Source organism: Polynucleobacter sp. UK-Gri1-W3, assembly GCF_018881595.1.
Lineage (GTDB): Bacteria > Pseudomonadota > Gammaproteobacteria > Burkholderiales > Burkholderiaceae > Polynucleobacter.
Genome location: NZ_JACVQA010000001.1, coordinates 399,649 through 456,749, shown reverse-complemented (window position 1 = coordinate 456,749; position 57,101 = coordinate 399,649). Strand labels below are relative to the sequence as shown.

Genomic DNA, 57,101 nt, shown 5'->3' with positions numbered 1-57,101 from the left:
ACGGTGAGCACGGTTGAATCAAAATCCTTTAATGCAGAGCAATCAATGACGCGCAAGTTTGGGCTATTTAAGAAGCCTTCTTTTTGCAGAAGCAAAGCATTTTCTTGCGTGACTTTTTTAGGCAAAAGAAAAGGCATGGTCTATATATCTAAGAATTAGTTGGCTGGTTTAGCGCTAGCCAATTGCTTATTGCGATCTTGCAAGAATTTCACTAGGCCTTCGATACCATTTTGACTGATTTGGTTGGAAAACTGGTTACGGTAAGCCTCAACCAACCAAACACCCATGATGTTCATATCGTAGACCTTCCAACCACTAGCCGTTTTCTCTAAACGGTAATCCAAAGGAACTGGATCGCCACGACCAAGCACCACCGTCTTCACGACAACTTCTTTATCGTCTGGAGCAGCACGCAAAGCCTTAAATTGAACAGTCTGATCGCGCAATTGGCTTAACGCACCGGAGTAGGTGCGAATCAGCAGATTCTTAAACTCGGATGTCAGTTGAGCCTGCTGCTCGGGTGTTGCCTTTTTCCAATTAGGGCCCATTGCCATTTCTGTAGTGCGGCGCATATCGGTAAACGGAACAATTTTCTTTTCGACTAAATCCACAATCTTCGGAATATTGCCTTTTTGAATATCTGGATCAGCCTTAACTGTTGCCATTACTTCAGTCACCACCATTTTAATTAAGACGTCTGGGGGCGTTGATTGATCGGGGGTTTGAGCAAAAACAGTGCCGGATGCAAGCATTAGGGCTGCAAAGATAAAACTGAAGATTTGTTTAAAGCTTTTCATATTCCCGCCCACTATCTTTATCTATGTTGAAACTCATTTTAGTCGCTTCACACTATATTGCTGGCTTGCTTAGCTTATTGGTATGGGTTCTCGTAAACCGGCACGAGAGGCTCTTCGTCTTCACGACCCTCATTAATTTGGTACTCTCGTCTCTGAATATAGGCATCCCGCATAAAACTGTACTTATCAATTGCAGCGCCATCCAGCAAATCGCCAGCTTCATAGTAAGTATTTCGGGCATTGACCACGCGCAAACCAGTAATACTATTTCGCAGACCAATATCTTTCACAAAGCTAAATAGGTAGTCTGACTCCAAGTCAGCCACAGTACCAAAAGTATCGCGTACATTACTTGGACCAAAGAATGGCAGAACTACATAAGGACCTGAGGGCACACCCCATACTCCTAAAGTTTGTCCCCAGTCTTCTTTATGCTTTTCGAGACCGCCAGGTGTTGCTAAGTCGATAAGGCCACCCAATCCCATGGTCGTATTGACCACTACCCGCATAAGATCGTTAAAGGCATCGCCTGGCTTGCCTTGTAGCAAGTTGTAAAGGGCGGTGTAGATATCGTTGTAGTTGCTAAAGAAGTTGTAAATTCCGTCACGCACAAACTCTGGCAATACAAAACGATAGCCAGTAACAACTGGCTTTAGTACATATGCATCCAAGCCTTCGTTAAATTCAAATACTGAGCGGTTAAACGGTTCCCAAGGATCTTGGGGGGAGCGCTCCACACCAGCAGGAATAGACGCACAGCCAACCATGGCGGTAATCAAGCAAAGCAAAAGGGTTGTCTTGATTTTGTGCAAAATGGACAACATCATTTTGCTGCGCCCTTTTCTTGGCCGCTGTCTGCTGCTTTGTTGTAAAGAAACTGGCTAATTAAATTCTCTAGAACGATAGCTGATTGCGTCTGCGAAATCTTTTCGCCATTAGTCAACATATCATCAGAGCCACCCGCCTCAAGACCAATGTATTGCTCACCTAGCAAGCCTGACGTCAAAATCTTTGCTGAAGAATCCTTTGGAAACTTATATGAGTCTTCAATCGTCATCACTACTGTTGCTTGATAAGTTTTGTCATCAAAAGAGATATTGGCAATTCTGCCAACAACCACACCTGCACTTTTAACAGGTGCACGAGGCTTCAAGCCACCGATATTGTCAAAACGTGCAGAAATTTTGTATGTCGGCGCGAATGACACTGCATTCATATTGCCAACTTTCAGCGCAAGAAAGAGTGCTGCCAGCAAACCAATGGCAACAAAAATTCCTACCCAGACGTCAATTGCACTTTTTCTCATAAGAGCCCCAGTTTATTCTTTCTAATTTGAGAACATCATCGCGGTTAGCAAGAAATCTAATGCTAGAACCGATAAAGAAGAGATCACCACCGTACGGGTAGTCGCTTGCGAAACGCCTTCTGGCGTAGGTTTAGATTCATAGCCCTGGTAAAGAGCAATAAACGTCACCGCCACACCAAACACCATGCTTTTAATTAAGCCGTTGCCAATATCGGAGAACAAATCGACTCCGCCCTGCATCTGGGACCAAAACGCGCCTGAATCCACCCCAATGAGGGGTACGCCTACTAAATACCCACCCAGAACACCGACCGCTGTAAATATCGTTGCCAATATTGGCATAGAAATAATGCCCGCCCAAAGTCGTGGTGCAATCACACGGCCCAAGGGATCAACCGCCATCATCTCCATTGCAGTCAATTGTTCCCCAGCTTTCATCAAACCAATCTCAGCCGTTAAAGAGGTGCCTGCTCTACCAGCAAACAATAAAGCGGTAATGACGGGCCCCAACTCTCGAGTTAAGGAGAGGGCAACTAATAAACCAAGTGCCTGCTCTGAACCATAACGGTTTAGGGTGTAGTAACCCTGCAAACCTAAAACGAAGCCAACAAATAATCCTGAAACAGCAATGATGATGAAAGAGTGATTGCCCACAAACAAAATTTGATCAATTACCAAGCGTGGTCTCTTGAGCAAGAATCCCGAGCGCATGATCACAGCTACAAACATGCGAGCAGCCAAGCCAAGACTACTCAAATTGCGACGTACAAAAAATCCGAGGTCGCCAAAAAGATTCAATAATTTATGAAGTATGGTCATTGGGCACTCACTCCAAAATCTTCTTCCAAGCTTTTGCCTGGGTAATGGAAAGGCACTGGACCATCTGGCGCTGCGTCTAAAAATTGTCTAACAAAAGAGTCGGTTGAGCGACTCAACTCTTCAGGAGTACCTTCTGCACCAATCCGTCCATTCGCAATAAAGTAGACGTAATCTGCGATTGCAAAAGTCTCTTCGACATCGTGTGTAACCAATAAACTCGTGGCTCCCAGGGCATTATTGAGATCCCGAATTAGGCGCGCTGTGATACCAAGAGAGATAGGATCAAGGCCAGCAAATGGCTCGTCATACATGATCAGCGGTGGATCTAATGCAATCGCTCTAGCGAGAGCAACACGTCTTGCCATACCACCAGAAATTTGTGAAGGCATTAAATCGCGTGCGCCGCGCAAACCAACTGCATTAAGTTTCATCAATACTAGTGAACGCAATAATTCTTCACTAAGGTCAGTATGTTCACGCAAAGGAAAGGCAACGTTTTCAAAAACACTCAGGTCAGTGAATAAGGCGCCAAACTGAAAAAGCATTCCCATGCGACGACGAGCAGCCATTAACTCAGCACCGCTCATCTTGCCGATATCTTTACCTTCAAAAAGAACTTGCCCTGACTGCGCGGTGTATTGACCGCCAATCAAACGAAGGATAGTAGTCTTGCCACAGCCCGAACCACCCATGACAGCAACTACTTGACCGCGTCGAAACTCCATATTGAGTCCCGACAAAATTTGCCGCTCACCTGGAGCATAGGAAAAGTTAACGTCTTTAATAGAGACGATAACTTCACCTATAGCTTGCTTGCTTACATCCAAAGAGTTTGGCTGGCCACTGTTCATATCCTCGACATTATCGAGGTAAAACAGAAGACCCCATTAAATACTCGTCTACTGAACGGGCACATTGACGGCCTTCACGAATTGCCCAAACCACCAAAGACTGTCCGCGACGCATATCACCCGCTGCAAACACCTTAGGAACGTTAGTTTGATAAGCATTTTGACCATCTTCCGTTGCTTTTGCATTACCGCGAGCATCTTTCTCAACGCCAAATGCATTCAAGACCTGCTGGACCGGAGACACAAAGCCCATTGCTAAAAGCACTAAATCCGCCTTTATTTCAAATTCGGAGTTTGGCACTTCTGCCATCTTGCCGTCTTTCCACTCCAAACGAACGCCAATGAGTTTCTCAACTTTGCCGTTTTTACCTTCAAAACGCTTTGTTCCAACAGACCAGTCGCGCTCACAACCTTCTTCATGAGATGAGGAGGTGCGCAGCTTTGTTGGCCAATATGGCCACACCAAAGGCGTGTTCTCAACTGCTGGAGGCTGAGGGAGTAATTCAAACTGGGTAATCTTGGTTGCACCATGACGATTTGAAGTTCCAACACAATCTGAACCTGTGTCACCACCACCGATAACGACTACATGCTTATCTGTTGCGCGAATTTCATTTTTAAAATCGCCTGCATTCTCTTTGTTCTGCGGAATCAAAAATTCCAACGCATAGTGCACGCCCGCTAATTCACGACCTGGTACTGGCAAATCACGCGGCTGCTCTGCGCCACCAGTAATAACTACCGCATCAAAATCTTTCATCAACTGCTCAGGAGAAACCGTTTTGTTAGAGTAATTTTTTACTTCAGTACCAATCGCTTCTTTACCAACAAAAACGCCAGTCTCAAACTTGACGCCTTCAGCTTGCATCTGCTCTACACGACGATCAATCAACCACTTTTCCATTTTGAAATCAGGAATGCCGTAGCGCAGTAAGCCGCCAACACGATCATTCTTTTCAAACACGGTTACATCATGACCAACGCGCGCTAATTGCTGCGCAGCTGCCATGCCTGCTGGGCCGCCACCCACTACTGCTACTTTTTTACCAGTCTTAGTTTTAGGTGGTTGTGGTTTAACCCAACCATTTTCCCAACCCTTATCAATAATGGCATGCTCAATAGACTTGATGCCCACTGCAGTGCTATTGATTCCTAAGGTACATGCGGCTTCACAAGGAGCCGGACAAATACGGCCTGTAAATTCTGGGAAGTTATTAGTGGATTGCAAAACATCCAATGCATTCTTCCAATCATTATGAAATACCAAGTCATTGAAGTCAGGAATGATGTTGTTCACTGGGCAGCCGTTATTACAGAACGGGATGCCGCAATCCATACAACGCGCACCTTGAACTTTTGCTTCTTCATCAGTCAATGCAGCAACAAATTCTTTGTAATGATGGAGGCGTTTAACCGGCGCTTCGTACGTTTCACCAACGCGCTCAAACTCCATAAATCCAGTGACCTTACCCATATCGAATCCTTAGTATCTTTTCTTAATGTCTTTATTGATCAAGTGGCTTAAGCCGCAACAGTTTTGTTCTGAGCTTTTTCCCACAACTCACCTAGAGCTCGTTTGTACTCAGTTGGAAGCACTTTCACAAAACGTCCACGAGCATTATCCCAATCGGCCAAGATTGCTTTAGCGCGCTCAGAGCCTGTGTGGCGGAAGTGACGCTCAATTAAGCCCTTCAAAATTTGCTCATCCGTTAAGCGCTCGCCACCATCTTTTACATCAACAGGAGCATGCCATTCAGACTTTGGCATCTTGGCAATCTGCTCTGCAGAAGGCAATACTTTTTCTAAAGTCGCCATGCTGGTATTGCAACGCTTATTAAATAAGCGATCTTCGTCATAAACATAAGCAATACCACCGCTCATACCTGCAGCAAAGTTACGACCTGTCGCACCCAGCACAACTACGGTTCCACCGGTCATGTACTCACAACCATGGTCACCAGTACCCTCAACAACCGTTGTGGCACCAGAGTTACGAACTGCAAAACGCTCGCCAGCTACGCCATTGAAGAAAGCCTCGCCCGCAATCGCACCATAGAGAACGGTATTGCCAACAATGATGTTCTTGGCTGTATCGCCACGGAACTCATGAGGAGCACGAACAATCACACGACCACCGGATAAACCTTTGCCAACATAGTCATTACCGTCGCCGACTAGGTCCAAAGTGATACCGCGTGCCAAGAAGGCTGCAAAGCTTTGACCAGCAGTGCCATTCAATTGAATATGAATAGTGTCATCCGGCAGACCCGCATGCCCATAACGCTGGGCAACTTCGCCTGAAAGCATTGCGCCTACAGTGCGGTTCACGTTCTTCACTGGAACAATGAAAGAAACTTTTTCACCACGCTCTAATGCAGGCTCACTCTTTTCAATCAGAATATTGTCGAGTGCGCTGGCTAAGCCATGCTCTTGAGTCAAGACTTGGTAACGCGGAACCTCAGCAGCAACTTGTGGCTCAGCAAAAATCTTGCTGAAATCCAAGCCGTGTACTTTCCAGTTCTCAATACCTTTGCGGGTATCTAACAAATCAACGCGACCAATTAAGTCATCAAACTTACGAATACCGAGTTGGGCCATGATCTCGCGAGCCTCTTCAGCAATAAAGAAGAAGAAGTTCACTACATGTTCTGGCTTGCCTGAGAATTTCTTACGCAATTCAGGGTCTTGAGTAGCAACGCCTACTGGGCAGGTATTCAAGTGACACTTACGCATCATGATGCAGCCCTCGACTACCAGTGGTGCAGTCGCAAAACCAAATTCATCAGCACCTAACAAAGCACCGATAACCACGTCACGGCCCGTTTTCATCTGGCCATCAGCCTGAACACGAATACGGCTACGCAAACCATTGAGAACCAATGTTTGTTGTGTTTCAGCTAAGCCCAATTCCCATGGGGAGCCAGCGTGCTTGATTGAAGACAGTGGAGATGCGCCAGTACCGCCATCATGTCCAGCGATCACAACGTGATCTGCTTTAGCTTTTGCTACACCAGCTGCAACAGTACCAACGCCCACCTCAGATACCAACTTCACAGAAACGTCAGCTTTTGGATTGACGTTCTTCAAATCATGAATCAACTGAGCGATATCTTCAATGGAGTAAATATCATGGTGCGGAGGAGGAGAAATCAAACCTACGCCAGGAACTGAAAAACGCAACTTACCAATATAGTCAGAAACCTTACCACCAGGCAATTGGCCGCCTTCACCAGGCTTAGCGCCCTGCGCCATCTTGATCTGAATCTGATCAGCGGAGCGTAAGTACTCAGTAGTCACACCAAAGCGACCAGAAGCAACTTGCTTAATCTTGGAGCGCAATGAATCGCCATCTTGCAATGGAATATTGGCCTCAACCACATCGCTACCCAAGATGCTGGCTAAAGTCTCACCCTTCTTGATTGGAATGCCTTTGAGTTCATTCACATAACGATTTGGATCTTCACCACCTTCACCAGTATTGGACTTCCCACCAATACGGTTCATAGCGATTGCTAATGTAGCGTGCGCTTCTGTAGAGATTGAGCCCAAAGACATCGCGCCCGTTGCAAAACGTTTGACGATTTCTTTTGCGGACTCAACTTGATCCAAAGGAATGGCTTTAGCTGGATCGATCTTGAATTCAAACAAACCGCGCAAAGTCATTTGACGCTTGGTTTGATCATTAATGATATTGGCGTACTCTTTATAAGTCTGGTAGCCCTTCTCAGCACCAATACGTGTGGAATGCTGCAACTTCGCAATCGTGTCAGGAGTCCACATATGGTTCTCACCACGAATACGGAATGCATATTCACCACCAGCATCGAGCATATTGGTTAAGACTGGGTCGTTCCCAAATGCAGATGTGTGCATGCGTAAGGCTTCTTCAGCAACCTCAAATACGCCGATACCACCAACGTTTGATGGAGTACCTTTGAAGTATTGATCAATGATGTCGTGATTTAAACCGATTGCTTCAAAAATCTGTGAGCCGGTGTAAGACATGTAAGTGGAGATGCCCATTTTGGACATGACTTTTTGTAGACCCTTACCAATTGCCTTCACAAAGTTCTTTACTGCTTTTTCTGGAGATAAATCACCGGATAAGCCTTTAGCCATTTCAGCCAAGGTTTCCATTGCGAGGTAAGGGTGAACAGCTTCAGCGCCATAGCCAGCCAAGAGCGCGAAATGATGTGTCTCACGCGCACTGCCAGTTTCAACAACTAGGCCAACGCTGGTACGTAAACCTTTTTGCACCAAATGCTGATGAATCGCTGAGGTTGCGAGTAAAGCAGGAATTGCTACGTGCTTCTCATCAACCTGACGATCGCTCACGATCAAAATGTTGTAACCGGAACGTACGGCATCTGCAGCTTCAGCACACAGTGATGCTAAACGCGCCTCAATGCCTGCTTTGCCCCATGAAGCTGGATAGCAAATATCTAGCTCGTAAGAGCGGAACTTACCATTGGTGTAATGGCCAATATGACGAATCTTGGTAATGTCATCAAAATCCAAAATTGGCTGACTCACTTCCAAACGCATTGGTGGATTGATGTTGTTGGTATCCAATAAATTAGGCTTAGGCCCGATGAATGAAACCAAAGACATCACCATGTTCTCGCGAATTGGATCAATCGGAGGATTGGTTACTTGCGCGAATAATTGCTTAAAGTAGTTATAGAGCGGCTTGTTCTTATTAGAGAGAACAGCCAATGGGCTGTCATTACCCATTGAACCAATAGCCTCTTCGCCATTGGTGGCCATTGGGGCCATCAAGAACTTAATGTCTTCCTGGGTGTAACCAAATGCCTGTTGGCGATCTAATAATTTAGCCGCTGGACGAATAGTCATTTTCTCGTCTATCAAGTCGGCCTTGCTAGCATCAACCTCATCTAGCTTCACACGTACTGCATCGATCCAACTCTTATATGGCTTAGCTTTAGATACCGCATCCTTTAATTCAATGTCATCAATGATGCGACCCTGCTCCATGTCGATCATGAACATCTTGCCTGGTTGCAAACGCCATTTTTGAACGATCTTGCTCTCAGGGATTGGCAATACACCCGCCTCTGAGCCCATGATGACTAAATCATCATCTGTTACGTAATAGCGTGCTGGACGCAAACCATTGCGATCCAAGGTTGCGCCGATTTGACGGCCATCTGTAAATGCCATTGCTGCAGGGCCATCCCATGGCTCCATCATTGCTGCATGGTATTCGTAGAAAGCGCGACGATTGTCATCCATCAATGCATGCTGTTCCCATGCCTCTGGAATCATCATCATCATGGCTTGTGCTAATGGGTAGCCAGACATCACTAACAACTCTAAACAGTTATCAAAACATGCGGTGTCAGACTGGCCAGGATAAATTAATGGCCAGAGTTTTTGTAAGTCATCGCCAAGTACTGGAGAGCTAATCGCGCCCTCACGTGCATTAACCCAGTTAACGTTACCTTTAACAGTATTAATCTCACCGTTGTGCGCAATCATGCGATATGGATGCGCCAATTCCCAAGCGGGGAAAGTGTTAGTGGAGAAACGTTGATGCACTAAAGCAAGCGCTGATACTGTGCGCTTATCTTGTAAGTCTTCGTAATAAGCGCCCACCTGGTTAGCCAACAGCAAACCCTTATAAACAATGGTTCTAGCTGACATTGAAGCAACGAAATATTCTTTACCATGCTTCAAGTGCAAATCTTGAATAGCGTGGCTTGCTGTCTTGCGGATGACATACAACTTACGCTCAAGCGCATCGGTTGTCATGATGTCGCGACCACGACCAATAAAAATTTGACGGATAAATGGCTCGGTCATTTGCACTGTTGGTGAAATCGGCAATTTCACATTTACCGGAACATCTCTCCAACCTAAGACCACCTGACCTTCTAGACGAACAGTGCGCTCTAATTCTTGTTCGCAAGCTAAACGTGAAGCATGCTCTTTCGGCAAGAAAATCATGCCAACGCCATACTCACCCAAGGGTGGCAAGGTCACGCCTTGCTTCGCCATTTCTTCGCGATACAAAGTATCAGGAATCTGAATCAAGATACCGGCACCATCACCCATTAGAGGATCGGCACCTACCGCTCCCCGGTGATCTAGATTTTCAAGAATCTGTAAACCCTGAGAAACGATCTCATGAGATTTCTTGCCTTTGATGTGTGCAACGAATCCTACGCCGCAAGCGTCATGCTCATTTCTAGGGTCATATAAACCTTGAGCGATTGGGCGAAGATCTGAATTTAATTTTGTAGTCATAATATTTCCGAGGGGCGACAAAGGCCTGATTACTTTTGGAGGATCAAATATAGGGGAATACCCACACCGATGCAATAGAAATAAAATGAATCTGTCCCATTTAATTTGATGCCGCACCAATATGAATTAAATATATGGGGACAGAGTGGCAGTTTTCAACACCCTAGCTTGTATCTAGACTACTAACTATCTGACTAAGTTATTGAATTTACTAGGTTTATTTTTCTAGGGCGACCACGGTGCCGAATTGCAGCTATCTCTGGTGAGTCTTTAAAGAGCTTTTTCGCATAAATATCGCTCACCCAAGGCTTGGAGCGAATCAGTGATTCTGTAATTTGGCGATCTTCCCAGTGAGGCGCGCCCTCTTTTACAAAGTTAGCCCAGCCCATCTGCCGCTCAAAAGGGGTATTACCTAGCTTCCAAAAGTGCTGATGATCTACCAACCAAGGCTCGGCTTTACCTCCAATATGGGTTGCAAAACTAGTCCAAGTAGAGCCTTGGGGATTAGATTCATATCCAGACCTCACGGGATTGAGCTCTATGTAACGCTGACAGCGCAGAAAATAATCTGGATCAATGAGTGACGAGCGATAGCGTCCTTCCCAAATGGTTCCAGACCGACGATGCTGCTGATTAAAGTATTGCGCATAACGACGTCCAAGAGATTGCATTGTCTTAGCAAGCGAATCTTCGTTTTGAGGAGTCATTAATAAATGAACATGATTAGGCATTAATGCAAAGGCATGTACTGCACAACCAAATTGCCTTGCTGCTTCTCGTAACCACTCTAAGTAAGTCCGCCGGTCTTGATCCGTATAAAAGAGTGTTTCGCGATTGTTGCCACGAACCATCACATGCATTGCTTGGCCTGGTATTACTGTGCGAGCTTGCCGTGCCATGTTGAAAACGAACTATTGCAGTTCGCGCACACCGCCATTGTTAGAGAAGTCAGGAATAAACCAGTCGCCATCCACTTGAGTTACTCCACTTGGTACCTCACGGGAGATCTGAGGGCTATCTTTTAATGCAGTCGCCATGTAAGAAATCCACATTGGCAAAGCAAGTCCACCACCAGTCTCACGATCACCTAAACTCGCAGGCTTATCAAAGCCAATCCATGCAATCGCAACTACTTTAGGGTTATAGCCAGCAAACCAGGCATCGTGCGAATCATTCGTTGTGCCTGTTTTACCAGCAATGTCGCTGCGTCCCAACTTACCACGCGCTGAGGCTGCAGTACCCGTCTTGGTCACTTCTTGCAGCATGCTGTCCATCACAAATGCAGTGCGTGCATCCAACACACGAGGAGCATCCTCGCCTGCACGAGTAGGTTTTGCTTCGAACATGACGGTGCCTTTAGAGTCCACCATCTTGTCAATCAAAAATGGATCTACACGATAGCCGCCATTTGCAAACACACTATAAGCAGAGGCCATCTGCAATGGGGTTACAGAACCTGCGCCCAAAGCCATTGTTAAATAAGGAGGATGTTTTTCTGGCTCAAAGCCAAAACGCTGAATATATTCTTGTGCATAAGAAGGGCCGATGGCGCGAATGATGCGAACCGAAACTAAATTCTTCGATTTTGCTAAGGCATTGCGTAAACGCATCATGCCGTCATATTTACCGTCATAGTTTTTAGGCTCCCAAGCTTGGCTACCCGTTTCCATGCTACCAATCGATAACGGCGCATCGTTCACCATCGTGCTGGGTGTGAAGCCCTTTTCAATCGCAGCTGCGTAAATGAATGGCTTAAATGAGGAGCCAGGCTGACGCAAAGCTTGTGTCACATGGTTAAATTGGTTGCGACGGAAATCAAAACCACCCACTAAAGACAGAATTGCCCCAGTCTCAGCATTCATGGATACAAAGGCAGCCTCAACTTGCGGCAACTGGGCTAGCTTCCATACGCCGCCGTCCGACAGGAGGCGCACCACAGCGCCAGGACGCAAACGTTTTTTAGGTTGAGTACTATCAGTAATAGATGCGGCCGCTAACTTCATGCCCTCACCTTTAATAGTGATGGTATCTCCGGTCGAAATCATGACCTGCATTTCTTTCGGCTTAATATCAAGCACTACACCAGACTGCAAATCATCAAGCTGCGGGTAGGCAAGCAATGCTTCGTCAATCGCGCGCTGGCGTTTCACGGAATCTTCAGGGAGATCGATAAAGCCTTCTGGACCACGATAAGCATGACGCAAATCGTATTCAAAAATTCCCTTGCGTACAGCCTTATAAGCCGCATCTTGATCAGCTTTCAAGATGGTGGTGTAAACATCAATCCCTTGCGAATAAATTGCTTCTCCATATTGAGTAAAGAGCAATTGACGAACCATTTCAGCCGGGAAGTCGGCTCGAACTGCAAACTCATTACCAAGACCACGAATATGCAACTCTTCAATCATGGCTTTTTGATACTCTTCAGGCGTGATGTAGCCCAAATCACGCATACGCTGAAGAATGTACTCTTGGCGAATCTTGGCACGACGGAAATTACTGACGGGGTTATAGGCTGACGGGGCTTTTGGCAAGCCCGCCAACATCGCTGACTGAGCGATCGTAATGTCCTTTAAATCAATGCCAAAGTAAATCTGCGCAGCACTAGAAAATCCAAACGCTCTTTGGCCTAAAAAAATCTGGTTCATATAGATTTCCAGAATTTTGTCTTTAGTTAATTGAGACTCAATTTCCCATGCAAGCAGTACTTCGTATATTTTTCGACTAAACGTTTTCTCATTACTGAGGAAAAAATTGCGCGCCACTTGCATGGTGATCGTTGAGGCACCCTGCGAAAGGTGTCCACGCAAATTGGTTACTGCTGCCCGCAAAATTCCAACGTAGTCCACACCACCATGAGAATAAAAACGATCATCTTCAATGGCTAAAACAGCATTGCGCATGCTTTGAGGAATTTCATTTAACGGAATTACCTTGCGTCGCTCCTCACCAAACTCGCCAATTAATACCTTATCCGCCGTATAGATACGTAGAGGAGTCTTGGGGTTGTAGTCAGTTAAGGCAGAAATTTTCGGAAGGTTAGGTTTAGCCACCAAGAAGGCATAACCCATCAGCAATGTAATCACTAGGGCAAAAACTACGCCGATGATCAACAAAGCCTTTACGAGGGGGTTACTTGAATTCTTGCGTTGCAAGCCCGGCTCAACTCGCGCTTGCCGAGGACGTCTATCGGATGGACGAATGGGACGCTGATTTAGCGGCGGCTTGTCTTTTGGGGGTAGGGCCATATGTCTAAATTATAGGGTGCTTAGACAATTTCACTAAAAGCTCCAAAACCCTTCTTTTGGGTGCGGCAAAAGGGGGATTTCTGACACAGGGTTCAAGCCAGACCGATGGATTTTTAGCTCTCAAAAACCAAGAATATAGGCATGCCAGCACGCCATATTTCCAGCCAATCCTTTGATGAAATTTTGAGTGACCTGGGTGATGATCCAGCAATCCCAGACCCACATGGAATTCGCAAGCCACCCCCTCAAAAAAGCATTCCACCCAGACCCTCAAGTCAAAGCAATGGCAATTCATTCACGGCGTCCCTAAGCCATAGTCAGATTAAAAATTTAACGCAGGGATTGGCGGTTCACGTCATCCTTGTTGGCGCCTTAATTGCGATAGCTGTTGGATTTTTTGTTGTCTATAACGCCTTTGATAGCAACTCTCAAAATGCTCTTGAGGAGTCTCAAAAGCAGATCTCCGAACTAAAAAAAGAGTTGTCTTTAATGCGTGATGAAATCTATCAGGAACAAGAAGATCTATATATTGCATTAGATGAATTAGAAGTGAGTATTCACTCATTAGAGGAGAAAAAACCAGATATCCGAGTTTTCAGTAAGCCACAAATACCTACTCATGAGTCAGAACTCCGCCGCTGGCGCTACCTTGGGGCCTCACAAATGGGCATCTCCCATCAAGCCTATTTTCATACAGGCAAAAGCCATCTCGTCTTTGAAAAAGGAGCTCAGGTTTTAGGGGAATGGCGTCTGAGCAATATTGAAAAAGGACTTGTCACCCTTACCCATAGCCAAGGTAAATCTATGGTTTTGAAGGCTTCCAAAGGGCCATGAAAACCATTCCAAAAAGCATCAAAAAACGCTTAAAAAATTTCAGCATTTGGATGGCTGTATTGATGCTTTTATTAGGCAATCGAGCAGTAGGAGGCTTGCCCTCACAAAATCATTTTCTGAGCCCCATTAGTCTGCAATTTACAGACATCGAAATGACAGAGCTTTTGCAAGTCATGGCCAAATTGGGAAACACCAATTTTTTGTTAAGCGAGTCAATTCAGGGAACTATTTCGATAGACCTCAGAAATACTCCCTGGCAAACAGCCCTTCACTCTATTTTGGCAAGCCGTGGCTTGAGGGTAGTGCGCAATGGAGAAATCTACTGGATTGGGCCTCATGCAGAAATCCAAGCTTTTCAAAAATTCCGGCGCGAGGATGCTGCCCTTCCCTTTGGAGGAGATCACATTAATAGCCCAAGGCAAATTCTCATTGAGGCACGAATAGTCGAAGCTGATGAGCGCTTTGCTAGAGAGCTAGGCGTTAAGCTTGGCTACCAAGCCAATGGGATTGGAGGTCACGCAGAGCAAAAACTGGTGGGCAATATCGACCTGGGCGGAGCTGGATTAAGCGGCTTTAATCCAGCCTCCATAGCCGCAACCCTTGTCTCTAGAAATGCCAGTCGAATTCTTCAAGCAGAACTCTCTGCGCTTGAATCAGAGGGGCAGGGAAAGATTCTCTCCAACCCTCGCATCATGACTGGCGATCAAGTGAAGGCTACGATTGAACAAGGCACAGAGCTTCCATACCAAACGTCGAATCAAAATGGCAGTAAATTGCAATTCAGAAAGGCAAACCTCCGTCTTGAGGTTCTTCCCAAAATTCATCCGGATGGCAAGATTTCCATGCTGGTTGGCATTAATAAAGACACCGTTGGCATGAAAACAGAGCAGGGTTATGCGATTGACACCAAAAGCCTGAGTTCAGAGGTGACTGTTGAAAATGGAGGAACAGCAATCATTGGCGGCATCTTCCAAACCACTGAACGCGAAGATGAAGTGAAAATCCCTTTATTGGGAGATATACCCCTCATTGGCCATTTTTTCCGCCATAAATCTAAATTACAAGACAAAACTGAGCTGCTTGTCTTCCTTACTCCGACCGTTCTCGACAAACCCTAATAAAATCGAGGGGTGAACTCTTCGACAAACAATATCTTTCTGATCGGCCTCATGGGCGCCGGGAAGTCGACCGTCGGCAAGGTACTGGCTAAAAAATTAGGGCGTCGCTTTTTAGATGCTGACCATGTCATCGAAGAACGTTGTGGCGTAAAAATTCCTGTCATCTTTGAAATGGAAGGCGAAGAAGGCTTTCGCAAAAGAGAAGCCCAAGCTATCCGTGAAATTACTGCCGAGCAAGACGTTATTTTGGCAACCGGTGGAGGCGCAATCCTTTCACCAGAAAATCGCCAGGCATTAAGCGAGCATGGCACCGTCATTTATCTACATGCCAATCCAATTGAACTTTGGCATCGCACTAAAGGTGGCGAAGGTCGCCCCTTATTAAAAAATGGTGATGCCAAAAAGATTCTAGAAAACTTGTATTCCATACGCGATCCCCTGTATCGCGAAATTGCCGACTACGTGATTGAGACTGGAAAACCCAGCGTTAATCAACTAGTCAACACCTTAATTATGCAGCTCGAACTTTCCGCTTAAATATATTGGCCATGATGAAAACACTTGAAGTTGATCTCGGTAATCGCAGTTATCCAATTTATATTGGTACAGATCTGATTGATCAAGCAAGCTTATTTGGTGCCTGTGAAAAAGCAAGCTCTATCTATATCGTTAGTAACACTACGGTTGCCCCGCTCTATGCTGAGCACCTTACCAAAACACTTAGCACTTTTGGTAAACCTGTTAGAACAATTGTTCTGCCTGATGGTGAGTCTTACAAGGACTGGAAAAATCTTCAGCTGATTTTTGATGATCTTTTAAGGTTTGGCGCTGATCGCCAAACCATGTTGGTCGCTTTGGGTGGTGGTGTCATAGGTGACATGACTGGGTTTGCTGCGGCCAGCTTCATGCGCGGAGTTCGCTTTATTCAAGTTCCGACTACCCTACTTGCCCAAGTAGACTCTTCCGTTGGTGGCAAGACTGGTATTAATCACCCGCTTGGTAAAAACATGATCGGCGCCTTTCATCAACCAGTCGCTGTGATTGCCGATCTCAATACCTTAAAGACGTTGCCCCCAAGAGAGTTATCTGCCGGTCTTGCAGAAGTAATCAAACATGGCGCTATTGCCGATGCCCAATTCTTAGATTGGATCGAGGCTAATGCAAAACCATTATTGGCATGTGACACCGAAGCAATGGGACACGCTGTCTTACGCTCCTGTGAAATTAAATCTGCAGTGGTATCTGCTGATGAAAGAGAAGGTGGCATTCGTGCAACGTTGAACTTTGGCCATACCTTTGGTCATGCAATTGAAGCGGGCATGGGTTATGGCGCATGGCTGCATGGTGAAGCCGTTGGTTGCGGCATGGTACTTGGAGCAGACTTATCACGTCGCCTCAATTACATCAGCGAAGCAGATGTTCAGCGCCTCACCAAAATCATTCAATCCATGAATTTACCAATTACACCGCCCAAGTTTGGCGCAGAACGTTATATGGAGCTCATGCAGGTGGATAAAAAAACCGAGAGCGGGCAGATACGTTACGTAGTGTTAGAAAAAATTGGTAAAGCTCAGATAAAAAGCGTAGCTGATGCCCAAGTGATTGAAACATTAAGCGCTACTGGCGCAGCTTAAATTAAGCTAATCTTTACGGCCTGTCCAGCCTGAGCGCTTGCAAATTCAGTTAAGTCGCTCAAAAGCTCTTTTCCTGTTTTGGTATCAAGCCACAGAGGCTTTGCCATGGTTCCAGCCCAACGATAGTGATATCCGCCTGATTTAGCAGCGACCCAAATCTCATGCAAAGGTGGTTGAGTGTTGACCACAATGACACTTTTGTCCTTAAAACGAATATTGATGACATTTCCACCCTGACGCTCGACATCTAGATCCAGATCAAGCTCATCATCAGCAGCCTCTAATGCCACTTCTATGGATTGCAATAATTCGCTTCCCAGCTGATAAAACTGCTTGTCATCAATAGTTTCTGTGCCTGGATTGTTTGGGTTCATACCGGAGTCCTGCATGCTATATTCAATCATTCGTTTTAGAGACATTCATGATAGCGATTCTTAATAGAACCCTCTGCTTTAGCCTTCTAATATCCCTTGTAGGGTGTGGGGTAAGAGGGCCGCTATATATGCCAAATGTGCCACCAGTTCCGCCCGCTCCTACGGAGCCAGAAACCAAAGGCAAGCTATACCCACCCCAACCCTCTGCTAACCCGAGCAATTCTTCATCGACCAAGCAATGACAAGTAAAGCAATTCCCCTTCCTGAATTATCTGGATTTACCGAGCGCGATGGCAATTGGTATGCCGAAGAAATTCTAATGGCTGATTTAGCAAAAGAATTTGGTACGCCACTTTACGTCTATAGCAAAAAAGCGCTCACCGAGGCTTACCAAGCATATGACAAAGCTTGTGTTGATTCGCAAGGAAAACGCCGTGCACGCGTGCACTATGCGATGAAAGCGAACAGTAATTTAGCGGTGATTGATTGCTTTAAAAAATTGGGCTCAGGATTTGATTTAGTCAGCGGCGGTGAATTAGCGCGCGCCTTAGCGATTGGCGCTGACCCCAAAAGCTTAGTATTTGCAGGCGTTGGTAAATCTGCCAATGAGATAGCTGCTGCGCTGCAGGCTGGAGTGAAGTGCATCAACGTTGAATCGATTGCAGAGCTTCACCAGATCAATCGGGTTGCGATAAAGCTTAATTGCCGCGCCCCAATTTCCTTACGCGTCAATCCTGATGTGGATGCGCAAACTCATCCTTACATTTCAACCGGACTTAAGGGCAATAAATTTGGCATTGCCTATCACGAGGTTTTAAAAACCTATCGTGAAGCATCGCAACTTTCTCAAATCGATGTTGTGGGTATCGATTGTCATATCGGTTCCCAGATCACTACCACCGCACCCTATTTGGATGCCTTAGATAAGGTATTGGATCTCGTAGCGCAATTGAAAAAAGAAGGCATTGTTATTCACCATCTTGACCTTGGTGGTGGCCTTGGTATTTCTTATAGTGATGAAACTCCACCAGACATCACTGAGTTTACGAACACCTTATTGAATAGAGTGGCTGAACGTGGTTTTGGTCACCTAGACGTTGTACTAGAGCCAGGCAGGTCATTAGTAGGCAATGCTGGGGTGCTGCTTACAACGGTAGAGTATTTAAAGCCTGGTGCTGAAAAGAACTTCTGTATTGTTGATGCTGCAATGACCGAACTGATGCGCCCCGCCCTATATGAAGCGCACCATGGAATAGTGCCTGCACAAAAGAAGGCGGCAACTGCCCTGACCTATGACATCGTTGGCCCTGTTTGCGAATCTGGCGACTGGCTAGGAAGAGATCGTCATCTTGCAGTAGAAGAGGGCGATCTACTGGCAATTCTGTCAGCAGGCGCCTATGGTTTTGTGATGGCCTCTAACTACAACACACGCCCTAAACCTGCAGAGATTATGGTTGACGGAAAAAATGCTTACGTTATTCGTGCTCGTGAAAAAACTACTGACTTATTTTCTTCAGAAACAGTTTTGCCAAACTAACGACAGGTGATCGGGATATATTTAAAAACTTTGTAAAGTTTTACATAACAAAAAACCCCGCTTAAATGGCGGGGTTTTTTTAACGCTTTGACTGATTAGTGCAAACCTGCCATGTAATCAGAAACCGCTTTCATTTCGTTATCAGAAAGCTTAGTAGCAATCATATTCATCTGTAGATTTTTACGAGTACCTTCACGGAATGACATTAATTGAGTATTGGAGTACTCAGCCCATTGTCCAGCCTGACGAGGATACTGCGCAGGAATTCCAGCGCCGTTTGGACTATGACATCCAGCGCAAGCTGGAACACCCTTGGCAGCTATTCCACCGCGGTAAATACTTTGACCTAACTCAATCGTCTCTTTGTTTTGAGCAACACCTTGTGAGGGTTGTTGTTGGGCTAAATAAGCAGCAATATTCAACATATCTTGATCAGTTAAGGCAGCAGCCATTCCCATCATGATTGCATTAGCACGAACGCCTTCTTTAAAGTTTTTTAACTGTCGGGCAAGATAAGCTGGATGTTGTGCGGCTAGCTTTGGCCATGTTCCCATTGCACTTTGACCCTTAGGTCCATGGCACGTAATACAGGCAGCTACGCCACGAGTTGCATCGCCATTTGAATACAGTGCTTCACCAGCGGCTAGATCAATCTTAGGCTTACCTGGAACTTCTGCTTTAGCTTCTGGAGCGGCTGCCATAGGAGCAGCATCAGCAGCAAAAACTGTACCGGATACGCCGATCAGAGCGAAAATAGAGAGAACCGCAAAACCAGCACGTAAGCTAGTTAATTTGGAGATTTGGGAGGTTTGACGCATTATGTTTACCTTGGCAAAAATTCCTAAAAGTGTTTGGGCCCTGCATTTACAACCTTTTACCCAACACCATGAGATATTTCATGATTTTGCATGATTTTACAATAGCTTCTGGACATGTCTAAACTCTTTCAAGCCCGATTCGCCACCACAGTCAATGACACCCATTGCCTACCTGCCACTCCGCTCCGAGAGGTAGCTTTTGCCGGCCGCTCAAATGCGGGTAAATCTAGCGCACTAAATGTCCTTTGTAACCAAAAAAGGCTCGCTTTTGCCAGTAAAACCCCTGGGCGCACCCAACATATCAATTATTTTGGAGTTTTTGCTAAAGATGACCTATTGGCATATTTGGTGGATTTACCGGGCTATGGCTACGCAGCCGTAAACCATGAGACTAAATACCACTGGAATGCCCTTCTAAGCGATTATTTGCAAGAGCGAGAGCAGTTGGTAGGCATGATCCTCATTGTGGACTCTAGACGCGGCATAACCGACCTAGATGAGCAAATGATTCAGTGGTTTGTGCCAACAGGCAAGCCCATCCATGTTTTGCTGAGTAAATGCGACAAATTGAACAAAAGTGAATGCAAGCATGCTCTTGAGGCAGTCACAAAGCGCCTACAGCAATATGACCCTGCATTGCCTGACGGTACCGGCGAATCCAAACAACTTACGGCACAATTATTCTCCAGCACCAAGCGGATTGGCCTTGAAGAGGCAGATAATTTAATTATTAAATGGCTATTTGAAGCAGAAACTCATGAAGATGAAATCACCAGCTAACTCTTTGCTTAATTTTCCAGGGCATCGTCCACGTCGCATGCGTCGTGATGATTGGTCTCGGCGCCTGATACAAGAGAACAGTGTTTCGGCAAGTGACTTGATCTATCCAGTCTTTTTGTTAGAGGGGCAAGGTAAATCAGAAGCGGTTGCCTCAATGCCTGGTGTTAATCGCGTTTCCCTTGATCTACTAATTCCAGTTGCCCAAGAGTGCGTAGATCTAGGCATTCCGGTTCTGGCACTTTTTCCGGTCATTGACGCAGCATTAAAAACACCGGATGGTAAAGAAGCTTTTAATCCAAATGGGCTCATTCCAAATGCAGTTCGCGAACTCAAAAAACGCTTCCCAAATCTAGGCATCATGACTGATGTAGCGCTTGATCCATATACAAGCCATGGTCAAGATGGTGTACTCGATGAACAGGGTCGCATTCTCAATGATGAGACGACTGCGATCTTAGTTCAACAAGCAGTCGCCCAAGCTGAGGCCGGTGTCGACATCGTTGCACCATCAGACATGATGGATGGTCGCATTGGAAAAATTCGTGAAGCACTTGAAGCGAAGAAACTAATTCATACACGCATCATGGCTTACTCAGCTAAATATGCATCTGCTTTTTATGGCCCATTTAGAGATGCTGTGGGCTCCGCAAAAAATCTTGGTAAGGCAGATAAAAAAACATATCAAATGGATTGCGCCAACGGCGACGAGGCTTTGCGGGAGGTGGCACTAGATATCAGCGAAGGTGCCGACATGGTGATGGTTAAACCAGGCATGCCTTATTTGGATATCGTACGTCGCGTGCGTGAAGAGTTTGATTACCCCACTTATGCATATCAAGTAAGCGGGGAATATGCCATGCTGAAAGCTGCGGCACAAAATGGCTGGCTAGATCACGATGCCGTCATGATGGAATCACTACTCGCATTTAAACGTGCTGGTGCTGACGGTGTACTGACTTACTTTGCACTCGAAGCCGCACGCCTGCTTAAAACAAACGCATCAAACAAATAAAAAGCTGATTTTTATTGATTGCCGGTAGCTTGTTTTAGGCGTTCAATAAATCGTTGTGGCGGCATATAACCAATCACGCGTTGATCCTTGAGCTCTTCTGAGTTTTGATTAAAGATCAAAATTCCGGGGGGGCCAAACAATCCAAATTTCTTAAGTAATGCCTGATTCTCAGGGCTATTCGCAGTAACATCCGCCTGCAATAAAACCAGTTGCTTAAGTTGATTGGTGACTTCAGGGTTTGCAAAGGTATTGACTTCCATTTCTTTGCAACTAATACACCAGTCGGCATAAAAATCGAGGAGGACTACTTTCTCTTCTTCCTTGGCTTTACTTAATTGCACATCAAGCTCTGCAGGTAAATGAATCACTATAAAAGATAGTTCGCCGACTTTATGAATAGTCTGTCCATTTATCGTTTTTACAGATCCAACAGGCTCATTTTTTTGAATTAAAGGTGAGGCAATCCAAGCAGCAGTAGCAACGAGCAATACGCCCAAAGTACGCTGCAACCACACCATCCAAATACCAGTAGATGGAATCAAGATTCGAGCTTCGATAGCAATAAAGAGTAGTGGCAGACCCATTCCTAGCGCCATCACAAAGAGCAGTCCAGCACCAAGGCTCATGGATCCAGTTTGTGCAATAAAAGCAAGAACACCTGCTAAAGGCGCCGTAATACAGGGGCTAGCCACCAGGGTTGAAATACCCCCCAAAGCAAAAGCACCAAACACGCTACCGCCCTTTTGACGTCCTGCCAGCCTATCCACATGGTGATGCCATGATTGTGGCAAGCGCAGGTCATAGAGCCCAAACAAACTACCGGATAGAGCCAAGAGTAATAAGGCGAAGGTGGCAAGCGCAATAGGGCTTTGCAAGGCCCTCTGTACGCTCCCGCCTAAGGCCGCCATCAGCACACCAGCCAAGGCATACACCAAGGCCATACCCAAGACATAGGCCAGCGCTAGGATGCTAGCACGGCCCTTAGATATCGCCCTACCGCCCTGGGTTCCGAAGATGACGCTCGAAAGAATTGGCAACATAGGAAGCACACAAGGTGTAAATGCCAAAGCTAAACCCAAGACAAAGAAGGCTAGAAATAAATAAGCTGTAGAAGTGCTTTCTAGAAAGCGTCCAATCGCATTGACATCATCGCGCTCACGCCATAAATCCGCCAAACTAAATTGAGCATTTTCTTGCGTATTCACCGTAGGAGCGGCATCCAAAATATCCGGAATTGGAGCTGCCTTTACACCAGGCCCAGCGAGTAAAAACTTCAGGGTCATGGGTGGATAGCAAATACCCGCCTCTGCACAACCTTGAAGAGTGATCTCCAAGTGGACGGGCTGACCAACTACAGGCTTAATATCTAGAAATACTAGGAATGGCTCTTTATATACTTGCAACTTTTTCTGAAAAGTTTCATCGAACTTTTCAAAGCCGATAGGTAATGAAGGCCTTATATTACTTAACTTCCCGGGCTGGTTCCCTACTTGGAACTTTAAAGATTCTTGATAGATGTAATAGCCTTTAGCAGGCAGAAATTCCAGCTCCACTTGATTGGAGTTTTCTAACCAAGTAGCCTCTACTCGAAATGCTTTTTCTGGGGGCAAGAAATCTTGCGCCGCATAAACCTGCGCAGAGATGAGCAGCAAGAGCGCAAAAATTCTAACCAAAAAAGAATGTAATTTCATAACTTGCAATTTACCTCAGACTCAACCCACTTGCCGTATTGTTCTTCATATTGCTCCGGAGAAAATGCCAATATCTCGGGAAGATCGTATGGATGTGTATTTTTAATAAATGCAGAGATCTCAAGCCATTTTGATTTTGTCGTCTTTGCAGAGAGCAATACTTCACGCTCTTCGCAAACTTTCCCTTCCCAGCGATAAATAGATTGAACGCCATCCGTAATCTGCACACAGGCAGCCAAATTCCCCGCTATCAAGCCTCGAGCTAAGGCTTTTGCAGCCCCCGCATCTGGCAGGCTAGTTAACACCACTAGAAGCTTACTGGGAATCACTGGGAAGTTTTCAGACATTCTCTATTTATAACCTGATAAATGAAAAAAGCCAGACCGAAGCCTGGCTTTTTGCTTTAACAGCGAGACTTAAGCCTCTTCAGCTACTACTGCTGTTTCATCAACTTCTGGACGATCTACTAACTCAACCAAAGCCATTGGTGCATTGTCGCCATGACGGAAGCCAAACTTCAAAATACGAAGGTAGCCACCTGGACGTGTTGCGTAACGTGGACCGAGTTCTGTAAAGAGCTTGGCTACGATATCGCGATCACGCGTGCGATTAAATGCTAAGCGACGGTTTGCTAAGTTGTCTTTTTTACCCAAGGTAATCAAAGGCTCAACAACCATGCGCAATTCTTTTGCTTTTGGCAAAGTCGTTTTAATGACTTCGTGCTCCAAAAGTGAATTGGACATATTGCGCAGCATCGCTAGGCGATGTGATGATGTTCTGTTTAGTTTGCGTAAGCCGTTTCCGTGACGCATGATGCTTCCTTTCTAATTATTTCTCGAGGTTAGCTGGAGGCCAGCTTTCGAGTTTCATGCCAAGACTTAAGCCACGAGCCGCTAAAACATCTTTAATTTCATTCAAAGATTTGCGACCTAGATTAGGCGTCTTCAACAATTCATTCTCAGTACGTTGAATCAAGTCACCAATGTAGTAAATGTTCTCAGCCTTCAAGCAGTTTGCAGAGCGAACTGTGAGCTCGAGATCATCAACCGGACGCATCAACATAGGATCAACCATTGATGAACGGCTTGGTGCTAAATCACCAGAAACTTCGCTGCTTTCGAGGGCTGCGAATACAACTAATTGGTCAACCAAAATAGTAGCTGCTTGACGAATAGCTTCTTCAGGAGACAACACACCGTTTGTTTCAATGGTCATTACCAAACGATCGAGATCGGTACGCTGCTCAACACGAGCAGATTCAACAGCATAGCTAACACGGCTTACTGGGCTGAATGAGGCATCCAACACAATGCGACCAATGATCTTAGTAGCTTCATCGCTGTACTGACGTACGTTACCTGGCACATAACCGCGGCCTTTTTCGACCTTGATCTGCATGTCCAACTTGCCACCAGCTGATAAGTGAGCGATCACATGATCAGGGTTCATGATTTCTACATCATGTGGCAAGTCGATATCTTTTGCAGTAACAACGCCTGGGCCTTCTTTACGCAAATTGATAGTAACTTCGTCACGTGACTGCAACTTAAATACGATACCTTTGAGGTTCAACAAGAGGTTTACTACGTCCTCTTGAACTCCATCTAATGTGGAGTACTCATGAACAACACCAGCAATTGCTACTTCAGTTGGCGCATAACCAACCATCGAGGACAAGAGTACGCGACGTAATGCATTTCCGAGTGTGTGGCCATAGCCACGCTCGAACGGCTCCATAACAACCTTAGCTTGGTTGGCGGTAAGCGCTTCAACAGAAATAATCTTTGGCTTGAGCAAATTTGTTTGCATATTTTTTCCTTGAGAGTGCCTAATTAGCGTGAATACAATTCAACGATCAAACTTTCATTAATTTCACCGCTAATATCTTCGCGGTCAGGCACTTGCTTAAATGTTCCCTCGAGCTTAGCTGCATCAACTGAAACCCAAGTAACGGGAGTCATTTGTCCAACCAAATTCAATGATTCTGTAATACGCGCTTGCTTCTTCGCTTTTTCACGAATAGCAACTACATCACCAGGCTTAACCTGAATAGATGGAATATTTACAGGGCTACCATTGAGCAAAATTGCGCAGTGGGAAACCAGCTGACGTGCTTCAGCACGAGTAGAACCAAAGCCCATACGATAAACAACGTTATCAAGACGTGACTCTAACAACTGAAGCAACATCGAACCGGTATTACCCTTACGACGCTCAGCTTCAGCGAAATAACGACGGAACTGACGCTCTAAAATTCCATACATACGCTTAACCTTTTGCTTTTCACGCAATTGATTACCGTAATCAGATGTTCTTGAGCCAGATGTACGACCATGTTGACCAGGCTTAGTATCTAACTTGCACTTGTCTGACAGGGCGCGACGTGCGCTCTTTAAAAATAAGTCGGTACCTTCCCGACGTGCTAATTTGGCCTTAGGCCCTAAGTAACGTGCCACGATGCTTTCCTTTCTTTGCCGCAGTCTTACGACCGACGGTGAGTTCGCCTTTTAAATCAGGCGAACAGTGGGCTTTAATAAAAAACTACTAAAACTTGTACAGCCAACTTCCTAGCTTAGATACGACGACGCTTAGGAGGACGGCAACCATTGTGTGGAACTGGAGTTACGTCTTGAATCTCAGTGATCTTGATACCCAATGAGTTCAATGCACGAACTGCTGATTCACGACCTGGGCCTGGGCCTTTGATCTGAACTTCCAAGTTCTTGATACCGCATTCAACGGCAGCTTTACCAGCAACTTCTGCAGCTACCTGAGCAGCAAAAGGTGTTGATTTACGTGAGCCTTTGAAACCCTGGCCGCCAGAAGTTGCCCATGAAAGCGCATTTCCCTGACGATCAGTGATCGTAATAATGGTGTTATTAAAAGAAGCATGAACGTGTGCAATGCCGTCAGCAACGTTCTTTTTAACCTTTTTACGAGCGCGCTGTGAAGCGGCGGAAGCGGATTGTTGTTTTGCCATGTCAATAAACTTTCTTGATTATTTCTTGAGTTGCACACCAGACTTGCGTGGGCCCTTGCGGGTACGCGCATTAGTCTTAGTACGTTGACCACGTACAGGCAAGCCCTTACGATGACGAACACCGCGGTAGCAACCTAAGTCCATCAAACGCTTGATGCTCATAGTTACTTCACGACGAAGGTCACCTTCGGTAATGAATTTACCTACTTCATCGCGCAACTTTTCCAAGTCACCGTCAGTAAGGTCTTTAACTTTTTTGTCGATTGCAACACCTGTAGTTTCACAAATTTTGCGTGCACGAGTTGTGCCAATGCCAAAAATTGCTGTTAAACCGATAACAGTATGTTGATGATTTGGGATGTTTACCCCAGCGATACGTGCCATGAGATTTCCTCTTAATTAACCAGATCAGCCTTGACGCTGCTTATGACGTGCGTCTGAAGAACAGATCACGCGAACAACGCGTTTGCGCTTAATGATCTTGCAATTTCTGCAAATACACTTAACGGATGCTAAAACTTTCATAACTCACCTCTAAAAAAATATGTACAACTTAATCTTTACTTCGCGCGGAAAATGATTCTGGCACGCGTAAGATCGTATGGAGTCATCTCCACCGTCACCTTATCTCCCGGCAAAATACGAATGTAGTGCATCCGCATCTTTCCGGAAATGTGCCCTAGAACCACATGTCCGTTTTCTAGCTTCACGCGAAACATCGCGTTCGGCAAATTCTCTACAACCTCTCCCGCCATCTGAATTACATCGTCTTTAGACATTCAGTTAAGCGCCCATCTTGAAGTTAGCCTTCTTCATCAAAGAGCCGTACTGCTGTTGCATCACATATGACTGAACTTGAGCCATGAAATCCATTGCAACAACAACAATAATCAACAATGAAGTACCACCGAAATAAAACGGCACGTTGTACTTCAAGACCAAGAATTCTGGCAATAAGCAAACTAGAACCATATAAATAGAGCCAGCTAGAGTCAAACGCACTAAGATCTTGTCGATATAACGCCCTGTCTGATCACCTGGACGAATACCCGGAACAAATGCGCCACTCTTCTTCAAGTTCTCGGCAGTTTCACGGCTATTAAATACCAATGCGGTATAAAAGAAACAGAAGAAAATAATCGCTGCTGCATACAAAATTGTATACACAGGCTGACCTGGAGCCAAAGTAGCGGCCAAATCTTTAATAATTCTGCTAAACATATTGGTCGGCTCGCCTGATGTAAACCAGCCGGCAATAGTCGCAGGGAACAAAATAATAGATGAAGCAAAAATTGGAGGAATAACGCCTGCCATATTTAACTTCAATGGGAAGTAAGAGGACTGGCCACCATAAATCTTGTTGCCTACTTGACGCTTAGCGTAGTTAACCAAGATACGGCGCTGACCGCGCTCTACAAACACTACAAAATAAGTCACTGCCACGCAAATAACAACGATGAGCAATGCAGAAATAATATTCATTGAGCCGGTGCGAACCAACTCTAACAAGCTTGCTAGCGCATTTGGTAGGCCTGAAACAATACCGCCGAAAATAATAATGGAGATACCGTTTCCAAGGCCACGCTCAGTAATTTGCTCACCAAGCCACATCAAGAACATTGTGCCGGTTACCAAAGTAACTACAGTATTGAGCTCAAATATCAAGCCTGGGTTAATTACTAAACCTGGCTGGGCTTGCAACGCAACGGAAATGCCTAATGCCTGAAATGTTGCCAAAAATACTGTGCCGTAGCGAGTGTATTGGGTAATCTTGCGTTGACCTGCTTGGCCTTCTTTTTTCAACGACTCTAAAGATGGAACAACAATCGTCATCAACTGCATGATGATCGACGCAGAGATGTACGGCATGATACCCAAAGCAAATACAGTGAAACGAGATAAGGCGCCGCCTGAGAACAAGTTAAACATTCCCAAGATGCCGTCTTTTTGGCCAGAGAATAACTGCGCCAATTGGTCTGGATCAATGCCAGGGACTGGAATATGAGCACCCAAACGGAACACGAGCAAAGCCAGCACCAGGAAAATCAAGCGTTGGCGTAATTCGCCAAACTTGCCGCCTGTTGCTGCACTGTTTGCGTTATTGGTAGGTGCTAATGCCATATCTACTAAAAGACCTATTACACCAATTCAACCAATTTGCCGCCAGCAGCTTCAATAGCTGCTTTTGCACCGGCAGTCGCTGTGATGCCCTTGAGGGTTACGGCAATCTTGAGTTCGCCAGTCTTGATAACCTTAACCGCATTGATTTGCTCACCAGCTAAGCCGTGAGCTCTCAATACCAATAAGTCTACTTCTGGCAAGTTGATTTTTGCTAAGTCATTCAATGTAACCTGACCAACGTGACGACGTGTCAAAGACACGAAACCGCGTTTTGGCAAACGACGATACATAGGCATCTGACCGCCTTCAAATCCGACTTTATGGAAACCGCCAGAACGGGATTTTTGACCTTTGTGACCACGGCCAGCAGTTTTACCAAGACCAGAACCAATGCCGCGACCAACGCGACGACGGTTTTTCTTAGAGCCTTCTGCAGGTTTAATTGTATTGAGTTGCATATTCTTCGCCTATTTACTTGCTAGTTATTAGCCAACGACTTTAACTAGATAAGAAACTTTATTAATCATGCCGCGAACAGCTGGAGTGTCTTCCAATTCAGAAACTGAATTGATACGACGAAGGCCTAAGCCTCGTACAGTTGCACGGTGGCTTTCGCGTGTACCGATCAAGCTGCGTACTAATTGCAGTTTGACTTTGGAGTTAGATGTTGTCATTTATAGATTCCTAATCTTTTGGTCTTAGCCGAGAATCTCTTCAACTGATTTACCGCGCTTAGCAGCAATCTCAGCGGGAGTACTCATCTTGCTCAAACCATCAATGGTTGCACGAACCAAGTTGTATGGGTTTGTAGAGCCAAGTGACTTAGCAACCACGTTAGTTACACCCATTACGTCGAAAATCGCACGCATTGGTCCGCCAGCAATAATTCCAGTACCGTCTTTAGCTGGTGAAATCAAAACGCGTGACGCGCCATGCTGACCAGTAACGGTGTGCTGCAAAGTACCTTTACGCAAAGTTACTTTGATCATTTTGCGACGAGCTTCGTCCATTGCTTTTTGAACGGCAACTGGAACTTCTTTTGATTTGCCCTTGCCCATACCGATGCGGCCATCGCCATCGCCAACTACAGTGAGTGCAGCGAAGCCGAGAATACGACCGCCTTTAACCACTTTAGTTACACGATTAACAGCGATCATCTTCTCGCGAAGACCATCATCACGCTCTTCGTTTTGCATCTTAGTTTGCATTTTTGCCATGTTTTTTTCCTAAACCCTATTAGAACTTCAGGCCGGCTTCACGCGCAGCTTCAGCTAAGGCCTTAATACGGCCGTGGTAACGATGACCGGAACGATCAAACGCAACATCAACAATGCCTGCTTTAACAGCACGCTCAGCAACTAACTTGCCGATTTGTTTTGCCGCTTCAGCGTTGCCGCCGTTTTTGATCGCTTGGCGCAAATCTTTTTCCATTGTTGAAGCAGCTGCTACAACTTTGGTTCCGCATGGGCTGTAAACCTGAGCAGAAATATGAGTATTGCTACGGATAACTGTTAAGCGATTTGCCAAAGCTTCGGCAATGCGAATACGAGTCTGCCTAGCGCGTCTTTGTCTGGATTCGTCTTTATTCATTTTCTAATCTCGCTTACTTCTTCTTAGTTTCTTTCAGATGCACAACCTCATCCACGTAGCGAACGCCCTTGCCTTTGTATGGCTCTGGTGAACGGTATGCGCGAACTTCAGCTGCGACCTGGCCAACTTGCTGCTTGTTGGAACCTTTGATAATGATTTCAGTTTGAGTAGGGGTCTCAGCCTTTACACCCTTTGGCAGGTTGTAAATAATGTCATGTGAGAAACCTAACTGCAATTTCAATGTTTCACCTTGAGCAGCAGCACGGTAACCAACGCCTACCAAGCTGAGCTTGCGCTCAAAGCCAGCAGTTACGCCAACAACCATGTTGTTAACCAAAGCACGGGCTGTACCTGACTGTGCACCAGCTTCTGGTGAGTTGTTATTTAAAACAACTGTCAATACGCCATCTTCTTGTTTCAAACCAACAGAAGGATGCAAGTTATGTGTCAAAGTGCCCAATGGACCCTTAACAGTAATGTTTGCACCGTTGATGCTGATTTCAGCGCCTTTAGGAACTGTAATTGGTGATTTACCTACGCGGGACATATTTCGCTCCTTAAGCTACGTAGCAAATAACTTCGCCGCCCACGCCTGTTGCACGTGCTTTGCGGTCTGTCATTACGCCTTGAGGGGTTGAAATAATTGCAATGCCCAAGCCATTCATTACCTCTGGAATGTCATGACGGCCTTTATAGATACGTAGACTTGGTGTTGATACACGGTCAATACGCTCAATAACAGGACGGCCTGCATAGTATTTGAGATCAATGTGTAGCACTGGCTTAGCTGCCTCACCTTTGATTTCAAAACTTTCGATATAGCCTTCATCTTGCAAAACTTTTGCGATGGCTACTTTTACTTTTGACGACGGCATCAAGACTACGGGTTTCTGCACTGCTTGCGCATTGCGGATCCTTGTCAACATGTCGGCGATTGGATCGCTGATACTCATGAGTTCTCCTAATTCTTTCGCCGCTTACCAGCTGGCCTTGGTTAAACCGGGGATTTCGCCACGGAAGGCGATTTCACGAATCTTGCTACGAGCCAAACCGAACTTACGGAATGTGCCACGTGGGCGACCGGTTAATGAACAACGATTTCTTTGACGAATCGGGCTTGCGTTACGTGGAAGTGCCTGTAGTTTCAAGCGAGCTTCATAGCGCTCTTCATCGCTGCGTGATTGATCAGCAATGATTGCTTTGAGTTCAGCACGCTTTACAGCGTACTTCTCTACAGTTTTTGCGCGCTTATTCTCGCGCTCAATTAGGGATAGTTTTGCCACGTTAACCTCTTAATTGCGGAAAGGGAATTTGAACGCTGCCAACAAAGCTTTTGCTTCTTCGTCGGTTTTAGCGGTCGTCGTAATACTGATATTGAGACCACGGAGGGCATCAATCTTGTCGTATTCGATTTCAGGGAAAATGATCTGCTCTTTAACGCCGATGTTGTAGTTACCGCGGCCGTCAAATGCTTTGCCGGAGATTCCACGGAAGTCACGAACGCGTGGCAATGCAACAGTAACGAAACGATCCAAGAATTCGTACATGCGTGCGCCACGCAATGTCACCATGGCACCGATTGGGTAACCTTGACGAATTTTGAAACCTGCAATCGCTTTTTTAGCTTTAGTTACAACAGGCTTTTGGCCAGCAACTTTAGTTAAATCACCAACTGCATTTTCGATAATCTTCTTGTCGTTCACTGCATCGCCCAAGCCCATGTTTAGGGTTACCTTAGTGATACGTGGAACTTCCATTACAGACTTGTAGCCAAACTTGGCGATCAAATCTGCAACGACTTTAGCTTGATAGTGCTCTTGAAAACGTGTGCTCATAATTTCTCCGTGCCCCTTATGCGCTTAAAGTTGCGCCGGTGGTTTTGAGGAAACGTTGCTTTTTACCATCCACGAGTTTGATACCAACACGTGATGGTTTGCCGTTACCGTCAACCACAGCCACATTAGAAATGTGAACAGGCATCGTCTTGTCAATCATGCCGCCAGTAACACCGGCTGCTGGATTTGGCTTGACGCTCTTTTTATAAATGTTTACGCCTTCGATCACTAATTTGTTCTCGAGAACGGCTGTAACAGTTCCTTGCTTGCCCTTATCGCGGCCAGTCAACAGAACTACTGAATCACCTTTACGAATCTTTTTCATATCAGCCTCTTAAATAACTTCGGGGGCGAGAGAAACGATCTTCATGAACTTTTCAGTACGCAACTCGCGCGTTACTGGTCCAAAGATACGTGTGCCAATTGGCTCTAACTTAGCGTTGAGCAAAACCGCAGCGTTGCCATCGAACTTAATCAATGAACCATCTGGACGGCGAACACCCTTAGCAGTTCTCACTACTACGGCGTTATAAATGTCACCTTTTTTTACACGGCCACGTGGAGCAGCGGACTTTACAGTCACTTTAATGACATCACCGATACTGGCGTAACGACGCTTAGAGCCGCCCAATACCTTGATGCACAAAACTTCACTGGCGCCTGTGTTATCGGCAACCTGTAATCTACTTTCGGTTTGTATCATTTCTAATCCCCAACTTATTGGCCAAAGGCAAACAGTCTTGGTTCCGTCTATGGGCTTTAACGAAAGTTAAAACCCGGAATTAATGAAAAACACTGCTTCTCCAATAAAACCAGAGAAGCCTTCTATTCTACTACATTAAATAGGGATTTGGGAAGAAACTTCACCAAAATCCCCAATATTTCTTTAAATACCCTTTGAAGCCTCAACCAAACGGGTCACAACCCAAGATTTAGTGCGTGAAATTGGCTTAGATTCAGCAATTTCAACGGTATCACCCATCTTGTATGTGCCAGCTTCGTCATGAGCATGGTACTTTTTGGATTGGCCAACATACTTACCAATCACTGGATGCTTAACTTGACGCTCAACCAACACCGTCACAGTTTTCTGCATTTTGTCGCTAACAACACGGCCCACTAGGGTGCGGCGTAAGGGTTTAGATAATTCTGTCATATCCCTTTTTCCTTATTTCTGTGCAGTCTTTTGGGCAATAAAAGTCTTCACACGAGCGATGTCGCGCTTATTTTTACCCAATTGGCTGGTATTTGTGAGTTGCTGAGTGCCTTTTTGCATGCGGAGCTTGAAACCGGTCTTAAGCAACTCGGTTAACTCTGCATTTAAAGCTGTCAGATCTTTTGATGCTAATTCTGTATTTTTCATAATCTCTATCCCGATCAACCTAAGTGGCGAATCACGAAAGTGGTCTGTAAAGGCAACTTAGCTGCAGCAAGCTTGAAAGCTTCGCGCGCCAATTGCTCATCAACACCGTCCATCTCGTAGAGCACTTTGCCTGGTTGAATTTCAGCTACGTAGTACTCTGGATTACCTTTACCGTTACCCATACGTACTTCAGCAGGTTTTTGTGAAATTGGCTTATCTGGGAAAATGCGAATCCAAATACGGCCACCACGTTTAATGTGACGAGTCATTGCACGACGTGCTGACTCGATTTGACGAGCAGTCAAACGACCACGGCCAACGGCCTTCAATCCAAAGTCACCAAAGGCAACTGAACTACCGCGTGTTGCCACGCCAGTGTTACGGCCTTTTTGTTCCTTACGATACTTGCGACGCTTTGGTTGTAGCATGCTTACTCTCCTGACTTCTGCGTATCTGCGGCAGGTGTTTCAACCTTACGCACACGCTTTACTGCTGGCTTAGCAGCAACTAATGGCTTGTCTGTGGCAGCAGCTGGTTTACGAGCAGCTGTCTTGCTTGGAGCACGACGAGTTTTCTTTTCTTCGGCAGCTGGTTCAGCGGCTTGTGCAGCAACTTGAGCTTCTGCACCACGACCCAATGTGTCACCTTTGTATACCCAAACTTTTACACCGATGATGCCGTATGTTGTCTCAGCTTCTGATGTTGCGTAATCGATATCAGCCTTCAATGTATGAAGTGGAACACGACCTTCACGATACCATTCGCGACGAGCAATCTCAGCACCATTCAAACGACCTGATGACATGATCTTGATGCCTTGTGCGCCAAGGCGCATTGCATTTTGCATTGCACGCTTCATTGCGCGACGGAACATAATGCGCTTTTCGAGTTGCTGAGTAATTGAATCGGCGATCAATTGCGCGTCAACTTCTGGCTTACGAATTTCTTCAATGTTTACGTGAACTGGAACACCCATACGTTTTTGCAATTCACGGCGGAGTACTTCAATATCTTCGCCTTTTTTACCAATTACAACGCCTGGACGTGAGCTATATATAGTGATACGGGCATTCTTTGCAGGACGCTCAATCACAACTTTACTTACAGATGCATTCTTTAATTTCTTCTTGAGATAGATGCGGACATCTACGTCCTCTTTCAACATCTTTGCGAAGTCAGTATTGTTTGCATACCACTTTGATGTCCAATTCTTCGTTACCGCGAGTCGGAATCCGGTTGGGTTTATCTTTTGTCCCATATCTTTCCTTAGTTACTCAAGGTCACGGTAATGTGACATGTTTGTTTTTCAATTTGATTGCCACGACCCTTTGCGCGTGCTGTGAAGCGCTTCAAGGAAGTACCTTTATCAACAATAATTGTTGATACCTTGAGCTCATCAATATCAGCACCTTTATTGTGTTCAGCGTTGGCCACTGCAGACTCAACCACTTTTTTCACAATGAAGGCAGCTTTCTTGGGGCTGAAGTTCAAAATGTTTAATGCGCGAGCAATTGGCAAACCACGAATTTGGTCAGCGACCAAACGTGTCTTTTGCGCAGAAATGCGGGCACCCTTGTGAATAGCTTTAACTTCCATCATCATCCCCTTACTTCTTCGTTACTTTCTTGTCGGCAGCGTGACCTTTGAAAGTACGGGTCAAGGCAAACTCGCCTAACTTATGACCCACCATGTTTTCTGATACATATACCGGAACGTGTTGACGACCGTTATGCACAGCAATCGTCAGACCAATAAAGTCTGGGAGGATTGTTGAACGGCGTGACCAAGTTTTGATCGGCTTTTTGTCTTTGTTGGCTTGTGCAACTTCAACTTTTTTTACTAAGCTGGCGTCGCAAAATGGGCCTTTTTTAGCTGAACGTGTCATATCTATTTATCCTTATCGCTTAACGTTTTTGACGACGTTGAACGATCATCGAAGTTGTACGCTTATTGCGACGTGTACGATAACCTTTGGTTGGAGTGCCCCATGGGGATACAGGTACACGGCCTTCGCCAGTTCTACCTTCACCACCACCGTGTGGGTGATCTACTGGGTTCATTGCCACACCGCGAACGGTTGGGCGAATACCACGCCAGCGATTTGCACCAGCTTTACCGATAACACGCAAGCTATGCTCTTCGTTGCCAACTTCGCCAATAGTGGCGCGGCAGTCAATCAGAACACGACGAACTTCACCAGAGCGCAAACGCACTTGAGCGTAGACGCCTTCACGAGCCAACAATACTGCTGAACCACCGGCGGAACGTGCAACTTGCGCACCTTTACCTGGCATGATTTCAACGCAGTGAATGGTGCTACCAACTGGAATATTGCGAATTGGCAAGTTGTTACCAGACTTGATTGGGGCTTCTGAGCCACTCATCAATACCTGACCAACAGTCATGCCTTTAGCAGCAGGAATGTAGCGACGCTCACCATCAGCAAACACGATCAATGCAATATTTGCACTGCGGTTTGGATCGTATTCCAAGCGTTCAACTTTTGCTGGAATACCATCTTTGTCATTGCGTTTGAAGTCAACAACGCGATAGTGATGCTTATGACCACCACCTTTATGACGGGTAGTGATGTGACCATTATTGTTACGACCCGCTTTTTGGAATTGCGGCTCTACCAACGCTGCAAAAGGTTTACCTTTATGCAGGTCAGGATTTACCACCTTGACCATTGAACGACGACCTGGTGAGGTCGGTTTTGTCTTCATCAAAGGCATGATTAATTCGCCTCCGCTTCAAAGTTAATTTCTTGACCTGGCTTCAAGCTAACGTAGGCCTTCTTAGTGTGGTCACGACGACCTTCAAAACGGCCATAGCGCTTAGGCTTACCCTTTTGATTCACGATTTGAACTGAGTCAACTTGCACTTTAAATAGCAATTCAACTGCTTGTTTCACATCGAGCTTATTAGCGTCGCGAGCTACTTGGAAAACTACTTGTTCGTTTTTCTCTGCAACCATAGTGGCTTTTTCAGAGATAACCGGTCCAAGCAGAACCCTCATTAGGTTGTGATCGTTTTTACGGACTTGGCTCATTTCAGCAACTCCTCAATTTTTGCGATCGCAGCTTTGCTTACCAATACTTTTTTGTATTGAACCAAAGCTAATGGATCAGCGTGCTGTGGCTCACAAACAGCAACTTTATGCAAGTTACGTGATGCCAAGTACAAATTCTCACTAACCTGATCAACAATAATCAAGACTGAATCCAAGCCCATTGCTTTAACTTTGTCAGCTAAAACTTTAGTCTTTGGAGCGTCAAGAGAAAATTGATCAACTACATTCAAACGACCTTCGCGAGCTAACTGAGACAAAATAGATCTCATACCAGCGCGGTACATTTTCTTGTTTACTTTTTGGCTGAAATTCTCTTCTGGAGAATTCGGGAATATACGACCACCTCCACGCCATAGCGGGGAAGAGCTCATACCAGCACGTGCACGACCAGTACCTTTTTGACGCCAAGGCTTCTTGGTTGTGTGCTTAACTTGCTCACGGTCTTTTTGTGCACGGTTACCGCTACGTGCATTTGCTTGGTAAGCAACTACAACTTGGTGTACCAAGGCTTCGTTATATTCACGTTCGAATACTTCTGGTGAAGCTTGTACGCCCGCACCTAAAGTACCGTTGTCTTGGAGAAGCTTAAGTTCCATATTCGCTCTCCTTATTTCTTCTTCAACGGTGTCTTCACCGCTGGAGTAACAATAACTTTACCGCCTGGGGCACCTGGAATAGCGCCTTTAACCATGATGAGATTACGTTCTGCATCAATGCGTGCGATGACTAAATTTTGAACTGTACGTGTAACGTCACCCAAGTGACCGGTCATACGCTTACCAGGGAAAACGCGACCTGGATCTTGCGCCATACCGATAGAGCCTGGTACGTTATGTGAACGTGAGTTACCGTGGGATGCACGACCAGAAGCGAAGTGATAACGCTTGATGGTACCTGCGTAGCCCTTACCGATAGACACACCTTGTACGTCCACTTTTTGACCAGCAGTAAATGCAGTGTCAGCAGGAATTACTTGTCCTGGCGTCATTTCTGCGATTTTTGCTGCGTCTAATTGGAATTCGTTGAGCCCGTTACCAGCCATCACACCAGCTTTGGCGAAGTGACCAGCCATTGCTTTAGTAACGCGAGTAGCTCTACGTGTGCCATGTGCTAACTGGATAGCATCATAGCCATCAGTTGCCTGGGTCTTGATTTGAGCGATTCTGTTGTCGCTCACGTCAATTACGGTTACAGGGATAGAATCCCCTTCGTCCGTAAATAGACGGGTCATGCCGACCTTGCGGCCGATTAAGCCTAAGCTCATATTCATGCTCCACGCCGACTTCGATTGGTCGGCAAAATTAATTTAAGTGATTTACAAGTAAAAGTACTTCTAAATCAATAACTTACAACGTTTTAATGCTGATAAAACTAAGATTTTCGCTCAAATAATTGAGCGAAGCCTTAGATTCTATCCCGAAAACCCAGTCTTGACAAGCAAAAAGACCGGAAAATACAAATTACTGCAACTTAATTTCGACATCCACACCTGCTGGGAGGTCTAATTTCATCAAAGCATCTACAGTTTTCTCTGTAGGATCAACGATATCCATCAAACGGAGATGGGTACGGATCTCTAACTGATCACGAGATGTCTTGTTCACGTGTGGTGAACGCAAGATATCAAAGCGCTCGATACGGGTTGGCAAAGGTACTGGACCCTTAACAACTGCACCAGTGCGCTTAGCTGTATCAACGATTTCAGCTGCGGACTGGTCGATCAAACGGTAATCAAATGCTTTAAGGCGAATACGAATTTTTTGGTTTTGCATATTAATTCCAAAGAGCGTTGTGGTGCTGCCACGTTATACATCTAAAGAGCTCGGTGACATCAGCAGCACTGATGTCACCGGTTAGCAAACCGCTAAATATTATTTACTTCTACTACCTGAATCTATTTATTACTTAAGCCAAAATCTTTGCAACCACACCGGCGCCAACAGTACGGCCACCTTCACGGATCGCAAAACGTAAACCTTCTTCCATCGCGATTGGAGCGATGAGCTTTACGGTAATCGAAACGTTATCACCAGGCATCACCATTTCTTTGTCTTTTGGCAACTCGATTGAACCAGTTACGTCCGTTGTACGGAAGTAAAACTGTGGACGATAGTTGTTAAAAAATGGAGTATGACGACCACCTTCGTCTTTACCCAAGATGTAAACCTCGGCTGTAAAGTGAGTATGTGGGGTGATTGAACCTGGCTTAGCCAATACTTGGCCGCGCTCAACTTCTTCACGTTTTGTACCGCGTAACAAGATACCAACGTTATCGCCTGCTTGACCTTGGTCGAGCAATTTGCGGAACATTTCAACACCAGTACAAGTTGTCTTGAGTGTTGGCTTGATACCGATGATTTCGATCTCTTCACCCACTTTAACGATACCGCGCTCGATACGGCCTGTAACTACAGTACCGCGACCAGAGATAGAGAACACGTCTTCTACTGGCATCAAGAAGGCGCCATCAACAGCACGTTCTGGAGTAGGAATGAAGGTATCTAATGCTTCAGCCAATTTCATGATGGCTTCTTTACCCAATGGGCCTTCGTCGCCTTCAAGGGCTAACTTAGCAGAACCACGAACGATTGGTGTGTCATCGCCAGGGAATTTGTATTTAGATAAAAGCTCACGAACTTCCATTTCTACGAGCTCTAACAACTCTTCGTCATCAACCATGTCGCACTTGTTCAGGAACACGATGATGTAAGGAACACCAACTTGGCGTGCCAAGAGGATGTGTTCACGAGTTTGTGGCATTGGGCCGTCAGCAGCAGAGCAAACTAAAATTGCGCCGTCCATCTGAGCAGCACCAGTAATCATGTTCTTAACGTAGTCAGCATGTCCTGGGCAATCAACGTGTGCGTAGTGACGGTTTGCTGTCTCGTACTCAACGTGTGCTGTATTAATCGTAATACCGCGTGCTTTTTCTTCTGGAGCAGCATCGATCTGATCGTATGCTTTAGCTTCGCCACCGAATGCTTTAGAAAGCACGGTTGCAATTGCTGCTGTCAATGTGGTTTTACCGTGGTCAACGTGACCGATGGTGCCTACGTTTACGTGCGGTTTTGTCCGCTCGAATTTTTCTTTTGCCATTTTTGTCTGCCTTCTTTAGCTAGTCAATATTCAAAATTAATGTGGATAAATTACTTCGCTTTAGCAGCCATGACTGCTTCAGCAACGTTCTTCGGTGCTTCGGAATAATGCTTAAATTCCATGGTGTAGGTAGCGCGACCTTGGGTCAACGAGCGCAAGCCAGTTGAGTAACCAAACATCTCTGCCAACGGCACTTCAGCGCGAACAATCTTACCGCCGCCTGGAATGTCATCCATACCTTGCAAAATACCGCGACGGGATGAGAGATCACCCATTACGTTACCCATGAAATCTTCTGGTGTTTCGACTTCAACAGCCATCATCGGCTCAAGCAACACTGGGGATGCTTTACGCATACCGTCTTTGAATGCCATAGAACCCGCCATCTTAAATGCGTTTTCATTGGAGTCAACGTCATGGTATGAACCGAAGAACAATGTTGCTTTGATATCTACAACTGGATAGCCAGCCAAAATACCGGAATTCAATGTTTCGCGAATTCCTTTTTCTACTGCAGGGATGTATTCGCGTGGAACCACGCCGCCCTTAATAGCGTCAATGAATTCAAAACCTTTGCCTGGCTCTTGTGGCTCAAGCTTCAATACCACGTGACCATATTGACCACGACCACCAGACTGCTTAACAAACTTACCTTCGATTTCTTCGCAAACCTTGCGAATCGTTTCGCGATAGGCAACTTGTGGCTTACCAACAGTTGCCTCAACACCAAACTCACGACGCATACGGTCAACCAAAATTTCCAAGTGGAGCTCGCCCATTCCGGAAATAATAGTTTGGCCAGATTCTTCATCTGTCTTAACGCGGAATGATGGATCTTCTTGTGCCAAACGATTCAAAGCAAGACCCATTTTTTCTTGGTCTGGTTTTGTCTTAGGCTCAACAGCTTGAGAGATCACCGGCTCTGGGAATACCATGCGCTCCAAAATCACGATGCTATCTGGATCACACAATGTTTCGCCTGTAGTTGCGTCTTTCAGACCAACTGCAGCAGCGATATCGCCTGCGTACACTTCTTTAATTTCTTCACGTTGATTTGCATGCATCTGCAACAAACGTCCAACACGCTCTTTCTTGCCCTTAATTGGGTTGTAGATTGTGTCACCTGATTTCATTACACCTGAGTAAACACGGAAGAAGATGAGCTGGCCAACAAATGGGTCAGTCATGATCTTAAATGCCAACGCAGAGAATTTCTCAGCATCATCAGCTTTACGTGTCGTAGGCGTGCCATCTTCCAATTCACATGGAACTGGTGGAACATCTAATGGGGATGGCAGTAGCTCAACCACTGCATCCAACATCGCTTGAACGCCTTTGTTTTTGAAAGCAGTTCCGCACATCATTGGAATGATTTCATTAGCAATCGTACGTTGACGCAATGCTTTTTTGATTTCTTCTTCGGTCAACTCTTCGCCACCGAGGTACTTCTCCATCAACTCTTCTGAACTTTCAGCGGCGGCTTCAACCATCTTTTCGCGCCACTCATCTGCAGATGCCTTTAATTCAGCAGGAATCTCTTCGTAGGTAAATTTAGTACCTTGTGAAGCCTCATCCCAATAGATGGCCTTCATTTTTACTAAGTCCACAACGCCTTTGAAATTCTCTTCAGCGCCGATAGGAATCTGGATCAAGATAGGGTTTGCTTTGAGACGTAACTTCATCTGGTCATAGACCTTAAAGAAGTTCGCGCCAGTACGGTCCATCTTGTTTACGAATGCTAAACGTGGAACCTGATACTTGTTAGCTTGACGCCAAACAGTTTCAGATTGTGGCTGAACACCGCCTACCGCACAGTAAACCATGCATGCACCATCCAATACACGCATTGAACGCTCAACTTCAATAGTGAAGTCTACGTGTCCTGGGGTATCAATAATATTGATGCGGTGCTCTGGGAAATTGCCAGCCATGCCCTTCCAGAACGTTGTAGTAGCAGCAGAAGTAATCGTGATACCACGCTCTTGCTCTTGCTCCATCCAGTCCATGGTTGCAGCGCCATCATGTACTTCACCGATCTTGTGGTTAACACCGGTGTAGAACAAAACACGTTCTGTAGTTGTTGTCTTACCTGCGTCAATGTGCGCAGAAATACCGATATTGCGGTATTTGTCGATAGGAGTTTTACGTGCCACTGTTGGTACCTTTTCTTTGCTGTGCGATTAGAAGCGGAAATGTGAGAAAGCTTTGTTAGCTTCTGCCATACGGTGAACTTCTTCACGCTTCTTCATTGCTCCGCCGCGACCTTCTGCAGCTTCTAATAATTCGTTGGCCAAACGTTGGGCCATTGATTTCTCACCACGCTTTTTAGCGGCTTCGCGCACCCAGCGCATTGCCAAAGCAGAACGGCGTGATGGACGAACTTCAACAGGAACCTGATAGTTAGCACCACCAACACGACGGCTCTTCACCTCAACCATTGGCTTAACGTTGCCCATAGCTGTTGAGAAAACTTCAAGTGGTTCTTTATTTGCTTTTTTCTCGATGTGGTCAAAGGCACCGTAAACGATACGCTCTGCAACCGATTTCTTGCCGTCCAACATGAGGACGTTCATGAATTTAGCTACTTCTACATTTCCGAATTTTGGATCCGGCAAAATTTCCCGTTTGGGAACTTCACGACGACGTGGCATAACTACTCCTTCAGTTCAGTTAGGGATGATTCACATGAATCACCCACTCCGGTTGCCCTACTATCTAAGAAGATTCCTAGACGGAACAACCACTTACTTGTCTTTAAAGTCTGACAAACGAAGACTTACTACAAATACTTCAGCAAAAATCTATTGAAAGATTAAGCAGATTTCTTAGCGCGCTTAGCACCGTACTTGGAACGTGATTGCTTACGGTCTTTAACACCTTGCAAGTCAAGTGAGCCACGAACGATGTGGTAACGAACACCTGGCAAATCCTTTACACGACCACCACGGATTAACACTACTGAGTGTTCCTGGAGGTTATGGCCTTCACCGCCAATGTATGAAATAACTTCAAAACCATTGGTTAAGCGAACTTTGGCTACTTTACGAAGCGCAGAGTTAGGCTTTTTAGGAGTAGTGGTGTACACACGTGTACAAACACCACGGCGCTGCGGACTGTTTTCCAGTGCAGGGCTCTTGCTTTTAACGATAAGCCTGGATCTTGGCTTGCGTATTAATTGATTAATTGTTGGCATAAAATAGCTCGGTTAGTACTTCTTTGTTGCTTTCTTTAAGAAAATCAATGACTTAGAGAATTTCTAGGTCAAAAAGACCCTCTTCTGAATCAGTAGAACTCAGCATTCTAGCTTGGCCAGCCTTTTCCGTCAACCAAATGGGGAAAAAACTGGCCATTTCTGGCCAGAATTACCAAATTAGCTTGGATCAGCCTCCCCAGCAGGAGCAACGATTTCAGCCTCTATTTCTACAGGCGTATTGACCATTGCTTCCTCTTCGGCGGCAATCATTTGAGCGCGATCACGTTCGAACTGCTCTCTGACCTTGCGTGCACGGCGATAAGACAAGCCGGTACCAGCAGGAATCAGACGACCAATAATGACGTTTTCCTTGAGGCCACGAAGTGTATCGGTCTTGCCCATAATTGCGGCTTCGGTCAATACACGGGTGGTTTCTTGGAAAGAAGCCGCTGAAATGAAACTGTCTGTCGACAAGGATGCTTTTGTAATACCCAACAGCACGTTTTCGAACTGGGCTGGGCGCTTACCTGCGGCAATCACCAAATCATTTGCGTCATACAGTTTTGAACGCTCAACTTGCTCACCAGTGATGTAAGCGGTATCGCCGCCATCAGTAATTTGCACACGACGCAACATTTGACGCACGATCACTTCAATATGCTTGTCGTTAATCTTCACGCCCTGCAAACGGTAAACGTCTTGAACTTCATCAACGATGTAGATCGCCAACTCTTCAATACCGCGGAGAGTCAAGATGTCATGTGGATCAGCAGGGCCTTCCACAATCATCTCGCCCTTGTTCACAACTTGACCGTCATGAACAAGAACTTGCTTCTCTTTAGGAATCAAGAATTCATTGGCTTCGCCGTCCATATCGGTAATAACCAAACGCTGTTTACCTTTGGTTTCTTTACCGAAAGAAACTGTTCCAGTAACTTTCGCCAAGACAGCTGCATCTTTAGGTGAACGTGCTTCGAACAATTCAGCAACGCGTGGCAAGCCGCCGGTAATGTCGCGAGTCTTCTGTGATTCGATTGGAATACGTGCCAATACTTCACCAACTTCGACCTTTTGACCATCTTTAACAGTAATCAAAGCACCTACTTGGAGACCAATGTTTACTGGGTGATCAGTACCGGCAATCATGACTTCGTTACCCTTGTCATCAACCAAGTTGATCATTGGGCGAACGCCTTTGCTTGCAGCAGAGCGACGTTTGCCGTCAATAACCACCAAAGTGGACAGACCAGTAACTTCGTCAACCTGCTTAGCAACGGTGACGCCTTCTTCAACGTTATCAAAGCGAGCGATACCCGCGTACTCAGAAATAATCGGGCGTGTTAACGGATCCCATGTCGCCAAGCTTGCGCCAGCCTTAACAGTTGCATCTTCTTTCAACAAGAGAGTTGCACCGTAAGGTACTTTATGACGCTCGCGCTCACGACCATTCTCATCAACGATCAAGGCTTCGCCAGAACGTGAAATCACGATCTGCTCGCCCTTCGCGTTCTTGACAACACGCATCGTGGCAGAGAATTTCAAAGCACCATTAGACTTAGCTTCGATGTTGCTTGCAACCAAAGCACGTGATGCTGCACCACCGATATGGAAGGTACGCATAGTCAACTGTGTGCCTGGCTCACCGATGGACTGAGCAGCGATAACGCCTACTGCTTCGCCAACGTTCACCAGACCGCCGCGACCAAGATCACGACCGTAGCACTTAGCGCACAAACCAAAGCGAGTTAAGCAAGACAATACTGTGCGCACTTTAACTTCGTCGATACCCAATGCAACGATTTGATCAACATGATCTTCGTCGAGCAAGGTGTCGTTAGGAACGATGACTTCTTGTGTATCAGGATGAACGATGTCACCGATACATACACGACCCAAAATACGATCACGCAATGCTTCGATAATTTCGCCGCCTTCAACAAGCGCTTTCATTGTTACGCCAGAAGTTGCGCCGCAATCATCTTCAATCACCACGAGGTCTTGAGTAACGTCGCACAAACGACGTGTCAAGTAACCAGAGTTCGCTGTCTTCAACGCTGTATCAGCAAGACCTTTACGAGCACCGTGGGTTGAAATGAAGTACTGTAATACGTTCAAGCCTTCACGGAAGTTCGCAGTAATTGGGGTTTCAATGATGGAGCCATCAGGCTTAGCCATCAAACCACGCATACCAGCCAACTGACGAATCTGCGCTGCAGATCCACGTGCACCAGAATCCGCCATCATGTAGATGGAGTTAAAGGACTCTTGACGAACAGTCTTACCGTTACGGTCGAGTACGTCAACGTGTGACAACTCGTCCATCATCGCCTTACCAACTTGGTCACCTGCAGCACCCCAAATATCAACCACGTTGTTATAACGCTCTTGATTGGTTACGAGGCCTGACATGAACTGCTTGTCGTACTCTTTAACCTTGGCAGAAGCCTCAGTGATGATGCGCTCTTTAGAGGTCGGGATCAACATATCGTCAATCGCAACTGAGATACCAGCGTTGGTTGCCAAACGGAAACCAGACTGCAAGAGGCGGTCAGCAAAAATAACTGTTTCACGCAAACCGCACTTGCGGAATGATGTGTTGATCAAACGTGAGATTTCTTTTTTCTTCAAAGGCTTGTTAATTTCCTCGAAAGACATGCCTTTAGGCAAAATCTCAGACAAGATTGCACGGCCAACTGATGTTTGATAGATCTTGGTCTTTTCAGCAAAACGGGCATCGCCCTCTGCCTTCTTGTCCACAATCTCAAACTCAGTAATACGAACAGCGACACGAGAAGCCAATTCAACTTGACCTGCTTCGTATGCGCGTACTACTTCAGTAATGTTAGCGAACACCATGCCTTCGCCTTTACCGTTTATCTTGTCACGTGTAGCGTAGTACAGACCCAACACCACGTCCTGTGAAGGAACGATTGATGGCTCGCCGTTAGCTGGGAACAATACATTGTTCGAAGCCAACATCAATGTACGTGCTTCCATTTGCGCTTCGAGCGACAAAGGAACGTGAACCGCCATTTGGTCACCATCAAAGTCCGCGTTAAATGCCGCGCAGACTAATGGGTGCAATTGGATTGCTTTACCTTCAATCAGCATTGGCTCGAAAGCCTGAATACCGAGACGGTGCAATGTAGGCGCACGGTTCAACATGATTGGATGTTCACGAATCACTTCTTCGAGAATGTCCCAAACGATTGGAGTCTGGCTTTCAACTTCTTTCTTTGCAGCCTTAATCGTGGTTGCAATTCCCAAAGTCTCAAGCTTGTTGAAAATAAATGGCTTGAACAACTCCAAGGCCATCAATTTTGGTAAGCCGCACTGATGCAATTTCAATGTAGGGCCAACCACGATGACTGAACGACCAGAGTAGTCAACACGTTTACCCAACAAGTTTTGACGGAAACGACCGCTCTTACCTTTAATCATCTCAGCCAAGGACTTGAGAGGACGCTTGTTAGCGCCAGTCATAGCCTTACCACGACGACCGTTGTCGAGCAATGAGTCAACCGCTTCTTGCAACATGCGTTTTTCGTTACGAACGATGATCTCTGGTGCGCGCAACTCTAACAAACGCTTTAAACGGTTGTTACGGTTGATTACACGACGATAGAGGTCGTTCAAATCGGAGGTAGCAAAGCGACCGCCATCCAATGGCACCAATGGGCGCAATTCAGGTGGCAATACTGGCAACACTTCCATGATCATCCAGTCAGGCTTAATACCTGAAGTCTGGAACGCCTCGAGCACTTTTAAGCGCTTAGCGTATTTCTTGATCTTGGCATCGCTACCAGTAGCTTTTAAATCAGCACGAATGGTCTCTACTTCACGATCGATATCAATCGAACGCAAGAGGTCACGAATACCTTCCGCGCCCATGATGGCCGTAAATGCGCCGTCACCATACTCTTCAGTCTTGGCAATGTATTCGTCCTCAGACATGATCTGACCACGCTTCATCGCGCCTTCAGGAGTCATGCCAGGATCAACCACTACATATGCTTCAAAGTAGAGAACGCGCTCGATATCACGCAATGTCATATCGAGAACCATACCCAAACGGGATGGCAAGGACTTCAAGAACCAGATGTGCGCTACAGGGGCTGCCAACTCAATGTGGCCCATACGCTCACGACGTACCTTGGCGAGAGTAACTTCAACACCGCACTTCTCGCAGATTACGCCACGGAACTTTAAGCGCTTGTACTTGCCGCATAAGCACTCGTAGTCTTTGGTTGGTCCAAAAATCTTGGCGCAGAACAAACCATCACGCTCGGGCTTAAAAGTCCGGTAGTTGATGGTTTCTGGTTTGCGTACTTCACCAAAAGACCATGAGCGAATTTTCTCAGGAGATGCGAGACCAATTTTGATGACATCAAACTGCTCTTCGCCCTGCGTTTGCTTAAATAAATCTAGCAATGCTTTCATATCAGTTGCGCTCCATGTCAATGTCAATACCCAACGAACGGATTTCTTTTACCAGCACGTTGAAGGATTCGGGCATGCCAGCATCAATCGTGTGCTCGCCCTTGACGATGTTTTCGTAAACCTTGGTACGGCCTGCGACGTCATCAGACTTCACTGTCAGCATTTCCTGCAAGACATATGAAGCACCGTATGCTTCGAGGGCCCAGACTTCCATCTCACCAAAGCGCTGACCACCAAACTGAGCTTTACCGCCCAATGGCTGTTGCGTTACTAAAGAGTAAGGTCCGGTTGAACGTGCGTGCATCTTGTCATCGACCAAATGGTGGAGTTTCAAGACGTGCATTACACCAACTGTTACTGGACGCTCAAATTGATCGCCAGTACGGCCGTCGCACAAAATCATTTGCTGACGTGAAGGAGTCATCTTCAAAGATTTAGCAACATCTTCTGGGTACGCCAACTCGAGCATGCGTCCGATTTCAGCTTCAGTAGCACCGTCAAACACCGGAGTAGCGAATGGCAAGCCTTGGCGTAAATTCTCAGCCAAAACTGTGATCTGCTCATCAGTAAAGTTGTCGATATCTTCAATGCGACCGGTTTCGTTGTAAAGCTGCTTCATGAACTTACGAAGTTCAGCTTGCTTAGCTTGTTGACGAACCATCTCATCAATACGCTTACCAATACCTTGAGCCGCCCAACCTAAATGGGTTTCCAAGATCTGACCTACGTTCATACGGGAAGGAACACCCAATGGGTTCAAGACGATGTCAACAGGGCGTCCGTCAGCCATAAACGGCATATCTTCCGCAGGGGCGATTTTAGAAACCACACCTTTGTTACCGTGACGACCAGCCATCTTGTCACCAGGCTGTAAACGACGCTTAACGGCCAAGTAGACCTTAACCATCTTTGTTACGCCAGGCTGTAAATCATCGCCCTGGGTAAGCTTGGTGCGCTTCTCTTCAAAAGCTTCATCAAATTGCTTACGCTTCGCTTCGATAGAAGATTTAATTGCTTCAACTTGTGAAGCAACCTCATCATCTGCTGGACGAACGTCAAACCAATGGTATTTATCTAAGCTGGCAAGGTATTCCTTGTCAATCTTAGTGCCTTTAGCTAATTTCTGAGGACCACCATTGGCAACTTTGCCAATCAACAGTTTTTCTAAACGCATGAAGGCATCGCCCTCAACAATACGCAACTGGTCGTTCAAGTCCAAACGATAGCGTTGTAATTCTTCTTGAATAATCGCCTGTGCACGTGCATCACGCTCAATACCTTCACGGGTGAAGACCTGAACATCAATAACAGTACCGATCATTCCAGATGGAACACGCAAAGAAGTATCTTTAACGTCAGATGCTTTTTCACCGAAGATCGCACGTAGCAACTTCTCTTCAGGAGTGAGAGTAGTCTCACCCTTTGGAGTTACCTTACCAACTAATACGTCGCCAGCTTCAACTTCAGCACCGATATAAACAATACCGCTCTCATCCAAACGGGAGAGTTGTGACTCTGCCAAATTAGAGATATCGCGAGTAATTTCTTCTGAACCAAGCTTGGTATCACGTGCAACTACTGACAACTCTTCAATATGAATGGAGGTGTAGCGGTCATCAGCAACAACTTTTTCAGAGATCAAGATTGAATCTTCGAAGTTGTAGCCGTTCCATGGCATAAATGCCACAGTCATGTTTTGACCCAAAGCCAATTCACCCAAATCGGTAGATGCGCCGTCAGCAACAACGTCACCACGCGCTACGCGATCACCAGCCTGAACGATTGGACGTTGGTTGATGTTGGTATTTTGGTTTGAACGGGTGTACTTGATGAGGTTATAAATATCCACACCAACTTCACCGGCAGCTGTCTCATCATCGTTTACACGAATCACAACACGGTTAGCATCGACATAATCAACGATACCGCCGCGAGACGCCAAAATAACTGTGCCGGAGTCAACCGCAACAATACGCTCTAAACCTGTACCAACCAATGGCTTATCCGGACGCAAGCAAGGAACTGCTTGACGCTGCATATTTGCACCCATCAAAGCACGGTTTGCATCATCGTGCTCTAAGAATGGAACGAGTGAAGCAGCAGCAGAAACGATCTGGCTAGGAGCAACGTCAATGAAATCGATGCGCTCTGGGCTAACCATCATGGTCTCACCAGCTTGACGAGCAGAAACCAATTCGTCGGCCAACTTACCGCTCTTGTCGATTGTTGCGTTTGCCTGAGCAATCACATACTTTGCCTCTTCAATTGCTGAGAGGTAAACCACTTCATCGCTCACCTTGCTATTGGAAACTTTACGGTATGGGGTTTCTAAGAAACCGTGCTCATTCAAACGCGCAAATAACGCGAGTGAGTTGATCAAACCAATGTTTGGTCCTTCTGGAGTTTCAATTGGGCAAACACGTCCGTAGTGGGTTGGATGCACGTCGCGCACCTCAAAGCCTGCGCGCTCGCGGGTCAAGCCACCAGGTCCCAATGCAGAAATACGACGCTTGTGCGTGATCTCTGAAAGTGGGTTGGTTTGGTCCATAAACTGGGACAACTGTGAAGAACCGAAGAACTCACGAATAGCAGAAGAGATTGGCTTGCTGTTAATCAAGTCATGGGGCATGAGGTTTTCTGTTTCGGCTTGGCCGAGACGTTCTTTAACCGCACGCTCAACACGTGACAAACCAGCACGGAATTGGTTTTCAGCCAATTCGCCAACGCAACGTACACGACGATTACCTAAGTGATCGATATCGTCTACTTCGCCTTTGCCGTTACGCAAATCTACGAGGGACTTAATAGTGTCGAGAATATCTTCGTTCGACAGAACCATTGGGCCTTCCATTTCTGGACGGTTCAAACGACTGTTGACCTTCATACGGCCAACGCGAGATAAGTCGTAGGTATCTTCGTTATAGAACAAGCGCTGGAACAAGGCTTCAACAGCATCTTCTGTTGGAGGCTCACCAGGACGCATCATGCGGTAGATGGCGATACGAGCAGCCATTTGGTCCGCAGTTTCATCAGTACGCAATGTCTGAGAAATGTATGCACCAGAATCCAAATCATTGGTGTAGATAGTTTCTAATTGCTTGATGCCTGCATCGCGCAATGTAGCCAATACCTCTTCAGTGATTTCATCATTAGCGTAGGCCAAGATTTCACCAGAATCTTGATCAACAATATTGCGCGCAACAACACGACCAATTAAATAGTCATCTGGTACAGCGATTGTTTTTGTCTTAGCAGCTTCAAGTTCGCGGATATGCTTTGCATTGATACGCTTGTCTTTTTGAATGACAACAACGCCATTCTTGTCGAGCACATCAAAGCTAGCCAACTGACCACGCAAACGCTCTGGCACAAATTCCATTGAGCCGCCGTTAGCAGTCAATGAGAAATGGTCAAAGTTAAAGAAGTTAGCAAGAATCTGTTCGTTGTTTAAACCAATTGCTTTGAGCAAAATGGTGACAGGCATCTTACGACGACGGTCAACGCGGAAATAGAGAATGTCTTTCGGATCAAACTCGAAATCGAGCCATGAACCACGGTAAGGAATGATGCGTGCTGAGAACAGCAACTTACCTGAGCTGTGTGTTTTACCCTTATCGTGTTCAAAGAAGACGCCTGGGGAACGGTGCAACTGAGAAACGATGACACGCTCAGTACCATTAATCACAAAAGAGCCATTTTCTGTCATGAGTGGAATTTCACCCATGTAGACTTCGCTCTCTTTTACCTCTTTAACCTTAGTAGGCGCTTCGCGATCATAAATAATCAAGCGAACTTTTGCGCGTAAGGCAGAGTGGTATGTGTAACCACGTTGTTGACATTCTTTAACGTCAAACGGTGGCTGTGATAACTGGTAAGACACGTATTCCATACGTGCATAGCCGTTGTTAGACACAATTGGGAATGCTGATGTAAAGGCAGCTTGAAGTCCCTCAGTAAGACGAGACATTGCTGGCTTTTCAGCCTGTAAAAATTTAGCGTAGGATTCCAGCTGCGTTGCGATCAGGTAAGGAACCTGGTGGTTGTTTACTCGCTTAGCAAAGCTTTTACGGACTCGCTTGCGTTCGGTGAAGCTATAGTTCATTTCATCTCCGAATTCAGCGACTGTACAAAGATTTGGCGATTGGCCACTACCAATCACTGGCGGACAACACTAAACCGATAGATTTAGTGTCCGACCAAACTTGCATTCTGCAGTCGTATCAGAAGGCAAACCCGATTTCAATCAGAAATGAAATCGGGTTTGACCTCTAAAGATCAAACCCAACATAACTAACGACTCCTTTTGGGAGGCGTTAGAAAAGTTTGTATTACTTGATTTCTGACTTAGCGCCTGCTTCGTCAAGCTTCTTCTTAGCTTCTTCAGCCGTCTTCTTATCAACAGCTTCTTTGATTGGCTTCGGTGCACCATCAACTAAGTCCTTAGCTTCTTTCAAGCCAAGACCAGTAATTTCGCGAACCGCCTTAATTACTGAAACCTTGTTTGCGCCAGCTTCGAGCAAGTTAACAGTGAATTCTGTTTGCTCTTCAGCAGCAGCGCCGCCAGCTGCACCAGCAGGACCAGCAACAGCCATCGCTGCAGCTGAAACGCCAAACTTCTCTTCGAACGCTTTAACTAAATCGTTCAAATCCATAACGGACATGCTACCTACTGCATCAATGATTTCTTCTTTAGTAATCGCCATTTTTAGCTCCTAATACTTAAATAGTTAATCTGTCGCTTATTCAGCGGCAGGGGTTTCAGGTGTTTCTGTTCCAGCTTCTGGGGCTGCAGGCTCAGCGGCTGCTTCCGGAGCTGCGGCTTCAGCAACTACTTCTGCTGGTGCTGCTGCTTCTGCTGCAGGTGCTGCCACTTCGGCTACCGGAGCAGGTGCTCCTTCTGCCTTTTGTGCTGCTACTGCGCCCAATACGCGAGCCATAGCAGAAACTGGGGCCAACATGACGCCCAACAACTGAGATAACAACTCGTCGCGGCTTGGAATAGACGCGAGGGATTTAACGCCCGCTACGTCCAACAACTTGCCGTTATATAAGCCAGCAGTAATGACTAGCTTGTCTTGAGTCTTAGCAAAGTTCTGTAATACTTTTGCCGAAGCAATCGGATCAGCAGAGATGCCGTAGATCAAGGGGCCAACCATCGAATCAGCAAGAGGCTCAAACTGTGTGCCTTGTGCAGCACGGCGTGCCAATGTGTTCTTCAAAACGCGAAGATATACACCTTGGTCACGTGCGCTAGCACGTAGCTTTGTCAACTGCTCTACTGGAATACCACGGTATTCAGCGAGCACGACTGTTTGAGCTCCAGCCAATTGAGCGCCGACATCAGCAACAATCGCTTTTTTGTCTTGTACATTCAAAGGCACGGTTTAACTCCTAAAAAACCAACTGTTTCCAGTTGGGGTTACACACCAGCGTCTGATCATTTGTTCACAAAGTTTTTGTGAAAATCTTTTCAGGGTCGCCATCTGCGCTGGCTATTACTTTCGTAACGATTAAGAATTAACTCTTTAGAAGCAACTAATTCACCAACGGTCTTTGATGTTCGACTCTCACCCAAAGAGCGGGAGTCGACCCAAAGTTCTTTTTTGTTACAAGCTAATTAAGCTGCCGCCTGTAACGATGCTTGGTCTACGCGTACGCCGGCACCCATGGTGCTGCTTACGGCAACCTTCTTTAAATAAATACCCTTAGATGCAGGTGGCTTTGCTTTATTCAACGCCTCAAGCAATGCGAGCAAGTTTGACTTCAATGCAGTTGGCTCAAATGAACGACGGCCAATGCTTGCGTGCACGATGCCGGCTTTGTCCACACGGAACTGAACTTGACCAGCTTTTGCATTTTTAACTGCAGTAGCAACGTCAGGAGTAACTGTTCCAACTTTTGGATTTGGCATCAAACCACGTGGGCCTAATACTTGACCTAAAGTACCAACAATTTTCATTGTGTCTGGGGATGCGATCAAAATATCGAAATCAATTTTGCCGCCTTTAATTTGCTCAGCAAGTTCTTCCATGCCAACAATTTCTGCACCAGCGGCTTTAGCTTGCTCAGCCTTCTCGCCTTGAGCAAAAACAGCTACACGAACATGCTTACCTGTACCAGCTGGGAGCACTACTGCGCCACGCACAACTTGGTCAGATTTCTTAGCATCAATACCTAACTGAACTGCAACGTCGATTGACTCATCAAACTTCGCAGTTGCACACTCTTTAACGAGGTTCAATGCGTCATCTAATGAATAGAACTTGTTGCGATCAACTTTAGATTGAATTGCTTTAACGCGTTTAGATAATTTAGTCATGATTAGAGACCTTCCACAGTGATGCCCATGGAACGGGCGCTACCAGCGATTGTTCTAACAGCCGCGTCCATATCGGCTGCTGTCAAATCTGGCATTTTTGCTTTAGCGATTTCTTCCGCTTGAGCACGAGTAATTGAACCCACTTTATCGGTATGAGGACGTGGTGATCCTTTTTCAATCTTCGCAGCCTTCTTGATCATGATGGTCGCTGGAGGAGTCTTCATGATGAATGTGAAGCTCTTATCAGCAAACGCTGTAATCACAACTGGAATTGGAAGACCTGGTTCCATGCTCTGAGTTTGAGCATTGAACGCCTTACAAAATTCCATAATGTTAAGACCGCGTTGACCCAATGCTGGACCTACGGGTGGTGATGGATTTGCTTTACCTGCAGGGATCTGCAGCTTAATAAAGCCAATAATCTTCTTTGCCATGTGTGCTCCTTAAAGCGCGCCTAACCTCATTAGGAAAGACCGCTGTTGAGTAAACGCTTCGCTAGTTTTTGGCTTTCTAGCTCCGCTCCTCGGTTATTGCTAACCACTTAACTGCTTACTACTAAAACTAGGACTAAGTCCTTGTTTTTACATCTTTTCTACCTGGCCGAACTCCAGCTCAACTGGGGTACCGCGGCCGAATATTGTAACAGAAACGCGCAATCTTGACTTCTCATAGTTGACTTCTTCGATATTTCCGTTGAAATCAACAAATGGTCCTTCTTTAACTCGCACGATCTCGCCAACTTCAAATAGGGTCTTAGGCTTAGGTTTATCCACCCCAGCCTGCATTTGATCCATGATTTTTGCTACTTCCGCAGTGGAAATCGGGCTTGGTCGGTTACGAACGCCGCCTACAAAGCCAGTCACTTTTGGAGTGTTTTTTACTAAATGCCAGCTTTCATCCGTCATTTCCATCTCAATCAGGACATATCCTGGGAAGAAGCGACGCTCAGAAACTGACTTAGTACCGGACTTGATCTCCACAACCTCTTCGGAAGGGACCAAAATACGGCCAAATTTCTCAGGCATTCCAGAGCGTGCAATACGCTCTTCAAGGCCTTTTTTCACGCTCTTTTCCATTCCAGAATAAGCATGAATGACGTACCAGCGCATATTGCCGGTAGCCTGTGGATTTGTAGCTACTTCAGAATCAATCATTTTTTACTCACTTCCAGCCCAAAAAGACTGAAAAAACTAGCCATTCAATCAATTTGTCTGCAATCCACAAAAACAAGGACATGATCAGAACAAAGCCAAATACGACTAGAGTCATTTGGGTAGTCTCTTTACGAGTTGGCCAAACAACCTTTTTTACTTCATACCAAGAATCTTTTGCGTAGGCGATGAAACGACGCCCATCAGGAGAAATTGCCACAATCAAAACTGCAGCTGCGATGCCGCCAAATAAAACAGCAAGACGAATCAATATAGATTGATCAGCGAGCGTGTAGTACAGAACTAACGCTGCAACGACGATTAAAGCAGCGAGTACAGTGACCCAGCTGCTTTTTTCTTCAGAATGACTTACTGTTTGATGAGACATTTTGCTTTCAGTTCAAATCGTGGCAGGGGCGGAGGGCATCGAACCCCCAACCTTTGGTTTTGGAGACCAACGCTCTGCCAATTGAGCTACACCCCTTTATAAAAACTCATTACAAATGACTACTTAAGCCAAAATCTTTGCAACCACACCGGCGCCAACAGTACGGCCACCTTCACGGATCGCAAAACGTAAACCTTCTTCCATCGCGATTGGAGCGATGAGCTTTACGGTAATCGAAACGTTATCACCAGGCATCACCATTTCTTTGTCTTTTGGCAACTCGATTGAACCAGTTACGTCCGTTGTACGGAAGTAAAACTGTGGACGATAGTTGTTAAAAAATGGAGTATGACGACCACCTTCGTCTTTACCCAAGATGTAAACCTCGGCTGTAAAGTGAGTATGTGGGGTGATTGAACCTGGCTTAGCCAATACTTGGCCGCGCTCAACTTCTTCACGTTTTGTACCGCGTAACAAGATACCAACGTTATCGCCTGCTTGACCTTGGTCGAGCAATTTGCGGAACATTTCAACACCAGTACAAGTTGTCTTGAGTGTTGGCTTGATACCGATGATTTCGATCTCTTCACCCACTTTAACGATACCGCGCTCGATACGGCCTGTAACTACAGTACCGCGACCAGAGATAGAGAACACGTCTTCTACTGGCATCAAGAAGGCGCCATCAACAGCACGTTCTGGAGTAGGAATGAAGGTATCTAATGCTTCAGCCAATTTCATGATGGCTTCTTTACCCAATGGGCCTTCGTCGCCTTCAAGGGCTAACTTAGCAGAACCACGAACGATTGGTGTGTCATCGCCAGGGAATTTGTATTTAGATAAAAGCTCACGAACTTCCATTTCTACGAGCTCTAACAACTCTTCGTCATCAACCATGTCGCACTTGTTCAGGAACACGATGATGTAAGGAACACCAACTTGGCGTGCCAAGAGGATGTGTTCACGAGTTTGTGGCATTGGGCCGTCAGCAGCAGAGCAAACTAAAATTGCGCCGTCCATCTGAGCAGCACCAGTAATCATGTTCTTAACGTAGTCAGCATGTCCTGGGCAATCAACGTGTGCGTAGTGACGGTTTGCTGTCTCGTACTCAACGTGTGCTGTATTAATCGTAATACCGCGTGCTTTTTCTTCTGGAGCAGCATCGATCTGATCGTATGCTTTAGCTTCGCCACCGAATGCTTTAGAAAGCACGGTTGCAATTGCTGCTGTCAATGTGGTTTTACCGTGGTCAACGTGACCGATGGTGCCTACGTTTACGTGCGGTTTTGTCCGCTCGAATTTTTCTTTTGCCATTTTTAATCTGCCTTTAGTTAGCTCTTAAACCAAACACGAAATACACAATTAATAAAATCAAACATGGTGCCCATGGGCAGGATCGAACTGCCGACCTCTCCCTTACCAAGGGAGTGCTCTACCACTGAGCCACATGGGCGAAATCTAATGCAACAAATTCTGGAGCGGGATAAGAGAATCGAACTCTTGACCGAAGATTGGAAATCTGCTGTTTTACCATTAAACTAATCCCGCACATCTGGTGGAGGGGGTAGGATTCGAACCTACGTAGGCATAGCCAACAGATTTACAGTCTGCCTCCTTTAGCCGCTCGGACACCCCTCCGCGAACCCAACATTCTGACTCCAAATGGAGTTTCTGTCAATATCTCTAAACGCTTTGCACAAGTAAAAACGCCCAGACCTAATGGGTCTGGGCGTCGCATTGGTGCCCGGCAGTTACCTACTTTCACACGGGTAATCCGCACTATCATCGGCGTAAAGTCGTTTCACTGTCCTGTTCGGGATGGGAAGGAGTGGTTCCAACTTGCTATGGTCACCGGGCGTAGAGGGTCGAGTTGCTGATTAAATCAACAACTCTATTTGAGTAAGCATGTAATAAGGATGCAGATTAAATCTGGCAAACATCCAACACAATAGTGCTGGTTATAGGATCAAGCCTAACGGGCAATTAGTATCGGTTAGCTTAATGCATTACTGCACTTCCACACCCGACCTATCAACGTTGTGGTCTTCAACGACCCTTTATGTAGGTTAAACCTACGGGAGATCTCATCTTCAGGCAAGTTTCCCGCTTAGATGCTTTCAGCGGTTATCTCTTCCATTCATAGCTACCCTGCGATGCTTCTGGCGAAACAACAGGTACACCAGCGGAATGTCCACTCCGGTCCTCTCGTACTAGGAGCAGCCCCCGTCAAATCTCCAACGCCCATGGCAGATAGGGACCAAACTGTCTCACGACGTTTTAAACCCAGCTCACGTACCTCTTTAAATGGCGAACAGCCATACCCTTGGGACCGGCTACAGCCCCAGGATGAGATGAGCCGACATCGAGGTGCCAAACACCGCCGTCGATATGAACTCTTGGGCGGTATCAGCCTGTTATCCCCAGAGTACCTTTTATCCGTTGAGCGATGGCCCTTCCATACAGAAC

Annotated in this window: 63 protein-coding genes, 4 tRNA genes, 2 rRNA genes and 1 pseudogene (2 of these 70 only partly in view); 8 read left to right on the top strand and 62 right to left on the bottom strand. The window is 46.0% G+C overall.

From position 1 onward, the window contains the following. The 10 genes from ICN36_RS02450 to ICN36_RS02405 all read right to left on the bottom strand — a co-directional run. Window positions 1–137: the 5' portion of a lipid asymmetry maintenance protein MlaB gene (locus tag ICN36_RS02450; RefSeq protein ID WP_216226804.1), read on the bottom strand. Its footprint begins 121 nt before the window's first position; 137 of the gene's 258 nt are visible here — the first part of the coding sequence; the start codon lies at window positions 135–137; its stop codon lies off the left edge, out of view. Window positions 138–155: 18 nt separating this feature from the next. Beyond that, window positions 156–797 carry a phospholipid-binding protein MlaC gene (locus ICN36_RS02445; protein ID WP_216226803.1) on the bottom strand — a complete coding sequence of 214 codons (642 nt, stop codon included), beginning with the start codon at window positions 795–797 and terminating at the stop codon, window positions 156–158. Between the two features lie 74 nt (window positions 798–871). Beyond that, complete coding sequence (locus tag ICN36_RS02440; protein ID WP_255531201.1) at window positions 872–1,624, bottom strand: VacJ family lipoprotein; 753 nt, start codon at window positions 1,622–1,624, stop codon at window positions 872–874. After that, complete coding sequence (gene mlaD, locus ICN36_RS02435; RefSeq protein WP_215360632.1) at window positions 1,621–2,103, bottom strand: outer membrane lipid asymmetry maintenance protein MlaD; 483 nt, start codon at window positions 2,101–2,103, stop codon at window positions 1,621–1,623. The genes ICN36_RS02440 and mlaD overlap by 4 nt, the downstream gene beginning before the upstream one ends. 21 nt (window positions 2,104–2,124) lie before the next feature. Next, window positions 2,125–2,922: a lipid asymmetry maintenance ABC transporter permease subunit MlaE gene (mlaE, locus tag ICN36_RS02430; protein ID WP_216226802.1), complete on the bottom strand. Its 798-nt coding sequence runs from the start codon at window positions 2,920–2,922 to the stop codon at window positions 2,125–2,127. Next, complete coding sequence (locus ICN36_RS02425) at window positions 2,919–3,773, bottom strand: ABC transporter ATP-binding protein (protein WP_216226801.1); 855 nt, start codon at window positions 3,771–3,773, stop codon at window positions 2,919–2,921. The genes mlaE and ICN36_RS02425 overlap by 4 nt, the downstream gene beginning before the upstream one ends. A gap of 10 nt (window positions 3,774–3,783) precedes the next feature. Beyond that, the gene (locus tag ICN36_RS02420; RefSeq protein WP_216226800.1) at window positions 3,784–5,247 is read right to left on the bottom strand and encodes a glutamate synthase subunit beta; all 1,464 of its coding nucleotides are present in this window, start codon (window positions 5,245–5,247) and stop codon (window positions 3,784–3,786) included. Window positions 5,248–5,294: 47 nt separating this feature from the next. After that, window positions 5,295–10,040: a glutamate synthase-related protein gene (locus tag ICN36_RS02415; RefSeq protein ID WP_216226799.1), complete on the bottom strand. Its 4,746-nt coding sequence runs from the start codon at window positions 10,038–10,040 to the stop codon at window positions 5,295–5,297. Between the two features lie 194 nt (window positions 10,041–10,234). Further along, complete coding sequence (locus tag ICN36_RS02410; protein ID WP_216226798.1) at window positions 10,235–10,939, bottom strand: transposase; 705 nt, start codon at window positions 10,937–10,939, stop codon at window positions 10,235–10,237. Between the two features lie 12 nt (window positions 10,940–10,951). Then, entirely contained in the window at window positions 10,952–13,288 is a 2,337-nt protein-coding gene (locus ICN36_RS02405) for a penicillin-binding protein 1A (protein ID WP_216226797.1), read from the bottom strand. 141 nt (window positions 13,289–13,429) lie between these two features. On the opposite strand from ICN36_RS02405, the gene ICN36_RS02400 reads away from it, so the two are divergent. From ICN36_RS02400 to aroB, 4 genes are read left to right on the top strand one after another with little or no spacing between them, the layout of a single operon-like run. Further along, a complete protein-coding gene (locus ICN36_RS02400; protein WP_216226796.1) occupies window positions 13,430–14,122 on the top strand; it encodes a hypothetical protein in 693 nt (230 codons plus the stop codon). Next, entirely contained in the window at window positions 14,119–15,240 is a 1,122-nt protein-coding gene (locus ICN36_RS02395; protein ID WP_255531200.1) for a secretin and TonB N-terminal domain-containing protein, read from the top strand. Before ICN36_RS02400 ends, ICN36_RS02395 begins: the two co-directional genes overlap by 4 nt. Before the next feature lie 12 nt (window positions 15,241–15,252). After that, entirely contained in the window at window positions 15,253–15,777 is a 525-nt protein-coding gene (locus ICN36_RS02390) for a shikimate kinase (RefSeq protein WP_216226795.1), read from the top strand. Between the two features lie 14 nt (window positions 15,778–15,791). Beyond that, the gene (gene aroB, locus ICN36_RS02385; protein WP_255531210.1) at window positions 15,792–16,874 is read left to right on the top strand and encodes a 3-dehydroquinate synthase; all 1,083 of its coding nucleotides are present in this window, start codon (window positions 15,792–15,794) and stop codon (window positions 16,872–16,874) included. Here the strand turns inward: aroB and cyaY are convergent. Then, on the bottom strand, window positions 16,871–17,278 hold the full coding sequence (gene cyaY / locus ICN36_RS02380) for an iron donor protein CyaY (RefSeq protein ID WP_255531199.1): 408 nt from the start codon (window positions 17,276–17,278) through the stop codon (window positions 16,871–16,873). The genes aroB and cyaY overlap by 4 nt on opposite strands. A gap of 17 nt (window positions 17,279–17,295) precedes the next feature. On the opposite strand from cyaY, the gene ICN36_RS12105 reads away from it, so the two are divergent. Then, window positions 17,296–17,490, top strand: coding sequence for a lipoprotein (locus ICN36_RS12105; protein ID WP_216226793.1), 195 nt, complete (start codon window positions 17,296–17,298; stop codon window positions 17,488–17,490). After that, entirely contained in the window at window positions 17,487–18,785 is a 1,299-nt protein-coding gene (gene lysA, locus ICN36_RS02370) for a diaminopimelate decarboxylase (protein WP_216226792.1), read from the top strand. The genes ICN36_RS12105 and lysA overlap by 4 nt, the downstream gene beginning before the upstream one ends. Window positions 18,786–18,880: 95 nt before the next feature. Here the strand turns inward: lysA and ICN36_RS02365 are convergent, their stop codons facing one another. Next, entirely contained in the window at window positions 18,881–19,486 is a 606-nt protein-coding gene (locus ICN36_RS02365; protein WP_255531209.1) for a cytochrome c, read from the bottom strand. Between the two features lie 231 nt (window positions 19,487–19,717). Between ICN36_RS02365 and yihA the strand changes: the two genes are divergently transcribed. Continuing rightward, the gene (gene yihA / locus ICN36_RS02360; protein ID WP_216226790.1) at window positions 19,718–20,383 is read left to right on the top strand and encodes a ribosome biogenesis GTP-binding protein YihA/YsxC; all 666 of its coding nucleotides are present in this window, start codon (window positions 19,718–19,720) and stop codon (window positions 20,381–20,383) included. After that, window positions 20,361–21,395, top strand: coding sequence for a porphobilinogen synthase (gene hemB, locus ICN36_RS02355; protein WP_370623381.1), 1,035 nt, complete (start codon window positions 20,361–20,363; stop codon window positions 21,393–21,395). Before yihA ends, hemB begins: the two co-directional genes overlap by 23 nt. Before the next feature lie 11 nt (window positions 21,396–21,406). Here the strand turns inward: hemB and dsbD are convergent, their stop codons facing one another. The 50 genes and pseudogenes from dsbD to ICN36_RS02105 form a co-directional block, all read right to left on the bottom strand. After that, complete coding sequence (gene dsbD, locus ICN36_RS02350; protein ID WP_216226789.1) at window positions 21,407–23,086, bottom strand: protein-disulfide reductase DsbD; 1,680 nt, start codon at window positions 23,084–23,086, stop codon at window positions 21,407–21,409. Continuing rightward, entirely contained in the window at window positions 23,083–23,433 is a 351-nt protein-coding gene (gene cutA, locus ICN36_RS02345; protein WP_216226788.1) for a divalent-cation tolerance protein CutA, read from the bottom strand. The genes dsbD and cutA overlap by 4 nt, the downstream gene beginning before the upstream one ends. 69 nt (window positions 23,434–23,502) lie before the next feature. Then, the gene (gene rplQ, locus ICN36_RS02340; protein ID WP_068320139.1) at window positions 23,503–23,898 is read right to left on the bottom strand and encodes a 50S ribosomal protein L17; all 396 of its coding nucleotides are present in this window, start codon (window positions 23,896–23,898) and stop codon (window positions 23,503–23,505) included. 16 nt (window positions 23,899–23,914) lie between these two features. Next, the gene (gene rpoA, locus ICN36_RS02335; RefSeq protein WP_216152339.1) at window positions 23,915–24,895 is read right to left on the bottom strand and encodes a DNA-directed RNA polymerase subunit alpha; all 981 of its coding nucleotides are present in this window, start codon (window positions 24,893–24,895) and stop codon (window positions 23,915–23,917) included. 23 nt (window positions 24,896–24,918) lie between these two features. Then, window positions 24,919–25,542, bottom strand: coding sequence for a 30S ribosomal protein S4 (gene rpsD, locus ICN36_RS02330; protein ID WP_215358836.1), 624 nt, complete (start codon window positions 25,540–25,542; stop codon window positions 24,919–24,921). A gap of 116 nt (window positions 25,543–25,658) precedes the next feature. Further along, entirely contained in the window at window positions 25,659–26,066 is a 408-nt protein-coding gene (gene rpsK, locus ICN36_RS02325; protein ID WP_011901923.1) for a 30S ribosomal protein S11, read from the bottom strand. Window positions 26,067–26,084: 18 nt separating this feature from the next. Next, entirely contained in the window at window positions 26,085–26,450 is a 366-nt protein-coding gene (rpsM, locus tag ICN36_RS02320; protein WP_015420253.1) for a 30S ribosomal protein S13, read from the bottom strand. Between the two features lie 24 nt (window positions 26,451–26,474). Beyond that, window positions 26,475–26,591, bottom strand: coding sequence for a 50S ribosomal protein L36 (rpmJ, locus tag ICN36_RS02315; protein ID WP_012357167.1), 117 nt, complete (start codon window positions 26,589–26,591; stop codon window positions 26,475–26,477). A 35-nt stretch (window positions 26,592–26,626) separates the two neighbouring features. Beyond that, entirely contained in the window at window positions 26,627–26,845 is a 219-nt protein-coding gene (gene infA, locus ICN36_RS02310) for a translation initiation factor IF-1 (RefSeq protein WP_068320132.1), read from the bottom strand. A gap of 4 nt (window positions 26,846–26,849) precedes the next feature. Continuing rightward, entirely contained in the window at window positions 26,850–28,187 is a 1,338-nt protein-coding gene (gene secY / locus ICN36_RS02305) for a preprotein translocase subunit SecY (protein WP_216226787.1), read from the bottom strand. Window positions 28,188–28,204: 17 nt separating this feature from the next. Then, window positions 28,205–28,645, bottom strand: coding sequence for a 50S ribosomal protein L15 (gene rplO / locus ICN36_RS02300; protein ID WP_216226786.1), 441 nt, complete (start codon window positions 28,643–28,645; stop codon window positions 28,205–28,207). 27 nt (window positions 28,646–28,672) lie between these two features. Further along, window positions 28,673–28,861: a 50S ribosomal protein L30 gene (gene rpmD, locus ICN36_RS02295; protein WP_215358833.1), complete on the bottom strand. Its 189-nt coding sequence runs from the start codon at window positions 28,859–28,861 to the stop codon at window positions 28,673–28,675. A gap of 24 nt (window positions 28,862–28,885) precedes the next feature. Further along, the gene (gene rpsE / locus ICN36_RS02290; RefSeq protein ID WP_011901917.1) at window positions 28,886–29,404 is read right to left on the bottom strand and encodes a 30S ribosomal protein S5; all 519 of its coding nucleotides are present in this window, start codon (window positions 29,402–29,404) and stop codon (window positions 28,886–28,888) included. Between the two features lie 19 nt (window positions 29,405–29,423). After that, window positions 29,424–29,777, bottom strand: a complete 354-nt coding sequence (rplR, locus tag ICN36_RS02285; RefSeq protein WP_046329386.1) for a 50S ribosomal protein L18 — start codon at window positions 29,775–29,777, stop codon at window positions 29,424–29,426. A 13-nt stretch (window positions 29,778–29,790) separates the two neighbouring features. Then, on the bottom strand, window positions 29,791–30,324 hold the full coding sequence (rplF, locus tag ICN36_RS02280; RefSeq protein WP_216226785.1) for a 50S ribosomal protein L6: 534 nt from the start codon (window positions 30,322–30,324) through the stop codon (window positions 29,791–29,793). Between the two features lie 10 nt (window positions 30,325–30,334). Beyond that, window positions 30,335–30,730 (bottom strand): 30S ribosomal protein S8, encoded by a 396-nt coding sequence (gene rpsH, locus ICN36_RS02275; protein ID WP_011901914.1) that lies wholly within the window; start codon window positions 30,728–30,730, stop codon window positions 30,335–30,337. Between the two features lie 24 nt (window positions 30,731–30,754). Beyond that, window positions 30,755–31,060: a 30S ribosomal protein S14 gene (rpsN, locus tag ICN36_RS02270; protein WP_011901913.1), complete on the bottom strand. Its 306-nt coding sequence runs from the start codon at window positions 31,058–31,060 to the stop codon at window positions 30,755–30,757. A 9-nt stretch (window positions 31,061–31,069) separates the two neighbouring features. After that, window positions 31,070–31,612 (bottom strand): 50S ribosomal protein L5, encoded by a 543-nt coding sequence (rplE, locus tag ICN36_RS02265; protein ID WP_046329383.1) that lies wholly within the window; start codon window positions 31,610–31,612, stop codon window positions 31,070–31,072. Between the two features lie 16 nt (window positions 31,613–31,628). After that, window positions 31,629–31,937, bottom strand: a complete 309-nt coding sequence (gene rplX / locus ICN36_RS02260; protein WP_011901911.1) for a 50S ribosomal protein L24 — start codon at window positions 31,935–31,937, stop codon at window positions 31,629–31,631. Between the two features lie 9 nt (window positions 31,938–31,946). Further along, on the bottom strand, window positions 31,947–32,315 hold the full coding sequence (gene rplN, locus ICN36_RS02255) for a 50S ribosomal protein L14 (protein ID WP_015420241.1): 369 nt from the start codon (window positions 32,313–32,315) through the stop codon (window positions 31,947–31,949). 183 nt (window positions 32,316–32,498) lie between these two features. Further along, entirely contained in the window at window positions 32,499–32,768 is a 270-nt protein-coding gene (gene rpsQ / locus ICN36_RS02250; RefSeq protein WP_011901909.1) for a 30S ribosomal protein S17, read from the bottom strand. A gap of 12 nt (window positions 32,769–32,780) precedes the next feature. Then, on the bottom strand, window positions 32,781–32,975 hold the full coding sequence (gene rpmC / locus ICN36_RS02245) for a 50S ribosomal protein L29 (protein ID WP_215362451.1): 195 nt from the start codon (window positions 32,973–32,975) through the stop codon (window positions 32,781–32,783). Window positions 32,976–32,989: 14 nt separating this feature from the next. Next, the gene (gene rplP / locus ICN36_RS02240) at window positions 32,990–33,403 is read right to left on the bottom strand and encodes a 50S ribosomal protein L16 (protein WP_011901907.1); all 414 of its coding nucleotides are present in this window, start codon (window positions 33,401–33,403) and stop codon (window positions 32,990–32,992) included. 2 nt (window positions 33,404–33,405) lie between these two features. After that, window positions 33,406–34,233, bottom strand: a complete 828-nt coding sequence (gene rpsC / locus ICN36_RS02235; RefSeq protein ID WP_216226784.1) for a 30S ribosomal protein S3 — start codon at window positions 34,231–34,233, stop codon at window positions 33,406–33,408. Between the two features lie 8 nt (window positions 34,234–34,241). Beyond that, on the bottom strand, window positions 34,242–34,574 hold the full coding sequence (gene rplV / locus ICN36_RS02230) for a 50S ribosomal protein L22 (RefSeq protein WP_215392687.1): 333 nt from the start codon (window positions 34,572–34,574) through the stop codon (window positions 34,242–34,244). 7 nt (window positions 34,575–34,581) lie between these two features. Continuing rightward, on the bottom strand, window positions 34,582–34,860 hold the full coding sequence (gene rpsS, locus ICN36_RS02225; protein ID WP_011901904.1) for a 30S ribosomal protein S19: 279 nt from the start codon (window positions 34,858–34,860) through the stop codon (window positions 34,582–34,584). Window positions 34,861–34,879: 19 nt separating this feature from the next. Further along, complete coding sequence (rplB, locus tag ICN36_RS02220; protein ID WP_216226783.1) at window positions 34,880–35,710, bottom strand: 50S ribosomal protein L2; 831 nt, start codon at window positions 35,708–35,710, stop codon at window positions 34,880–34,882. A 2-nt stretch (window positions 35,711–35,712) separates the two neighbouring features. Further along, entirely contained in the window at window positions 35,713–36,027 is a 315-nt protein-coding gene (gene rplW / locus ICN36_RS02215; protein ID WP_072582065.1) for a 50S ribosomal protein L23, read from the bottom strand. Beyond that, on the bottom strand, window positions 36,024–36,644 hold the full coding sequence (rplD, locus tag ICN36_RS02210) for a 50S ribosomal protein L4 (RefSeq protein WP_011901901.1): 621 nt from the start codon (window positions 36,642–36,644) through the stop codon (window positions 36,024–36,026). The genes rplW and rplD overlap by 4 nt, the downstream gene beginning before the upstream one ends. 11 nt (window positions 36,645–36,655) lie before the next feature. Further along, on the bottom strand, window positions 36,656–37,312 hold the full coding sequence (gene rplC / locus ICN36_RS02205; protein WP_011901900.1) for a 50S ribosomal protein L3: 657 nt from the start codon (window positions 37,310–37,312) through the stop codon (window positions 36,656–36,658). A 196-nt stretch (window positions 37,313–37,508) separates the two neighbouring features. Then, on the bottom strand, window positions 37,509–37,820 hold the full coding sequence (rpsJ, locus tag ICN36_RS02200; protein WP_011901899.1) for a 30S ribosomal protein S10: 312 nt from the start codon (window positions 37,818–37,820) through the stop codon (window positions 37,509–37,511). A gap of 133 nt (window positions 37,821–37,953) precedes the next feature. Beyond that, on the bottom strand, window positions 37,954–39,144 hold the full coding sequence (gene tuf, locus ICN36_RS02195; protein ID WP_216152347.1) for an elongation factor Tu: 1,191 nt from the start codon (window positions 39,142–39,144) through the stop codon (window positions 37,954–37,956). A gap of 50 nt (window positions 39,145–39,194) precedes the next feature. Beyond that, the gene (gene fusA / locus ICN36_RS02190; protein WP_216226782.1) at window positions 39,195–41,297 is read right to left on the bottom strand and encodes an elongation factor G; all 2,103 of its coding nucleotides are present in this window, start codon (window positions 41,295–41,297) and stop codon (window positions 39,195–39,197) included. A 27-nt stretch (window positions 41,298–41,324) separates the two neighbouring features. Next, entirely contained in the window at window positions 41,325–41,795 is a 471-nt protein-coding gene (gene rpsG / locus ICN36_RS02185; RefSeq protein ID WP_015420229.1) for a 30S ribosomal protein S7, read from the bottom strand. A 161-nt stretch (window positions 41,796–41,956) separates the two neighbouring features. Then, window positions 41,957–42,337, bottom strand: a complete 381-nt coding sequence (gene rpsL / locus ICN36_RS02180; protein WP_072582063.1) for a 30S ribosomal protein S12 — start codon at window positions 42,335–42,337, stop codon at window positions 41,957–41,959. Between the two features lie 177 nt (window positions 42,338–42,514). Then, window positions 42,515–46,777, bottom strand: a complete 4,263-nt coding sequence (gene rpoC, locus ICN36_RS02175; protein ID WP_216226781.1) for a DNA-directed RNA polymerase subunit beta' — start codon at window positions 46,775–46,777, stop codon at window positions 42,515–42,517. A 1-nt stretch (window position 46,778) separates the two neighbouring features. Next, a complete protein-coding gene (rpoB, locus tag ICN36_RS02170) occupies window positions 46,779–50,879 on the bottom strand; it encodes a DNA-directed RNA polymerase subunit beta (protein WP_216226780.1) in 4,101 nt (1,366 codons plus the stop codon). 226 nt (window positions 50,880–51,105) lie between these two features. Next, window positions 51,106–51,480 carry a 50S ribosomal protein L7/L12 gene (gene rplL, locus ICN36_RS02165; protein ID WP_173941805.1) on the bottom strand — a complete coding sequence of 125 codons (375 nt, stop codon included), beginning with the start codon at window positions 51,478–51,480 and terminating at the stop codon, window positions 51,106–51,108. A gap of 150 nt (window positions 51,481–51,630) precedes the next feature. Then, window positions 51,631–52,158 (bottom strand): annotated as a pseudogene (rplJ, locus tag ICN36_RS02160) (50S ribosomal protein L10); the annotation flags it as partial. A 236-nt stretch (window positions 52,159–52,394) separates the two neighbouring features. Further along, the gene (gene rplA / locus ICN36_RS02155; protein WP_071464433.1) at window positions 52,395–53,096 is read right to left on the bottom strand and encodes a 50S ribosomal protein L1; all 702 of its coding nucleotides are present in this window, start codon (window positions 53,094–53,096) and stop codon (window positions 52,395–52,397) included. Between the two features lie 2 nt (window positions 53,097–53,098). Next, window positions 53,099–53,530, bottom strand: a complete 432-nt coding sequence (gene rplK / locus ICN36_RS02150; RefSeq protein WP_068320088.1) for a 50S ribosomal protein L11 — start codon at window positions 53,528–53,530, stop codon at window positions 53,099–53,101. Window positions 53,531–53,677: 147 nt separating this feature from the next. Continuing rightward, window positions 53,678–54,250, bottom strand: coding sequence for a transcription termination/antitermination protein NusG (nusG, locus tag ICN36_RS02145; RefSeq protein ID WP_216152352.1), 573 nt, complete (start codon window positions 54,248–54,250; stop codon window positions 53,678–53,680). Window positions 54,251–54,257: 7 nt separating this feature from the next. Continuing rightward, window positions 54,258–54,635: a preprotein translocase subunit SecE gene (gene secE, locus ICN36_RS02140; protein WP_216226778.1), complete on the bottom strand. Its 378-nt coding sequence runs from the start codon at window positions 54,633–54,635 to the stop codon at window positions 54,258–54,260. A 20-nt stretch (window positions 54,636–54,655) separates the two neighbouring features. Further along, window positions 54,656–54,731 (bottom strand) — tRNA-Trp (locus ICN36_RS02135). A gap of 27 nt (window positions 54,732–54,758) precedes the next feature. Then, a complete protein-coding gene (tuf, locus tag ICN36_RS02130; RefSeq protein WP_216152347.1) occupies window positions 54,759–55,949 on the bottom strand; it encodes an elongation factor Tu in 1,191 nt (396 codons plus the stop codon). 64 nt (window positions 55,950–56,013) lie between these two features. Beyond that, a tRNA-Thr gene (locus tag ICN36_RS02125) sits at window positions 56,014–56,088 on the bottom strand. A gap of 21 nt (window positions 56,089–56,109) precedes the next feature. Further along, window positions 56,110–56,183: transfer RNA gene (locus tag ICN36_RS02120), tRNA-Gly, on the bottom strand. Between the two features lie 5 nt (window positions 56,184–56,188). Beyond that, window positions 56,189–56,273, bottom strand: a tRNA-Tyr gene (locus ICN36_RS02115). A 104-nt stretch (window positions 56,274–56,377) separates the two neighbouring features. Beyond that, window positions 56,378–56,491: ribosomal RNA gene (gene rrf / locus ICN36_RS02110) — 5S ribosomal RNA — on the bottom strand. A gap of 106 nt (window positions 56,492–56,597) precedes the next feature. Then, window positions 56,598–57,101: ribosomal RNA gene (locus ICN36_RS02105) — 23S ribosomal RNA — on the bottom strand; it runs 2,370 nt beyond the window's last position.

Coding starts and splice junctions, on each gene's coding strand:
- rpsS (WP_011901904.1), bottom strand. CDS start 34,860: ATGACACGTTCAGCTAAAAAAGGCCCATTTTGCGACGCCAGCTTAGTA.
- rpmD (WP_215358833.1), bottom strand. CDS start 28,861: ATGACAACATCTAACTCCAAAGTCAAACTGCAATTAGTACGCAGCTTG.
- ICN36_RS02425 (WP_216226801.1), bottom strand. CDS start 3,773: ATGAACAGTGGCCAGCCAAACTCTTTGGATGTAAGCAAGCAAGCTATA.
- ICN36_RS02400 (WP_216226796.1), top strand. CDS start 13,430: ATGCCAGCACGCCATATTTCCAGCCAATCCTTTGATGAAATTTTGAGT.
- mlaD (WP_215360632.1), bottom strand. CDS start 2,103: ATGAGAAAAAGTGCAATTGACGTCTGGGTAGGAATTTTTGTTGCCATT.
- cutA (WP_216226788.1), bottom strand. CDS start 23,433: ATGTCTGAAAACTTCCCAGTGATTCCCAGTAAGCTTCTAGTGGTGTTA.
- lysA (WP_216226792.1), top strand. CDS start 17,487: ATGACAAGTAAAGCAATTCCCCTTCCTGAATTATCTGGATTTACCGAG.
- rplN (WP_015420241.1), bottom strand. CDS start 32,315: ATGATACAAACCGAAAGTAGATTACAGGTTGCCGATAACACAGGCGCC.
- rplX (WP_011901911.1), bottom strand. CDS start 31,937: ATGAAAAAGATTCGTAAAGGTGATTCAGTAGTTCTGTTGACTGGCCGC.
- rplK (WP_068320088.1), bottom strand. CDS start 53,530: ATGGCAAAGAAGATTATTGGCTTTATTAAGCTGCAGATCCCTGCAGGT.
- rpsK (WP_011901923.1), bottom strand. CDS start 26,066: ATGGCAAAACAACAATCCGCTTCCGCCGCTTCACAGCGCGCTCGTAAA.
- rpsL (WP_072582063.1), bottom strand. CDS start 42,337: ATGCCAACAATTAATCAATTAATACGCAAGCCAAGATCCAGGCTTATC.
- ICN36_RS02445 (WP_216226803.1), bottom strand. CDS start 797: ATGAAAAGCTTTAAACAAATCTTCAGTTTTATCTTTGCAGCCCTAATG.
- rpsQ (WP_011901909.1), bottom strand. CDS start 32,768: ATGACAGAATTATCTAAACCCTTACGCCGCACCCTAGTGGGCCGTGTT.
- ICN36_RS02365 (WP_255531209.1), bottom strand. CDS start 19,486: ATGGCAGCCGCTCCAGAAGCTAAAGCAGAAGTTCCAGGTAAGCCTAAG.
- rpoA (WP_216152339.1), bottom strand. CDS start 24,895: ATGCAAACAAATTTGCTCAAGCCAAAGATTATTTCTGTTGAAGCGCTT.
- rplF (WP_216226785.1), bottom strand. CDS start 30,324: ATGTCCCGCGTAGGTAAATCACCAATTACAGTTCCTAAAGGCGCTGAA.
- ICN36_RS12105 (WP_216226793.1), top strand. CDS start 17,296: ATGATAGCGATTCTTAATAGAACCCTCTGCTTTAGCCTTCTAATATCC.
- rplE (WP_046329383.1), bottom strand. CDS start 31,612: ATGAGCACACGTTTTCAAGAGCACTATCAAGCTAAAGTCGTTGCAGAT.
- rplP (WP_011901907.1), bottom strand. CDS start 33,403: ATGCTACAACCAAAGCGTCGCAAGTATCGTAAGGAACAAAAAGGCCGT.
- rplO (WP_216226786.1), bottom strand. CDS start 28,645: ATGCAACTCAATACAATTAAACCTGCAGAAGGCTCTAAGAAAAACCGT.
- hemB (WP_370623381.1), top strand. CDS start 20,361: ATGAAGATGAAATCACCAGCTAACTCTTTGCTTAATTTTCCAGGGCAT.
- rpmJ (WP_012357167.1), bottom strand. CDS start 26,591: ATGAAAGTTTTAGCATCCGTTAAGTGTATTTGCAGAAATTGCAAGATC.
- secY (WP_216226787.1), bottom strand. CDS start 28,187: ATGGCATTAGCACCTACCAATAACGCAAACAGTGCAGCAACAGGCGGC.
- tuf (WP_216152347.1), bottom strand. CDS start 55,949: ATGGCAAAAGAAAAATTCGAGCGGACAAAACCGCACGTAAACGTAGGC.
- rplD (WP_011901901.1), bottom strand. CDS start 36,644: ATGGAACTTAAGCTTCTCCAAGACAACGGTACTTTAGGTGCGGGCGTA.
- rplQ (WP_068320139.1), bottom strand. CDS start 23,898: ATGCGTCACGGAAACGGCTTACGCAAACTAAACAGAACATCATCACAT.
- infA (WP_068320132.1), bottom strand. CDS start 26,845: ATGTCTAAAGACGATGTAATTCAGATGGCGGGAGAGGTTGTAGAGAAT.
- dsbD (WP_216226789.1), bottom strand. CDS start 23,086: ATGAAATTACATTCTTTTTTGGTTAGAATTTTTGCGCTCTTGCTGCTC.
- rpmC (WP_215362451.1), bottom strand. CDS start 32,975: ATGAAAAATACAGAATTAGCATCAAAAGATCTGACAGCTTTAAATGCA.
- rpsG (WP_015420229.1), bottom strand. CDS start 41,795: ATGCCACGTCGTCGTGAAGTTCCCAAACGGGAAATTTTGCCGGATCCA.
- yihA (WP_216226790.1), top strand. CDS start 19,718: ATGTCTAAACTCTTTCAAGCCCGATTCGCCACCACAGTCAATGACACC.
- rplR (WP_046329386.1), bottom strand. CDS start 29,777: ATGAATAAAGACGAATCCAGACAAAGACGCGCTAGGCAGACTCGTATT.
- rplA (WP_071464433.1), bottom strand. CDS start 53,096: ATGACTAAATTATCTAAACGCGTTAAAGCAATTCAATCTAAAGTTGAT.
- secE (WP_216226778.1), bottom strand. CDS start 54,635: ATGTCTCATCAAACAGTAAGTCATTCTGAAGAAAAAAGCAGCTGGGTC.
- ICN36_RS02410 (WP_216226798.1), bottom strand. CDS start 10,939: ATGGCACGGCAAGCTCGCACAGTAATACCAGGCCAAGCAATGCATGTG.
- rpsC (WP_216226784.1), bottom strand. CDS start 34,233: ATGGGACAAAAGATAAACCCAACCGGATTCCGACTCGCGGTAACGAAG.
- rpsE (WP_011901917.1), bottom strand. CDS start 29,404: ATGGCAAAAATGCAAACTAAGATGCAAAACGAAGAGCGTGATGATGGT.
- rpoB (WP_216226780.1), bottom strand. CDS start 50,879: ATGAACTATAGCTTCACCGAACGCAAGCGAGTCCGTAAAAGCTTTGCT.
- aroB (WP_255531210.1), top strand. CDS start 15,792: ATGAAAACACTTGAAGTTGATCTCGGTAATCGCAGTTATCCAATTTAT.
- ICN36_RS02420 (WP_216226800.1), bottom strand. CDS start 5,247: ATGGGTAAGGTCACTGGATTTATGGAGTTTGAGCGCGTTGGTGAAACG.
- rplV (WP_215392687.1), bottom strand. CDS start 34,574: ATGATGGAAGTTAAAGCTATTCACAAGGGTGCCCGCATTTCTGCGCAA.
- cyaY (WP_255531199.1), bottom strand. CDS start 17,278: ATGATTGAATATAGCATGCAGGACTCCGGTATGAACCCAAACAATCCA.
- rpsH (WP_011901914.1), bottom strand. CDS start 30,730: ATGAGTATCAGCGATCCAATCGCCGACATGTTGACAAGGATCCGCAAT.
- rplL (WP_173941805.1), bottom strand. CDS start 51,480: ATGGCGATTACTAAAGAAGAAATCATTGATGCAGTAGGTAGCATGTCC.
- ICN36_RS02395 (WP_255531200.1), top strand. CDS start 14,119: ATGAAAACCATTCCAAAAAGCATCAAAAAACGCTTAAAAAATTTCAGC.
- mlaE (WP_216226802.1), bottom strand. CDS start 2,922: ATGACCATACTTCATAAATTATTGAATCTTTTTGGCGACCTCGGATTT.
- rplC (WP_011901900.1), bottom strand. CDS start 37,312: ATGAGCTTAGGCTTAATCGGCCGCAAGGTCGGCATGACCCGTCTATTT.
- tuf (WP_216152347.1), bottom strand. CDS start 39,144: ATGGCAAAAGAAAAATTCGAGCGGACAAAACCGCACGTAAACGTAGGC.
- rpsM (WP_015420253.1), bottom strand. CDS start 26,450: ATGGCACGTATCGCTGGGGTAAACATCCCAAATCATCAACATACTGTT.
- ICN36_RS02440 (WP_255531201.1), bottom strand. CDS start 1,624: ATGATGTTGTCCATTTTGCACAAAATCAAGACAACCCTTTTGCTTTGC.
- rplW (WP_072582065.1), bottom strand. CDS start 36,027: ATGAGCCAAGTCCGTAAAAACGATCACAACCTAATGAGGGTTCTGCTT.
- rpsJ (WP_011901899.1), bottom strand. CDS start 37,820: ATGCAAAACCAAAAAATTCGTATTCGCCTTAAAGCATTTGATTACCGT.
- rpoC (WP_216226781.1), bottom strand. CDS start 46,777: ATGAAAGCATTGCTAGATTTATTTAAGCAAACGCAGGGCGAAGAGCAG.
- ICN36_RS02415 (WP_216226799.1), bottom strand. CDS start 10,040: ATGACTACAAAATTAAATTCAGATCTTCGCCCAATCGCTCAAGGTTTA.
- ICN36_RS02405 (WP_216226797.1), bottom strand. CDS start 13,288: ATGGCCCTACCCCCAAAAGACAAGCCGCCGCTAAATCAGCGTCCCATT.
- nusG (WP_216152352.1), bottom strand. CDS start 54,250: ATGATTGATTCTGAAGTAGCTACAAATCCACAGGCTACCGGCAATATG.
- rplB (WP_216226783.1), bottom strand. CDS start 35,710: ATGCCTTTGATGAAGACAAAACCGACCTCACCAGGTCGTCGTTCAATG.